This is a genomic window from Alteromonas sp. NFXS44, assembly GCF_040148705.1.
GTDB lineage: Bacteria > Pseudomonadota > Gammaproteobacteria > Enterobacterales > Alteromonadaceae > Alteromonas.
The window spans coordinates 288,358-346,028 of record NZ_JAGDEA010000002.1; the positions used below are offsets into that span (position 1 = coordinate 288,358).

Consider the following 57,671-nt stretch of genomic DNA (forward strand, 5'->3'; position numbering starts at 1 on the left):
AATCTGGCTGCCATTACTGCGGCGATTTGTATGGGGGAGAACGCGGGAACAGACCGGCAGCAACGTTATAAGGCCGGAATCATGGCCGGTGCAGGTTATATACTCTTTGGTGTACTGGCTTCGCTGGTGGTGTATTTGTTCAGCCAGATGCCGCTGGTGGTTGTACATCTGCTTGCCGGACTGGCTTTATTCAGCACATTACAGGCATCATTGATCAAGGCGCTGGATGATCAGGCTCATCGTAAAGCAGCTTTGTTGACTTTTCTTTGTTGTGCATCCGGCATCACTGTGGCTCAGCTTGGGGCTCCGGTGTGGGGATTACTGGCTGGTTTATGCGTGCTGGGGCTGGATAAACTGCAGGCCCGCATCAAATCAAAGCGGGCCTGAGCTGGGTAAGCTTAACGTTATTCGTCGTTGAGCTTCAACGTGGTGCGCATGAAATCGAGGAACTGACACAGTTCGGCTGACATCAGTGCAAACTCTGCATCCATTCGGGCTTCAACCTGATCTTTAGGAATATCTTCAGATTCTTCTTTTAAACGGTCAGTAAATTTCACCCTTTTAAATGAACCGTCTTCCGCAATGGTCGCTGTGAGTACTTCCTGCCAGGCGAAGCCGACTTTCTGAACCAGCTTGCCGTTGTCCAGGTGCATAGTGATTTCTTCGCTGTCCAGAGGCTGGTTTTTACATCGGATCACACTTTCCAGATCGTCGGTCGACTTCAGCTCTGCTTCTTCAAGCAGTTCAATACCTTCCGGCGCGCCATCTGTCAGCCAGTGAGTCAGCTCTGATTGCAGGCTGCGGCGGGCCAGTGGTACGACAGGCAGTGACGAAATGGCTTTACGGACCAGAGCGAGCCAGGCTTCAGCTTTACCGTCTGCAGACGCGTCTATTACGACCATTTTTTCAGGAATAGAAATGAAACCATGGGTGTACGTGTTACGCACAAATGCCTGTGGCAGCAGTTGGAAAATGATTTCCTGCTTCAGATCCTGCTGTTGTTTTTTGCCCACCGGTGAACCGGTTTCCGCTTCAATGTGTGCGACCTTGTCAGCCAGTTCAGCATTGACCACTGAAGAGGGCAGGATTTTTTCCTGTTTCTTTACCGTGATCCAGTAGCGTTCCTGCACTTTGTGGAACATCACACCTTCTTTTCCGGCCTGAGAAAAAGGCGAAGCAAAGCCCATAGTGGCGGTGTCCTGTTTACCACAGGGACGGAAAGCGTTATCCATCAGCATACGGCTGAGATCATCATCGTCCAGAGAAAGTGGTTGAGTAAGCTGATAGGCTTTGAGGTTTTTGAACCACATAGAAAATACGTCCTGATCCAGATTGTTTTTATTAAGGGCGGCAAGCGTACCAATGCCAGCGTTTTGCTGCAACGCCGGGCTGTGGTTTTTAGTAAAGATCAGGCGTGTTTATCAGGGAAGCGGATAACGTAGCGGAGGCCTTTTTCCGGTTCGCTGAAGGCTTCAATTGAACCGTCCAGCGTCTGGGTGACCAGGTTAAACACGATATGTGTGCCCAGGCCACTGCCACCCTGGTTTCGTCGGGTTGTGTAGAAGGCGTCGAATAAATGAGTTAAAGCCTCTTTACTCATTCCTTTACCATCATCCTGATATTCCATCACGATATGACCGCCATCACGGGACACGGCCAGCGAGATATGCCCTTCTTCTATATGCTCAAAGCCGTGCATCAATGAGTTGATCATCATATTGGTGACAATCTGGGCAATGACGCCGGGCGCGCAGAGGATCTCAAGATCAGCGGGACACTGAATATTGACCTGATGTCTGGTGTTCTTAAAGGTAGGCTTCAGCGATTGTAAGATTTCATGCAGGTAGCTGTTCAGATTGAAAAGACGCTCTGCTTCACTGGTTTGATCTACCGCGACCTGTTTAAAACTGGCAATAAGATCAGATGCCCGGTTCAGGTTACTCAGAAGCAGGGCGGACGCCTGTTCGGCTTCATCAATAAAAGCATTCATGGACTTGTTCGATAAGGTTTTGTCATCGAAGGCGGCCCTTAATGATACCAGGCGTTCATTCAGGTAACTGGCAGCGGTAACACTCACGCCGATGGGGGTATTAACGTCATGGGCGATACCGGCTACCAGACCGCCAAGTGATGCCATGCGCTCAGATTCCACCAGTTGATCTTTGATCAGATTGAGCATTTCCATATTTCTTGCCAGTTCGGTATTCCGCTTCCGCAATTCATCTTCAATGTACTGACGATTTTCGTTTTCCTGACGCAGTTCCCGCTGATTAGCGATGAGCTCATCTTTTTGTTGTTCAAGATCGAGCATAATTTGCGATAAGGATGCGGTTTTCTTGGCAACTTCCTGCTCAAGGATGAGGTTCTGATCATCCAGTTTTTTATTGGCCTGGCGCAGAGCTTCCCGGGTACCTTTCAGCTTTTCCTGGGAAACGACGAAGTCGTCGATAACCTGATTAAAAGACTGTTGCAGCATGCGTAGTTCGTTGTCTTCGCCATCTGTCACCTGAATTTTTGAATCTTCCGGATGTTCAGGATCGAAAGTCGTCATTTGCCCGGTAAGTTCAGCCAGCGGCTCAGAGAGCATATGTTTAAAGGCCGTCATGAACAGAAAAATTAGAAAAGCGGTTTTTACAATGGCATTACCTATAAGAAAGAAAATACCGACTTCGATGCGGCTGAGAATGATATCGAAACTGGAATAGAGCGTAACATCACCGACGAAAGATTCCCGTCCGGAAAATTCGAAGATGAGCGGGAAGCTGTAACTGAAAATACCGCCGGGGTGGTCCTGCATGATACCTGTTTGCACAGGGCTGCCGTTGCTCGGGATGGTCTGACCTTCATCGGCCACCAGATCGCCATTTTCATCCCGTACCTGCACGCCTTCAATGGTAGGGAGTTTAGTCAGGCCTTCTGCGATGATACGGGCCTGAACCTTGTTCAGTTCCCAGTTGGCCCGTGTCAGGCTTTCTGCAAAGGTATTTTTGAGGGTACGGAGTTCGCTTTCGATGTGATTTTTTGTACTCAGGTACTCAGTGAAAATTTGTCCCACCGTAACGATAAGTGTCAGGATGAAATACACCGACAGTACCCGCGTGAGCAGCTTGCGCGACAATCCTGTCTTAACTGTGGCCATCCAACCGTAACCTCACCGTGAAATCCTGATTCCTGCTACACAGAATAGGCGTAAAAGCTTGAATTAACAAGCGAGATGATATTCGACAACAGCATAAAAAACCGTAATCTCCTTGACACATAAATGTAATCGTTTTAATAAAACTGTCACAGTCCATCTTAATAATAGCGGCGTTTTGTTATGAGCAGGAAAATATCAATGTCCCGTACTGTCTTGATAGTGGAAGACGAAGCGCCAATTCGCGAAATGCTGAAATTCGTTCTTGAGCAATCAGGTTTTGATACCGTTGAGGCTGAAGATTTTGATGTGGCACAGCAGAAAATCTGTGAACCATATCCGGATTTGATATTGCTTGACTGGATGTTACCGGGTGGTTCCGGTGTCCAGCTGGCTAAAGGATTGAAGCAACATGAATTTACCCGTGATATTCCCGTTATTATGTTAACGGCACGGGGTGAAGAAGAAGATAAAATCCGCGGTTTAGATGCCGGTGCCGACGATTACGTCACCAAGCCATTCTCTCCCAAGGAACTTATCGCCCGTATCAAAGCGGTAATGCGACGTGTGACACCGACGTCCAGTGAAGAGCCCATTGAGTTTAATGGTCTGAAACTGGAGCCGATTTCTCACCGTGTTATGGCGAATCATGATCCGCTGGATATGGGGCCTACAGAGTTTAAGTTACTCCACTTTTTCATGACTCACCCTGAGCGGGTGTACAGTCGTGAACTGTTGCTGGATAACGTGTGGGGAACGAACGTCTACGTTGAAGACCGTACCGTTGATGTGCACATCCGTCGTTTACGGAAAGCCATTTCAAAGCACGGCCATGATGCGATGATTCAGACAGTACGTGGTGCAGGTTACCGGTTCTCCACCAAACTGTAATCTGACGGCGCACCGGCATACGTTGCGTGCGCCGCCCTACATTGTCACAATAGCCTTTCACATTAAAATAAGGCATTCAATTACATGTACTATCCTTTTTCCTGGCTGAGAAGCGCAATTCGCCTGCTGGCCTATTTGCTTGTCTTCGCGCTGGTAGGGTTGTACCTGGATGACATGTTATTCGCCATTACGCTTGGCGCGCTGGGGCTGCTTATTATTAACTACTGGCAGCTTTTTAAGCTCAACCGCTGGTTATGGCATAGCCGGAAAATGTCTCCGCCCACGGTCAGCGGCGTGTGGGAGCATATTTACGAAGGTATTTATTACCTCCAGCGGCGTAACCGCAATAAAAGGAAAGAACTCGGTGAGCTGGTAAAGCGTTTCCGTGAAGGGTCGGAAGCCTTACCTGACGCTGCTGTGGTGGTGGATTCCAAGGCCTGTATAATCTGGTGCAACCGGCTGGCAAGACTGGAAATGGGGCTTAAGTGGCCCGGCGACGCCGGCGCGCGCATTGATAACCTTATCCGGCATCCTGAATTTATAGAATATTTTCATGCCGGCGATTTCAGCCATCCTATCGAAGTACCCGCACCGGCAAACCCCAGTAAAACATTCGAATACCGGATTATGCCCTACGGCGAAGAGCATCTGTTGCTGATTGCCCGTGACGTGACCCGTGTTAGCCAGTTAGAAGAAATGCGTAAGGATTTCGTGGCAAACGTTTCACACGAATTACGCACGCCGCTCACCGTTATCTCCGGTTATCTGGAATTGTTACCGGATAATGAAGACAATCCCATGGTGACCAAAGCGCTCAAAGAAATGAACGCCCAGACTCACAGAATGCAAAACCTTATTGAGGATCTGCTGGTATTGTCACGCATTGAAGCCAGTTCGGAGCGTATCTACGAAAATAAAGTCAATATGCCTTCCATGTTCCGGCAACTGGAAAAAGAAGCGCAGACACTCAACGCAGAAAAAGGTCATACCATACGCTTCCATATCGACCCTGAACTTTGGGTTTTCGGGGTGGAAACAGAACTTCGCAGTGCCTGTTCTAATCTGGTGTTTAACGCTGTGCATTACACGCCGGCCGGGGGCGAAATTGATGTTTACTGGAAACGGGATGATCACGGCGCTTTATTTGCGGTGGTGGATAACGGTGACGGTATTGAGCAGAATCACCTTGCGCGGCTGACTGAGCGTTTTTATCGTGTGGATAAGGCGCGTTCCAGAAAAACAGGTGGTTCCGGTCTGGGGCTATCTATTGTGAAACACGTGCTCAGCCATCATAATTCGCAGCTGGATATCACCAGTACAGTAGGCGAGGGGAGTCAGTTTTCTTTCCTGCTGGACGAAGAGTTAATTACGGAGAAGTCATGAGCCAGTTTACGGCCTTAGTTCTGTTCCTTTGCTGTTCTGTTATCTTCCGGGCCCATGCTGCTGAGCCTGTACCGGAATATACCCGCAGCCCGGGCGTGGCAGGGAAAATTACCTCCGTAGGGTCTGATACGCTGGCCAACCTGATGACCCTGTGGTCGCAGGAGTTCATGGAAATGTATCCGCAGGTGAAGTTTCAGATCCAGGCTTCCGGTTCTTCTACTGCGCCGCCGGCACTGACAGAGGGCACGGCGACGATTGGCCCCATGAGCCGTGAAATGAAACCTTCTGAAATCCGTGATTTTGTCCGTGAGCATGGTTATCCGCCAACGGTGCTTAAGGTGGCCATGGATGCCATTGCCATTTTCGTCGAGCGTCGTAACCCGGTCGAGGGCCTGACACTGGAACAGGTTGACGCCATCTTTTCTGAAACCCGTTATTGCGGCGCCGGTTCACCGGTGACAGACTGGTCTGAGCTTACCGGTAATTCAGCAACCAGCCCTTCTCCAATTCGCCTGTTCGGGCGAAATTCAGTTTCCGGTACTTACGGCTTGTTTAAACTTATGGCGTTATGTGACGGAGATTTCCGTACCACAGTGAATGAACAGCCCGGTTCTGCTTCCGTGGTACTGTCGGTTGCAACCAGTCAGCATGGAATGGGGTACGCGGCCTACGGTTACAAAACCGCTGGTGTAAAGGCGCTCTCAATTGGCGAAAGCCTGGATTCACTGGTGCCCCTGACCACAGAGACTGTACGAAATGAAACCTATCCTTATGCCCGCTTTCTCTACCTGGTGGTGAATAAAGCACCGGGAAAACCTCTGCCCACACTGGAGCGGGAGTTTCTGAAGTATGTACTGTCAAAACAAGGGCAGGTGCAGGTTCAGCGTGACGGCTATTTTCCTGTCAGGGAGGATGTATTACTTCGCCAGCGCCGTCTTCTGGACAATGTACAGCGTTAAAAAACGCCGTGATGGCTGTCATTTTTCCTTCATACTTTCGTTTAATTGTTACCGGCAAATTCGCCTGACTGCCGCTTTTTTAACGCTAAACGACAAATCCAGCATTTATTTCCCCATGTGACGGGAAATAATAAATTAAGCAAAATCATATACTAAGATTTTCAATCATCCTACAGGTCTGATTTAGATACTAAAAGTTCACTTTTCACTGTGAAAGTTTTGTGACAACGCGGAAGTGTAACAAATGTGTCATTTAGCTTAGGTAAAGTGCCTGCGTTTTCTAAATCCATAATTATATTTGCACTTGGAGAGATGAATGGAACTTAAGCACTTATTTCAGGCTTCAGCAATCGCAGCAGCGCTTGTTTTAGCCGGCTGTGGTGGTGACATCAATATCAGCGAAGGCGACATCGACAACAGCGTTACAAATAACAACGGAAGTAGTGGCGATTCTGGTTCAGGTGATTCTGGCGATACTGATACTGCACCCGGCGAAGTGAGCTCAGGTCTGAGCACTCAAGTTTCAACTGCATTTGGCAGCGACGTAACGGTTCGCGTACTGTCTGGTCGTTTAACTGCTGATGACGCAGACGACAGCGGTAACATTACTCTGACTAACGACACCGTATGGGCGTTAGACGGCGCGGTTTTCTTCGGTAGCGATAATGCAGACAGCGTAAACCTGGTTATCGAGCCGGGCACAACGATCTTCGGCCGCAGCGGTAATGACTACATGGTTGTCAGCCGTGGTTCTACTATTGAAGCAAACGGTACTGCAGCAGCGCCGGTAATCCTTACCTCAATTGAAGACGTGGTTGGCGGTGACGCTCAGCCTGGTCAGTGGGGTGGTCTGGTAATGCTGGGTAATGCGCCATCTAACCAGTGTCCTGATACAGGTGACTGTTCTCTGCAAATCGAAGGTGCTGAAGAAGGCGCGGTATTCGGTGGAACAGACGATACAGAAAGCTCTGGTTCAATCAGCTATATGGTTATCAAGTACTCAGGTTTCGAAATTGCACCGGACAACGAGCTGCAAGGTCTGACTATGGGTGGTGTGGGTTCAGGTACTTCTATCGATCACATCCAGGTACACGCATCTTCAGATGATGGTATCGAATTCTTCGGTGGTAGCCCGCAACTGAAATATGTTCTGATCACTGGCGCTCAGGATGATTCATTAGACTGGGATAACGGCTTCACCGGTAAAATCCAGTATGCATTCATCGAGCATGCCACTGACGATTCTGACGCAAACCGTGGTATCGAAGCGGATAACGACGGTTCAGATCCGGCTAACGAGCCTCAATCTAATCCTATGATTGCTAACATGACAATCATTGGTAATAACTTCGACGGTGACGACGATTCAGAAGGTGTTTACCTTCGCGAAGGTACCGGCGCACAGATCTACAACATGGTTGTAACTGGTCCTGCTGGTATGGGCGAGTGTTTCGAAGTTGAAAACGTGACTGAATCTCAGGCTAACCTGGCTGACGGTACTATCACGATTCAAAACTCTGTTATGGCTTGCCGTAACGGCGAAAACTTCAAGAACGACGACGGTGCAGTTGACCTGGAAGACTGGTTCCTGAACACCATGACAGGTAACTCTGTATCTGAAGCTATTGCACTGAATGCAGACGGTTCTCCTACTTCAGGCAGCCCGCTGTTAGGTGCCGGTGCTGATGCATCTCAGGTTGACGGTTTCTTCGATGCAACTGACTACATCGGTGCGTTAGACGGAACAACTGACTGGCGTGAAGGTTGGGCATTTGGTTACGGCGGCGGTGAAGTGACCGGCGTAGTTGAAACCGTAGAGGGTTGTCCTACCGGTACGTCTGAAATCACTTCTGTTGACGGTACAACCACAACATGTGAACTGTCTGGCCGTATTACTTCTGACCTGACACTGACTGAAGGCAACATGTATGCTCTGTCTGGTGCAGTATTCATCGGTAATGACAATGCTGACAACACCACACTGACTATCGAAGACGGTGTAACACTGTACGGTGCAAGCGGTAATGATTACCTGGTAATCAGCCGTGGCTCTAAAATTGATGCGCAGGGTACTGCTGCAAACCCAATCACTTTCACTTCACAAGCTGATGTGGCGTCTGACGCCGGTGAGCCTGGTCAGTGGGGTGGTCTGGTAATGCTGGGTAACGCGCCATCTAACCAGTGTCCTGAATCTGGCGCATGTTCACTGCAAATTGAAGGTGCAGAAGAAGGCGCAGTATTCGGTGGTACAGACACTGCTGATAACTCAGGGACTATCCGCTACGTGCGTATCATGTACTCTGGTTTCGAAATCGCACCGGACAACGAGCTGCAAGGTCTGACTATGGGCGGTGTTGGTTCAGGTACTGATATCAGCTACGTTCAAATTCACAAATCATCTGACGATGGTGTTGAGTTCTTCGGCGGTAACGTTGACATGAAGTACGTAGTACTGACTGACAACCAGGACGACAGCATTGACTGGGATAACGGCTTCCAGGGTCGCATGCAGTATGTATTAGTGCGCCAGGCGACTGACAACTCTGATGCAAACCGTGGTATCGAAGCTGACAACGACGGTTCAGACCCGGCTAATGAGCCACAGTCTAATCCGACTCTGTCTAACGTGACTATTATCGGTAACGAGTTTGACGGTGATGACGATTCTGAAGGTGTTTACTTACGTGAAGGTACAGGCGCTCAGCTGTCTAACTTCATCGTGACAGGCCCTGCAGGCATGGGTGAGTGTTTCGAAATCGAAAACGTTAACGAATCACAAGCTAACCTGGCTGACGGTACAACAACCTTCACTAACTCGGTTATCGCTTGTGAAAACGACGAGAACTTCAAGTTTGATGACGGTGCAGTTGACCTGGAAAACTGGTTCCTGAACACCATGACCGGCAACGCAGTTGTTGCTACTCAGGCTGAAGTAGTTAACGGTATCTACAGCATCACTGATGCAGTAACGCCTAAAGACTGGACTGGCGACACGTTCTTCGACAATGCTGACTTCGTAGGTGCAGTATCTGAAGACAACGACTGGACAGCTGGCTGGACTGTTGGTCTGGAGTAATCACTCCTAATCCCACCATCAGAGCAGGCACGTTGCGGTAAAAGTAACGTGCTTGCTTTTTAAGTATTAAAAGCATCGATTTTTATCGTTGTATTGTAAGAACGCTTTTCCACGAGGTTTACAATGAAAAAGCCTGCAATCAGGTTTCCTGTCAAACCACTGAGTCTGGCTGTACTGGCAACATTATCTGCCAGCATCGCGCCCGCAGTTGCTCAGGAAACCAATGACGAAGAAGTCATTGAAGAAGTGGTTGCCACCGGCACCCGCTTAAAAGGTACGGCGACTGCCGTTATGGAAGAACGTAAGAACCAGGCGTTTGTTGCGGATATCATGGGTGCTGAGCAAATCTCTCGTACCGGTGACTCTGATGCGGCATCAGCATTGCGTCGTGTAACAGGTTTGACCCTGGTTGACGGTAAGTTCATTTACGTTCGTGGTCTGGGTGAACGTTATTCATCTACCCAGTTAAACGGTCTGGCGGTACCCAGCCCGGATCCTACCCGTAACGTAATGCCTCTCGATTTATTCCCGTCTTCTATTATCGAAAGTTTATCGGTTCAGAAAGCGTACTCGCCTTCAATGCCGGCTTCGTTTGGTGGTGGTAACGTAGATATCCGTTTGCGTACCATTCCTTCCGATTTTGTGATGAGTGTGCAGGGCCAGTTAGGTTATAACTCCGATAACTTTGACGATGCCTACATGTACAATGGCGGCAGCGATGACTGGATGGGTAAAGATGATGGCACCCGCGCCATGCCTGCTGACATTGCAGCCCAGTATGCCAGCAAAGACTTTCTGGATGATTTAAGCCAGGAAGAATCTGTCGCGCTGTTCAAGCAATTAAACCGTGACTACGACCCTGTATTGGAAAGTGTTGACCCTGATATGAAAGGCAACTTCTCCATCGGTAACAGTTTCGATTATAACGACGACTGGCGTTTCGGTTTCCTTGTTGCTACCGGTTATGACCGTTCTACCAATGTGAGTGAAGAATACATTGGTGAGCAGCCACTGCGTAACGGCGATGAAATCCGTATGGTCCGCTACTACGACGAAGTGAACACCACAGAGAAATCTGTGAAGTGGTCTTCACTGTTTAACGTCGGTATCGACTATAACCGCCAGCACCGCGTGGATTACAGTGTTATTGTACTGAGCGATACCCGTGACCAGATCCGTGACATGATTGGTAACACGGCGAACATCACGTTGTCTGATAACCAGCGTGTTCGTAAATATGAAGTGCAGTACGAAGAACGTAAACTTTTCACCAATCAGGTTCGTGGTACCCATACGTTCCCTGAACTGGGTTTCTTAGGCTTTGACTGGAAATACTCATTAGGCCGTTCACTGCGTGATGCGCCGGGTAATATGGAAGCCCGTTTCCTGCTTGAAGACGAAAACCTGGATGGTATTTACGATCGTGAAACTGAAAGCAGCGTGAGTAACTCTACCGTTGCCGGACGTTATTCATTCCAGGGTCTCCATGACCGCGTAGAAAACTATGCCTACAACTTCAACTATCCGCTGATGGTAGATAAGTGGGAGATGGAATTTAAAGCGGGTGGAAATTTCCTGACTAAAACCCGTACTGCAGAAAACCGCCGTCTTGATGTGAGCACCCGTGCTTTCTCTGATACCTCATTGCTTACCGGCTATGAGTTTGACGAAGTGCTTGACGATGAAGCGCTGGACAATGCCAGCTACACCACACAGAACCTGCTGCGTGACACTACCGTTGCCGGTGATGATTATGCCGCCGGTCAGAAAGTGGATTCGTACTACTTCGAAGCGGATCTGTTCTGGAACAACCTGTGGCGCTTCAGTGGTGGTGTGCGTTACGAAGACTTCCGTCAGGCTGTTGTACCCTTTGACCCCCGTACAAACCAGTTTGACTTAACTGACGATGCAGACCGTTCACAGCTGGCGTTTGCTGAAGCAGATTTCTATCCGTCTCTGGCAGTGACTTATTTCCTTGAGCAGGATATGCAGTTGCGTTTCAGCTACGGTAAAACGGTAGTACGTCCTGACTTGCGTGAAGTGTCTTCAGCCACCTACATCGACCCGCTGACTGAAAACCCTGTGGGTGGTACGCCGGGTCTGGAAACCACGTCCATCGATAACTTTGATGTTCGCTGGGAATGGTACCGTGAGGCCGGTAACAACCTGTCTGTAGGTTTATTCTACAAAGACATGGATACACCTATTGAGTCTGTTCAGTCACCTGCTCAGGACGGTCCGCCGCTCATCCGTATCGCTAACGCCGAAACCGGCAAGATGTACGGTGTGGAAGTGGAATTCCTGCAAGGGCTTGAGGTGTTCGGTGACGGCGTATGGGACAATCTGTTCCTGTCCGGTAACCTGACGTTAAGTGACTCTGAGATCGAGCTTGATCCGGCAGCCATTGAACAGCAAACCGGCGTGTCTACATCGATCACCAACACAACGCGTGCAATGACAGGTCACTCTAAGTGGGTAGTCAATACGCAGTTAGGTTATGACTCAGATAACGGCGAACACTCTGCATCTTTAGTCTATAACGTGTTTGGTCCGCGTATTCTTATTCCCGGCATCGACGGGTTCGATGACAGCTTCGAGCAGCCTTTCCACTCTCTGGATGTGGTGTACAAGTGGTATCCTGATTTTAATACCACTGTCACATTGAAAGTGCAGAATATGCTTGATCAGGAAAAGAAAATTGAGTTTGAGGACACACTCCTAAGGTCCGAAACCGTGGGAACGTCTTTCAGTCTGGCTTATCGCTACGACTTCTAAAATTAACTCAGAAAGAGCCGCATCAGCGGCTCTTTTTTCATCACCTCCCGTCGGATTATGACAGAGGAAATATGACAGTCATGTAATAAAACTGTCATAGAAAGTTCCTATCCTACGCGCAGAAATTTACGCTCGGTTAAATCCGATTCCTTTTAACAGTAAGGTTTGAATGTATGAAGCTTTTCAACTCGTTGCTGCTGGCGAGCGCCCTGACGGCCACTACCGCCATGGCACAAGACGATAGCGTCTTGAAACCCGTTGTCGATGAGGCTGCAAAAATCAATGAAAGTGCAGCTAAATCACAAGACAAAATCAACAATATCGCTGACCAAATCGATAATAAACTTCAAACGTTCAAAACGTTGAATAAAGAAATCGAAGGGCTGAACGTTTATAACAACCAGCTGCGCAAACAGATTGCCAACCAGGAACAGGAAATGGCTGATCTGAACGCATCAATCGACGAAGTCTCTGTTATCGAGCGTCAAATCACGCCGTTAATGATTCGTATGATTGACGGTCTGGAGCAATTCGTTGCCCTGGACGTGCCTTTCCTGGAAGAAGAGCGTGCCAAACGTATCGCTGATTTAAAAGACATGATGGATCGTGCTGACGTGTCTGCATCTGAAAAATTCCGTCGTGTTATGGAAGCCTATCAGGTTGAGATGGATTACGGCCGCACCATGGAAGCTTACACCGGTATCCATGAAATTGACGGTACAGAGCGTGACGTTGAGTTTTTACGTCTTGGCCGTACTGCTCTGATTTACCAAACCCGTGACGCTGGTAAGCAAGGTGTTTGGAACAAACAAACACGTCAGTGGGAAGAACTGGACAGCAGCTACCGTACACAGATCACTAAAGGCCTGCGCATGGCGAAGAAACAGCTTGCACCAGACCTGTTAATGCTGCCTGTTGCAATCACGGACTAAGAGGTATTGACCATGTTAAAGCAGATTAAATTTTTAGCAGCTGGTCTTGCCGCTGCAACATTAAGCTTCGGTGCAATGGCGGAAAACGACCGCGCACTGGATCTTGATGCCCTGTTGAAGCAACTGGAAGAAGGCCAGTTCGCCCAATCACAACAGAATAAGCAACGTGAACAGGAATTCACACAACAGCGCGCTCAGCAGGACCAAATCCTGGCTGATACCCGCAAGAAGCGTGATCAGGAACTGGCGAATTCAGAAAGTCTGGAAACTCAGTTTGAAGAAAACGAATTCAAACTGGCCGACTTAAATACCGCGCTTGATACCCGTTTAGGTTCTTTGAAAGAACTGTTCGGTGTGCTGCAGCAGGTTGCCGGTGACACCAAGAGCAAATTCCAGAACTCAGTTGTTTCCGCTCAAATCCCCGGCCGCGCTGAGTTTCTTGACAACATGGCACAGTCAATGGGTAAGAGCTCAAAGTTAGCGTCTATCGAAGAGATTGAGCGCGTATGGTTTGAAATGCAGCGTGAAATGACTGAGTCAGGCAAAGTGACTAAGTTCGACACGTCTGTTGTTGAAGCCGGCGGCGAGAAAGTTAACAAAGAAATCGTACGTGTTGGTCCGTTTGCACTGGTTGCTGATGGTAAATACCTCGACTTCAACGGCATCACCGGCACTGTAGCTGAACTGGTTCGCCAGCCGGCTGACCGTTACGGCGATTCTGCACAGGCGCTGCAAAACTCAAACGGCGAACTGGTTGAGTTTGGTATTGACCCTACAGGTGGTTCTATCCTGGGTCTGCTGGTTCAGGCTCCTGATCTGAAAGAGCGTGTAGAGCAGGGCGGTGAAGTGGGTTACATCATCCTTATCGTAGGTGCTATTGGTCTGCTTCTGGCGATTGAGCGTCTTATCAGTCTGACGCTGATTAACGCGAAAGTACAAAAGCAACTTAAGCGTAAAGAAATCAAAACTGACAACCCGCTGGGCCGTGTACTGAAAGTACGTGAAGATCACCCTAATGCGGATGTTGAAGCGCTGGAACTGCACTTAACAGAAGCGATTTTAGGTGAAGTACCAAAACTGGGTCGTAACCTGACCATTATCAAGATTATCTCAGTGGTTGCGCCTCTGATGGGTCTGTTAGGTACAGTAACCGGTATGATTAACACCTTCCAGGCAATTACCCTGTTTGGTACCGGTGACCCGAAACTGATGGCAGGGGGTATTTCTACCGCACTGGTAACTACAGTACTGGGTCTGGTTGTAGCAATTCCTATGACATTGTTATACGCCATGCTGAATACCCGTAGTAAGAATATCGTGTACGTGCTGCAAGAGCAGGCGTCTGGTGTTATCGCAGAGCGCGCTGAGCGGGGCTAAGCCATGATCGCATTTCTCGAAGCCATTCGTGATTTTACAGAGACAGGGGGCCAGGTTCTCCTGGTCATCGGTCTGCTGATTTTCATCATGTGGTTACTTATTCTCGAGCGTGCGATGTACCTGCTGATTTGGCACAAGAACTTTAAGAAACAGGCCGTAGCTGAATGGAAAGCCCGCAGCGATCGTTCCTCCTGGTTTGCTGAGCAAGTACGCCAGAAAACGATTTCTGCACTGACCATTCGTTTACGGGGCAGTATTCCGATTATTCAGGCGCTGGTGGCATTGTGTCCGCTGTTGGGCCTGATGGGTACGGTTACCGGAATGATTGAAGTTTTTGATGTAATGGCCATCTCCGGCTCGGGTAACGCCCGCTCTATGGCATCTGGTGTATCTAAAGCCACTATCCCGACAATGGCGGGTATGGTTGGCGCGTTGTCAGGCGTATTCGCCTCGACCTGGCTGAACCGTATGGTGAAGACCGAACGCACACACTTAGAAGACGCCTTGATTATTGATCGCAAAGGCTAAGCCTTTCTGTCAGGAACCTTATTATGAAGCAGCATTTTCAAAATCTGATTGACGAAGAAGAAGCCACAATTGATATGACGCCCATGCTGGACGTTGTTTTCATCATGCTTATCTTCTTCATTGTAACGGCGTCTTTCGTGAAAGAAGCCGGCATCGATGTAAACCGTCCTGAAGCGGCCACCGCAGTAAAACAGGATCGCGCTAACATTCTTATCGCGATTTCTGATACCGGTGAAATCTGGATCAACAAGCGTCGTGTTGACGTACGTGCGGTACAGGCCAACATCGAGCGTCTGCATGCTGAGAACCCGCAGGGCACTGTGGTAATTCAGGCAGATCAGAAGGCCACCACCGATACGCTGATCAAAGTTATGGATGCCTCCCGTGCGGCGGGTGTTTACGAAGTTTCAATCGCAGCACAAGAGCCTTAAGCCATGCCACGATTTATCATCGCATTTGTCATTTCGCTGGCGATTACGCTCGGCCTGTTCTTCTTGATGCAATCACTCATCAAGATGGGCGGCAGTGCGTTAACAGAGCCACCAAAAGGCAGTGTGCTTGACTTTGTGCGGGTGAAGAAAGAGGAAACGGTTGAACAAAAAGACCGTAAGCCCCGGAAGCCACCACCGCCAAAAGAGCCACCGCCGCAAATGAGTTCACCGCAAATGGATTCGCCTTCGCCTGACGCCAATGGTACGTCTATGGACTTCGGTGGGGATGTTGGCGCTGACGTAGCCCTGGACGGCGGCTTAGCACTTGAATCCGGAGACGGTGAGTATCTGCCTATCGTTAAAGTGGCGCCGGTCTATCCCCGTCGTGCATTGCAGCGTGGTATCGAAGGTTTCGTTATCGTGGAGTTTACGGTAACCAAGCAAGGTACAGTACGCGATCCGGTTGTCGTAGAAGCTAACCCTTCGGGCATATTTGAGCAGGCTGCGATGGATGCCGCCATGAAGTTTAAATATAAGCCCCGTGTTGTTAACGGTGAAGCGACTGAAGTGTCCGGCGTGCAGAACCGAATCACCTTCCAGATTGACGGGTAAGTACTATGAAGAATCATTTATCCAAACGTTTGGTTTGCGCTTTTTCACTGGCCTTAAACCTGGCTGTTGTACCCGCCGTTGTTATCAGCGCGCAGGCACAGGCTCAGGAAGTGAAAGCCAGTGAAAAGAAAACCCGCAAAGTACCGACTTTGCGTGGCAAAGTTTACGAACAGTTAGCCCGCGCTCAGGCGGCCGGCGATGAAGGAAATATTCCTGAAGCCATTGCCATCCTGGATGAGGTGAAAGACAAAGACAGTTCGATGAACAGCTACGAAAAAGCCATGATGTATAACTTCTACGGCTTCATCTATTACAACGATGAGCAGTACGATAAAGCATTAGACAGCTTTGCGCAGGTGGTGGAGCAGCAGCCGATCCCTGAAAAGTTTGAGATGACGACCTTGTTCAGTCTTGCTCAGTTAAACCTGATGCAGGGTAACTACGACAAGAGTATTGCCTATCTTGAACGCTGGGAAGCATTGAACGACGGCGTCGTTCCGCCTAAGAATATGATTTTAAAAGCTCAGGCTTATTATCAGAATAAGGAATACGCTAAAGCCGAACCGTTCATGACTAAAGCTATTGCTGATCATGAAGCTGAGGGCATGCTCCCTGATGAGAACTGGCTGATTCTGCAGCGGGCCATTTACTATGAACTGAAACAGCCTGAAAAGGTGAAGAATGTTCTGATTAAACTGGTGAAGTTGTTTGACGAGCGCAAGTACTGGATCCAGCTTGCCGGCATGTACGGTGAACTGGGTGAAGAGCGCAAGCAACTGGCAATAATGGAATCGGCTTATCAGCAAGGTTACGTGGAATCGTCTGCCGACATCTTCAACCTGGCACAGCTTTATTACTATCATAAAGTCCCCTATAAAGGTGCTTTGCTGATGGAACAGGCGATGAAAGACGGTACGCTGGAAAAGAACCTGCGTAACTTACGTTTCCTTGGCCAGAGCTGGACCCTTGCCAAAGAGCAGGATAAAGCCATTCCGGTGATGCAGTCTGCCGCTGAATTGTCAGAAGACGGTGAACTGGATGCCCAGCTCGCCCAGGTATTGCTGAATGCTGAGCGCTGGGATGATGCCATTACCGCTGCTGACCATGCTATTGAAAAAGGTCAGTTACGGAATCCGGGTATTGTGTATCTGATTAAAGGCATGGCGTTGTACAACAATAAGCAGTACGCCAAAGCACTGGATCAGCTTGCTGAAGCTGAAAAGCACCAGAAGAGCAAAGCAATGGCACAGCAATGGAAGCGCTTTGTACAGTCTGAGAAGACTCAGCAGGAAGCGATGGCTGAAATTTGATAGGTATTAAATACTGAGTCCGTCGCCTGCCACACGGGCACAAGGAGGCCGGTTATCCTGGTAATGAAGGGATAACCGGCCTTTTTTATGTTTGTAAGATGTCATTTTACTTTCATTTACATAGCGCATGTCAGCGACTATGCTCATGGCTCGTGATTCCGGCTGTCCGGCATAGTATTTACTCTGCGTGTTGCGGATTCATTCCTATGTATATGTTTGGTATACGTAGTTTTTTCTCCACCTGATGTATAGTTTTGTAAAGCGTGGATAATAGCCCGTGTTCGTTAGCAGGGCTCTCTGTCGTCATGATAGCTGAATATGAACGGCAGTTTTTTGAAAGAGGGCATTTTGTCATGTCAGATGAAAGTATCATTAATGAAAACAGTTATAACCTGACGCCGATGCTTTATGACGTCCGTGGTTTTTTTATTCTGACCCTGGCGTACCGCAATACCTTATCTTCCCAGGTCCGTTTTTTTGCCGAGAACCTTAAAGGCAAACATCTTGAATGTGCTATCGGTACCGGTACATTCACGCAAATTTGCATGAAACATGCGCGAAAAAAACAGAAAGATCAGCCATTTTCACTGGTAGGCGTAGATTATTCCAAAGCCCTGATGGGGGGCGCGAGGAAGAAGCTGAAAGGGGCTGAGCTGGCCATCGAAGATCTGAGAAATATGAGCTTCGAGGACGAAACGTTCGATACTGCGAACCTGCCAAATGGTTATCACACTATTGGCGGGATTGAAAAAGCCATGCATGAAATTGTCAGAGTGCTGAAAAAAGGCGGTACCCTCTACATGAATGTGCTGCTGTATCCCGGTGAAGGGTTTATGAATAAAATCAGTACGAAGGTGAACGATTACGGACAATCTATTGGTATCCTTAACCGTCCTTACACGCGGGAAGAAGTGCTGGCCAGTTTACCTGAGTTCGGACTGCGTCTTGACAGTGAGCACATCAGCCAGAACTGTATTTTCCTGAAAACCACAAAAATCTGATATTTCCTCACAACAAACCCGGCCAGCAAGCCGGGTTTGCTTTTAAAGCATCATTTCACTACAGTGAAAACTCACTAATGAACAAGGATGCTGTCATGAGTGGTCTTAAACGACTCGCACAAATCACACTTTTCTCTTCTTTGCTTTCAATGTCTGCTGCGGCTGATGAATTCAGCGAGGTCTACCGTGCGTTTCAGGAGGCGGTGGAGAAAGATGACATCATATTAAGTACGGCGCTGGCGAAACAAGCCTGGCAGCTGGGTCAGCAAAAATACGGTGCTGACAGCGAAAATGCGGTGAAGCTCAGGCATTCCTACGCCAATATGCTCGCACAGCAGGACTATATGGATGACGCTGTCAGCCAGTTCAAAGCTGTACTGGAGCAATACGATTCGCTGTATAACGAAAACTCCCCTGCGTTACTGAATATGCACATCGATATCCTCAGTGCAGTGAATAAGCTTAAGGGCATGGATAAAGCTAAGGTCAGCTTTTCACAACGGCTGAGTCGTTACATCATTCTCAACATGGACGACATCCAGTTTGAAGATGACGCTCAGAAGGTTACGACGCATTACCTTGCTGCCACAGTAGTTATCAAATCAATCTTAGGAGTGACCAACAACGCAATATTGCGTTTCTATAAAGACAATCTGAGTATCGTCGATGGCTTTTGGGGGGATAAAGATTTACGTACTCTGGAATCCCGCTTATTACTGGCACTGGTCTACGAACGCTTTAATCATTCTTCTAAGGCCATCGGGAATTATGAGATTGTTGCTGATACCTTCGACAGTAATCTTGATTTCTCCCATCCGTATGCGCTGAATGCCCATGCGAAACTGGTCGGTTTGTATGAGAAGAAAGGAGAGTCAGATAAGGCTACAGAGCACTGCCGGGCGATTGGGAAAATGAAGCCGTGGTCTGATGATCAGGAGCCCGAACCGCTTTATCGTGTCAATCCGGATTATCCGGTGTCTTATGCAAGGCGGGGTAAAGACGGCAGTGCAGTCCTGTCATTTACTATCGATGATGAAGGTTTTGTCCGTGATATCGAATTGATAGAAACTGACGGTGGCAGCATGTTTGGTGCCGCAGCCATAAAGGCGCTGGAACACTGGCGTTATGCTCCCAGATTTGTCGGTGGTAATGCGGTTGCAACGAAATCGCGCATGGTCAGAATGGATTTTAAACTGGGCTGAGTAGGATTCGGCGGGGTTATTTCTCCTCCACAAATCCGGCGTAAAAGACTGAATCTTCATTCTCAGAAGAGGCATTATCCGCTTTTTCTTTAATGCTGATAATGTCATCTTTTATGGTCAGGAATTTCTCTGCCAGTGCCGGATCAAAATGAGAACCTGCGTTATCGCGGATGTAGTCAAAAGCGTCGCTGACGCTCCATGCTTTTTTGTAAGGTCTTATCATGGTCAGCGCGTCGAACACATCAGCGATAGCAACGATACGGCCTGACTCGGGAATATTTGTCCCTTTCAGTCCATTCGGGTAGCCAGAGCCATCCCAGCGCTCATGATGACTCACCGCCACTTCAGCAGCCAGTTTGAACAACGGTGAATGGCTGTTAGATAAGATATCGTGACCGATTTGAGCATGGGTCCGCATGATCACCATTTCTTCGTCTGTCAGCCTCCTGGGCGCTTTCAGAATGCTGTCGGGAATGCCTATTTTTCCCGTGTCATGCATAGGAGCTGCATGTTCCAGCAATCTGGCTGCTTCCACAGACCATCCCGCGGCAGTGGCCAGCCTCCTGGCATAAGCTGCCATCCGCCAGATATGCAGTCCCGTGTCGGTATCGTTATAGTGACCCGCTGCAGCAAGCATACTGATAGCACTCAACTGACTTACCTGAAGTTCTTTTGTCCGTTCCTCCACTTTCTGGCGGGTGACCCGTTGCTGATGGGCAAGTGAAATATGGGTCTTTACCCGGGCCAGCACAATGGCGGGTACAATAGGCTTGGCAATATAGTCCACTGCGCCGGCGGCGAATCCGCGCTCTTCATCTTCACCTTGCCCGAGCGCCGTGACAAAAATCACCGGGATGGAGGCCGTGGCCGGATCCGCTTTCAATCTCCGGCACACTTCCAGACCATCCAGATGGGGCATCATGACATCAAGCAAAATAAGATCGGGAGGGGCTTTACTGACAATTTTCAGTGCAATTTCCCCCGACGGTGCCACCTTTACCTGATATTGATGGATCAGTATATCTTTGAGAATATCAATGTTTGCCGGTTCGTCATCAACGATTAAAACACTAAACGCTTTCACTTTACGCCCACAGTTATTGCCCGTTTACTAATGGCTGCAAGAGCACAGCCGCAGCTTCAAAATCGTATTGAGATACTTTCTGTATTGCCTGTTGCAGCACCCAGCGATGGGGAGACTGCTGATGTTCACTATAGAGTTGTTGCAGGTTGTCCGATGCTTTTGCATCGTAGTCTTCCAGTAAGTTTAGTATAAATTGAACTTGTGACGTGAAATCCTGTTCATTTTCTTGTTTTTCCTCAACATTGCTCAGTGCATCCAGGCTGGCGACGACTTTTTTTAACGTCATATCCAGCTCTCCGGCAAGTTTGGGAATGGCGGCGTGAACCAGCTCAGCGGGAGTATCCTGCTGCAGCAATGCGCCGAGCATTTTCTTCAGTGGCTTAGCGCCAACGGCTGAGGCATCTTTTCTGATCCCGGCAAGAATTTCCACCGGCACTGATGACTGTTGCTGCAGACCTTCAACAAGGAAGTCAAAGGGGGTATTTCCGCTGACACTGTATTTCCGGTAAAAACTCTGAAGCAGTGACGCATAGGGATCTTTTATGCCGTCGCAGTCATTGCCGGCGTGTTCTTCTTCGCCCTTATAAATCATGTGGTTATCGAGAGTACGGAGCAGGTCATCATTGCTTACCGGCTTGGTGAGCAAGGCACACATTCCGGAATCACTGATTAAATCTTCAATGGCAGAGGCATCTTCTGTGGAAGTGCAGATAATCGGGGTGGTCAGGCTGTTGCCAAATACAAGACTTTCAGCCACTTCCCAGCCGGGAATGTCGGGTAATTTATTATTCAGAATAATGGCGTCAAAGGTCAGTTGTTTACACAAGGTGATACAGTCTGCGCCGGAAGAGACACAGGTGGCTTTAATTCCCGCAGAATTAAGTTGTTGGGACATAACGGTCTGACTGATGTCGTCGCTGTCAGTTATCAGTACATGTTTGCCGCTGAGCCTGCGCTCAACCAGGCCAATGTCGTCCAGTGAAGTGAAACCTGTTTGAGTGTCCTTAATCATTGCTCCCTGATTGAGGAAGTCGTGCATAGAACGCTGGGTGAACGGAAGTTGCATCACGGCGGCATCAGACAATCCGTGACTGATCAGAAGATGACGGATCTCCTCCTGATTGCCCGGGGTGAGGATGCGCAGGTGAGAATAATCCAGTTGTTTCGAGCGGAATGCCTCAGCAAGTTGTTTCATCCTCTCTTCCGTAATTTTATCTGCAACAACCAGCAGGTGGGTGGTTTGTTCCGGCAGAGATTCAGTACGGTGAGTTGTGCAGTGTTCATGGGGAACCATCAGCGTCGATAAGGTTTTTTCCACCAGCCCCACTACCGGTAAAAGGGCTTCGTTCAGACAGCAAAGGGTAAGAAACTGGTGGGCACCTAAAGGCGGCATAGTATTGCTGGTTCCGGCCAGAGGCAGAACCAGGTCAATACTGAACGTACTGCCTTCACCGGGGGCGCTTTCTACCGAAATGGTGCCGTTCATCTGTTCGACAAGGTGGCGCGTAATACTCATGCCCAGACCGGTACCGCCGTATTGTCTGGATATAGATGCGTCGGCCTGAGTAAAAGGGTCAAACAGCTTTTGCAGATGGGCATCGCTGAGACCGATACCGGTATCTGTAACCCTTAATTTAACCGATACCTGTTGTCCCTGACGGGGCTGTAATTCAACTGATACAATAATTTGACCCTGCCGGGTGAATTTGACGGCATTACTGACCAGGTTATTGAAAATCTGCATCAGGCGGTTTTCATCGCCCAGCAGAGGCAGACTCATATCGCCGCCCATATCAAAAAGCAGTAATAACCCTTTGCTGACAGCTCTGTCCTGAAACAAATTCGACACTTTCTCCAGTAAATCGTCGAAGATGAATGGCTGAATATCTAAATCCAGCTTACCCGCTTCAATTTTTGAATAGTCCAGAATGTCGTTAATGATCCCCAGCAGAGTATTGGCACTGTTGGTGGCCTTTTGCAAGTAATCTTTCTGTTGAGTACTAAGAGACGAGTTCAGCACCAGATGAGTAAGGCCCAGTACGGCATTAAGCGGGGTACGGATTTCGTGACTCATGTTTGCGAGAAATTCACTTTTCGCGTTATTCGCTCGCTCAGCCTGAGAGAAAGCGTCCCGCATGGCTTGCTCAATATTCTTACGTTCGCTGATATTCCTGAACACGCCGACGTGTCCCTGTATGTTACCCCTGTCATCCTCCAGTGGCACGGCAGTGATAGAAACAGGAAACATAAGCCCGTTCTTATGGGTGAAATAAGTTTCTTCAGAGAAATAGATTTCACCTTTCTTAATGGTTTGAATAAGAGGGCTTTGCTGTACCGGAATGAATTTTTTATCCGGAGACTGGAACTGCACGGTGTCGTGGAAACGTCTGTTTTTCAGTTCATCCATAGTCCAGCCGAGCAGACGACTGGCTTCCGGATTAAGAAATTCAATAGTACCGCTGCGGTCAACAGCGAAAATGCCCTCACCGATAGAGTCGGTAATACTCTGATAAAAACGCTGGCTGTCGGATATACGTTCCTCCAACAGTTTCTGATGGGTAATGTCTGTCATGATGGCGACGTACCGCTCCGCTTGCCCGGCATTGTTTTCGATTGGCACGATGGTGGAGGATACCCAGAATGTCTCGCCGTTTTTTCTCAGATTGTGCACTTCGCCATGCCACACTTCACCGGCACGCACCGCGCGCCAGATTGGCGAATAGAAGCTTTCATCATGATAACCACTGCGGATAATTTCGAGGCTTTTACCGTTAAGCTCCTTCTCCTCATAGCCTGAAATCTCACAGAACTTACTGTTGGCGAAGAGGATTTGCTTTTCATTATCCACCACCACAATAATCGCATGCTGGTCGATGGCACGGCGCTGAACTTCTACTTCATGCAGTGCTTCATTACGCTCTCTGGCGAGGTCAGCCATCAGCTCGGCCAGTCCGTTCAGTGAGTCTGTATCTTCAGATAATTCCGGCTTGGCCAGGCCTTTCAGCAAGTCATTTGCCGCTATTTTCAGTTCCCGTACCGCCTGCTTTTGTTTAACCGCATCACGGCGGGCCAGCTCCAGTGATTCAGTGAGCTCCTGAGAGCTTAAGCGGATGCTGCGGTCGCGGATTTCCATGTCTCTTTCATGGGATTTGTAGCTGGTATCGACCCTGTCGACGAAAGGCATCAGACCTTGTAATAACGTCTGAACCGCCGGTGGCAGTGAATCGTCAAGGGCATGCTCCAGCAGCGTATCAAGCCATTGTTCAGCCTCTTCAATGGTCTGAAAGCCCATGGTTTTCTTGATTTGTCTGAACAGCAGCCTGTGCATCAGTCCGTCGTTCCGAAAAGCGTGACAATCATTGTCTGGTTATGCAATTTGCAGGGGCCCCGGGCCGTGAGGGGGCCAAACTCTCCGTTTGAGTAGAATCCGCAAACCGGCAGGTCCTGCCCGAGCGCACTGGTGATGGCCTCTACTTCTTCTTCCACCTGATCGCCCATGACAATTTTGCGGGCAAGACAACTGATTACCAGCGCAAAAGCCGGCTTAAACTGATTTTCAACACTGAGACTGAAGGACTGCGCTGCATCTTCCACACCGGTTATCAGATCATTTGTGGAAGCATGCATCAGCCTGAGATAGGCACCCTGTTCAATCTTTCCTCCCAAAATCAGGCTGCCGTCTGTTTCGTTGACATCATAGAGTGCGCGGAGCAACCCGGAGGGCTCGTCGTAACTGTCCATCATCTCCAGGGGGAAAAGCAGCCCTGATATGGGCAGGCGATTGGCTGAACGGCCCAGGTATTTTTTATAAATATCCAGGGCAGGTGTGCCGTCCAGTTCATACAAAATGTTATTTTCGCTGCGGGTAACCTGACGGATCGGACCGAAAGACTGCCACCCTCCGATAACGGCCTGGCTGACGGTAAGATTGTCTCCGTAGAGTCCGGCTGCAACCACATCATGATCACTGAGCCCTTGTGGAGAGAGTGTAAAGGTCTGCACATAACTGGCGTTGTCACCCGCCATGCCGCCACATATCAGCAAATCTGTTCCGAGCACATGGTGTAAGCCGTCGAACATTTCACCGGGTACGAAGTCGATTCCGCGGGTCAAAATAATAACGGCTTTTAAGTCGTCGCCACGAAGCGATTCGCCAAGGGCTTTACCGCAGTTAAAATAATCTTCTTCATGCACCTGACTGACGGCAATGCGGGCAAATCCTTTACCCTTAAGATCGATGCGGGTGAAAACTGCGCTCTGTTCGCGCACATCGCCGGCGGTAATTTCTCCGCTGGTACCACAACCTGCCACCGGTGCGCCTGAGGCAATGATGTCAGTGAGCAAAGATGATGAGGAGAAAAATGCAGGGCTTGCGAATACCAGCAGTAAATCGCAGGGCGCTTTAATTGCCTGCAAAATAGCATCATCTTCCGTTTGGGTACTGCGAATAATGTGTTGGGTAACTTCCATGCCGCAACATCCGTGGCTAACAAAAAAAATATAAGATAAATCTAGCGCGGCCTTACGGGTAACGCCATAAATTTACTGAAATTTAATGCGCAGGATCAACCGGGACGGGATATTCGCAGGAAGACAAGTCCGCCAAGACAACCCGCCAGACATTGTAAAGCCAGGCCGGCAGCAGAACGGGCGCCGGCGATAAGTGTGACATGCATTACCGGGTACATGGCCATCAACAGCACCAGCATCGCCACGCCACCGGCCAGTGGCAGTAGCCACCTCAGACGGGTGAAGTTTCCTGTCAGCCAGCCGCACAGGGAGAAAGCGATAAACAGGGCGGCGGCCGTGGCAGAACCGTACACAGGTAACAGACCAAAAATATCTTCGAATGTTGTTTGTAACCAGAGCGGGAGGGGAATGACCACGTCTAACCGGAGCAACTCAAGCAGTACCATTTGCGTATGGAAAACGCTTGCCAGGCAGTAACAAAGCAGCCAGGCGGGGAAAAAAGCCAGTGAAAACGATTTTGCAGTTGCTAACGGCATGTTGTTCAGACGATTTTTCGATGTATAGTGCGAAACTGATTTACCGCATCTTTTCACGCCATGCTACAGATCACAAGAGGAACGACACAAATCCATGTTTAAAAACACGCTCGTTGCTATCACTCTGACCATTCTCGCTTTGCCCGCTTTTGCTGAAGACATTCGTTATCAGGCAAAGCGTATTGCACCATGGACGTTACACTATCCCAAAGCGCTGGAACCTTTACCTGATGGCCGGTTACTGGTCACTGAGCGTGAGGGCAATGTGGTGATCCTCGGAGGAGAATCGCGGCTGGTCAGGGTACCGCTGGCGTTGCCTGACCTGTACGTAGCCGGGCAGGGGGGCCTGCTGGATATTGCGCTGGCGCAGGACTTCGACTTGTCCGGACGTATCATACTGACATTTTCTCAGGGAACGGAAACGGCGAATCATCTGGCAGTGGCCACAGCAACGCTTCAGAACGATACCATTACCGGTATCGACGTCGTATTTTCAGTTTCACCGGATAAAGACACGCCGGTTCATTTTGGTGGTCGTCTGGCAGTGCTGAATGACGGCACCTGGCTGGTGTCATCCGGTGACGGTTTTGATTACAGGGAGCATGCACAGCGGACTGACAGTCAACTGGGCAAAATTCTGCGAATCCGCGAGGATGGCGCTGCGCCGCTTGATAATCCTTTTTATGACACTGCGCCCTATATTTATTCAACGGGCCACCGCAATCCTCAGGGACTGGCTATCGATGAAGATGCCGCCGTCATCTATGAACACGAACATGGTCCCGACGGGGGCGATGAGATAAATATACTCCGCCCGCGACTCAATTATGGCTGGCCGGTAGCGACATCGGGCAGAGACTATTCCGGTGCCCGTATTTCACCATTTACAGATTATGCCGGCATGGAGTCTCCGCTGGTTGAGTGGTCACCCTCTGTGGCGCCGTCTGCCATGGTTTTTTATAACAGTGATCTGTTTCCCGGCCTGAAAGGCCAGTTGCTGGTGACCACGCTGAAAGACCAGTCCGTCATCGCTGTGGATATGTCAACCACGCCTGCCCGCAAAACAAAATTGTTTGCTACTATTAATCAGCGTTTACGGGACATTGAAATTGATCGTAAAGGCGCAATCTATGTACTAACCGATGGTGAAAACGCCACCGTTTTGCGAATTGCACCCCTCTGAATCTAAGAATCATTATTTTTGCAGCTAAAAATATTTATAAGTTTTGTGAATGGTGGTGACAGGCGTAACAAGGGTGCAGTCCGGTGTTATTTTATACTGTGCGCCGATATAATTCCGGCGTCGATAACGTGTAGTCAGGCTCAGGACCGTTGAATCCTTCCAGCCTGAGTAACAAGGAGGAAGCAATCGTGTTAAGTGAATATCGTAAACATGTTGAAGAACGTGCTGCTCAGGGCATCCCCCCTAAACCCCTGAATCCGGAGCAGGTTGCCGGTCTGGTCGACTTACTGAAAAATCCGCCGGAAGGTGAAGAAGCCTTTCTTTCAGAACTGATTTCAGAGCGTGTTCCTCCGGGCGTTGACGAAGCGGCATACGTAAAAGCCGGCTTTCTTAGTGCAATCGCGAAAGGCGAAGACAGTTGTCCCCTTATTGATAAAGAAAAAGCGGTTGAACTGCTGGGTAACATGCATGGCGGTTATAACATCGCTACGCTGGTAGAGCTGCTTGATGATAAAGAGTTGGCTCCGCTGGCGGCGAAAGAACTTAAACATACCTTGCTGATGTTTGATGCTTTCCATGATGTGGATGAAAAGCGTAAAGCGGGCAATGAATATGCTGCTGATGTGATGACATCATGGGCAGAAGGCGAGTGGTTTACTGGCCGTAAACAAATGGAAGACAAGATCACTTACTCTGTCTTCAAAGTTACCGGTGAAACCAATACTGACGACCTGTCTCCGGCCCCGGATGCATGGTCTCGCCCCGATATTCCTCTGCACGCCCTGGCGGCTTATAAAATGACCCGTGACGGTCTTGAGCCGGAAGAGCACGGCGTGAAAGGCCCGATGAAGCAGATCGAAGAGGTGAAAGCGAAAGGCTATCCGGTCGCTTTCGTCGGTGACGTTGTGGGTACCGGCTCCTCACGTAAGTCAGCTACCAACTCTGTTTTGTGGTTCTTCGGTGAAGATCTGCCGGGTGTGCCTAACAAGCGCGGTGGTGGTGTCTGTATCGGTTCTAAAGTAGCACCAATCTTCTTCAATACCATGGAAGATGCCGGCGCACTGGTATTCGAAGCCGATGTAGAAAAAATGAATATGGGTGATGTTATCGACATCTATCCCCTCGAAGGCAAAATCACTCATCACGAAACCGGCGAAGTGCTGGCAGAGTACAGCTACAAATCTAAGGTAATTCTGGATGAGGTACGTGCCGGTGGCCGTATTAACCTCATCATCGGTCGCGGTTTGACTGAGCGTGCCCGCGAAGCGCTGGGTATGGGGCCTTCTGATCTGTTCCGTAAGCCGGAGCAACCCGCCGACACCGGTAAAGGCTTTTCCCTTGCACAGAAAATGGTTGGCAAAGCTTGTGGCGTGGAAGGTATCCGTCCGGGTACTTACTGTGAGCCGAAAATGACCACTGTGGGCTCTCAGGATACTACAGGCCCTATGACCCGTGACGAACTGAAAGACCTGGCCTGTCTTGGCTTCACGGCGGATCTGACCATGCAATCTTTCTGTCACACCGCGGCTTATCCTAAGCCGGTAGACATCGAAACTCAGCACACCCTGCCTGACTTCATCATGAACCGCGGTGGTGTCTCCCTGCGTCCCGGTGACGGTATCATCCACAGCTGGCTGAACCGTATGCTGCTGCCCGACACGGTCGGTACCGGTGGCGACTCGCACACCCGTTTCCCTCTGGGTATTTCTTTCCCTGCGGGTTCCGGTCTGGTTGCTTTTGCTGCGGCTACCGGTGTGATGCCCCTGGATATGCCTGAGTCAATCCTGGTTCGTTTCAAAGGCGAGCGTCAGCCCGGCATCACCCTGCGTGACCTTGTACACGCGATTCCTCTTTACGGTATCAAGCAGGGCCTGCTGACAGTAGAGAAGAAAGGTAAGATTAACGCATTCTCCGGCCGCATCCTTGAGATTGAAGGTCTGGAAGACTTAACGGTAGAACAGGCTTTCGAACTGTCTGATGCCTCTGCAGAGCGTTCTGCAGCAGGCTGTACAATCAACCTGTCTGAAGAGTCCATCGCTGAATACCTCAAGTCCAACATCACCATGCTGCGCTGGATGATCAATGAAGGTTATGGCGATCCCCGTACGCTTGAGCGTCGTGCACAGAAGATGGAAGAGTGGCTGGCGTCACCTTCTCTGATGCGTGCAGACGCGGATGCAGAATACGCAGAAGTGATTGAAATCGACTTGTCAGAAATCAAAGAGCCCATCGTGTGCTGCCCGAACGACCCGGACGATGCGAAAACACTGTCTGAGGTTGCCGGCGACAAGGTGGACGAAGTATTCATCGGTTCTTGCATGACCAACATCGGACACTTCCGTGCCGCAGGTAAACTGCTGGAGCAGTACAACAAAACCATTCCAACCCGCCTGTGGATTTCTCCGCCCACTAAGATGGATAAAGCCCAGTTGATGGAGGAAGGTTACTACAACATTTACGGCCGCGTGGGTGTTCGTACCGAAATGCCGGGCTGTTCACTGTGTATGGGGAACCAGGCGCGTGTTGATGCCGGTGCCACGGTACTGTCTACATCGACCCGTAACTTCCCTAACCGTCTTGGTGATGGCGCCAACGTATACCTGACTTCTGCTGAACTGGCAGCTGTCGGCGCGATTGTCGGCCGGATCCCCACGGCGGCAGAATACATGGAATATGCCGGCAAAATCGACTCCATGGCAGCCGATGTATACCGCTATCTGAACTTCGATAAGATGGAAAGCTTTAAGAAAGCAGAAGAGGATGCAAAGGCTAAGATCATTCCGACATTGAATGTTGCCTGACTTGAGTTATAAACTATCGGGCCGGGTACCTCAGGGACCCGGCTTTTTTTGTCTTTGCAAGGAAGAAATAATGAAATCATTCATGGCGCTGAGAAATTGCCTGCTTATCTTGTGTGTTGCTCTTGCTGCATGCCAGAGTGCTGCGCAGGAGCCGGTTGAATTTGACATTGCCGCCATTGAAGTGGCGGGTAAATCGCTGCCGGTGGAGTTTGCAAACACACCAGAGCAACGGGCACGTGGCCTCATGTATCGCCAGTCTATATGCGAAGATTGTGGCATGCTGTTCAGGTTTGTGCCGGTGAGGCAAGCCAGTATGTGGATGAAAAATACATTTGTACCGCTGGATGTGGCATTTATCGACGGGAATGGCGTGATTACAGATATAAAACCGCTGATGCCGCATGACTTAACGTCTGTGGGAGCATCGAAAGCGGTGATGTACGCGCTGGAAATGAATCAAGGGTGGTTTGCGGCAAATAATGTTCGTGTCGGCGACCACATTAGTATCAAAATTTAACACATCAACGTGTTGGGAAAACCGGAGAATACCGTGACGAATCCTCTTAATATCGCCAAGTTTGGTGGTACAAGTGTTGCTACTTATCAGGCTATGCAAAACTGCGCCAGAATCGTGGCTGGCAATGAGGCGACACGCATTGTTGTCGTCAGTGCTCAGGCAGGCGTAACAAATCACCTTGTCAGCATTGCGCACACAGCGCTGACCAGCGAGCAAATTAAGGACACCTGCCAGGCTATCATCGACATCGAAATGGCTGTGCTGGCACAAATCAAAAACAAAGATTCGGTCAGTGACAAACTGGAAGACTTGTTTGAAGAGCTTCGCGGTCTGGCGAATCATGAAGAAATTCTGCACCGCGACGATTTAAAAGATCAGCTGCTCTCTATGGGCGAACGTATGTCGTCGTTGTTGTTCAGTGCGGTTCTGGCAGAACAGTCGGTGACTACTCTGAACTTTGATGTGCGTAAAGTACTGCGTACTGACAGTGAATTCGGTGAAGCCGTTCCGCAACTGGAAGACATTGAGCAGTTAGCTGAACAACTGCTGCGCCCGGAAATTAAAGACGCAATCGTAGTGACTCAGGGATTTGTCGGTGCCAACGAAGAAGGCAAAACAACCACGCTGGGTCGTGGTGGCTCAGACTTCACTGCTGCCTTACTGGCTGAAGCACTGAAAGCTGATACCTGCGAAATCTGGACCGATGTAACGGGTGTTTACACCACGGATCCCCGAATTGTTTCTGCAGCCTATCCGTTACCTGAGCTGAGCTTTGAAGAAGCGGCAGAAATGGCCACATTCGGTGCCAAAGTTCTTCACCCGGCCACTATGGAGCCGGCGCTGCGTAAAGATATCAAAGTCTTCGTAGGTTCCAGTAAAGAGCCTGAAAAAGGCGGCACATGGATCATGCGCGACTGTGACATTGAGCCTCCGTACCGTGCGATCACCCGCCGTAAAGAGCAGGTGATGGTAACGGTTAAAACGCCGAAGATGATGTATGCTCAGGGCTTCCTGCAACAGGTTTTTGCTATTATTGCCAAGCATAAACTCAGCGTAGATCTGGTAACGACTTCAGAAATTTCTGTGTCATTCACGCTGGATAACCCGGCTAACTCTGTGGCATCCCGTTTGAATAAAGAAACCATTGCAGAGCTGGAAACGATTTGTGATGTAACCGTTGAGAAAGGTTTCGATCTGGTTACCGTGGTGGGCAATCACATGCAAACAGCGAAAGGTGTATCCAGCCGTATTTTCGCGGCAGTACATGATTACAATTTGCGGATGATTTGCTTCGGCGCAAACCCCCACAATTTGTCATTCCTGGTGAACGAAGAGAACAGCACTGACATTGTGCAGAAACTGCATAAAGAGTTGTTTGAATAATAAGAGGAGGGCAGTCATCAGACTGCCCTTTTTAATGCATGCCTGATTCACTTTCAATCCGTTCTTATAGCAAGCAAACAACGGGTCACAGTCACGACTTTCATCAGCTCGTGCTGCCCCTCAGTGGTGTTATCAATATTGCCGCAGGGGATATAAAGGGTAAGGTCGCGCCCGGTGAATGCGTAGTGATCCGGCGTAACACTCTGCACATATTTACTGCCGAAGAACAGGCCCGGTTTGTTGTGGCAGACTTACACCGGTTACCCGATAACCTCTCAGATGCAGTTGCCAGCGTTTTTGCTGTCAGTAAGCCCATGACATCCCTTTTATCTTTTATCGCAACCCAGCTTGAACACAGAGTCAGTAGTGAGGTGGAAACACTGATGCTGCAAACTTTTCTGGCGGTGCTTGCGGAACAGGAACAGGGCGTTGCATTAGACCCGCGGATCCGGAATGTGGTGGAGTTTATTGAAATCCGGCTCAGTGAGTCTCTCACCATAGAGGATATGGCTTCTGTGGCGTGCATGAGCGGGACTCAGTTCAAAAAGATTTTCAGGGCACAAACGGGGAAAACGCCGGCACGGTATATCACGGCATTAAGAATGGAAAAGGCGAGAGCACTGCTTATACATACCGATATGCCGGTACAGCGGGTGGCTGAAGAAGCCGGTTATCAGGATCTTTCTGCCTTCAGTCGTCGTTTTTCTGCCTATTTCGGACTTCCCCCGTCTAAAATGCTGCAATAATCAATGTCCTTAATTGCGTCTTTGCAACACCATGAAGCGTCCTTTCTGCAAAGTGCTTTTCAATTCGCCTGTTTATACTGTCTTTAAATTCATCACTGATTAAAATTTTCATGTCTGAACAGCAACGCCTCTTCCGCTGCGTGCTGGCTATTATCATCGCCAGTTTTTTATGGGGAACCACAGGGACAGCCGCCAGCTTTGCGCCGGATGTCAGCCCCCTCGCCATTGGCGCTGTGGCAACGGGTGGTGGCGGTTTTCTGATGCTGTTGAAATCTTCCGGTCCGCTGCTCAGGCAACGGGGTTTATTGTTTTCTCAGTTTAAATATGTTTTCTGGGGAGGCCTTAGCGTGGCCGTCTATCCACTGGCCTTTTACTCTTCAATGCGTCTGGCCGGCGTCGCCATCGGTACAGTCATATCCATTGCCAGTGCTCCGTGCTTCGCAGTCTTAATGGAGCGGTTTATTAACGGCAAGGCTGTAACGGCAAAATGGATGCTGAGTTTTTTGCTCGGTTTTGCCGGGATCTTGTGCCTGGTCATGGCTAAGCCACACGCTGAAACTGCTGTAGCCGGTGATCAACGGGAATGGGGAATTCTGCTCGGATTGTTGGCAGGCTTAACCTATGCCGCCTACTCATGGACGGGTAAAAGTATGATAGTCAACGGCGTGCGTTCAGATGTCGCCATGGCAGTTCAATTTGGTGTTGCTTCCTGTCTTCTGCTGCCCTCATTGTTGTTTACCGGAGATAATCTGCTTGCCTCTTCCGGTAATATTACGGTTGCCCTGTATATGGCATTCATCCCTATGTGTGGCGGCTATCTGTTGTTCGGATACGGATTACAAAAAATAGATGCGAGTATTGCCACGCTGATCACCCTGCTTGAGCCGGTGGTCGCCACTTTACTGGCTGTGTGGATATTGTCTGAACGGTTTTCACTTACCGGATGGATAGGGATTGGACTTATTGCGGGTTGTATTGCTGTGCAGATGATAAAGGGCGGACGGAAAGCTAAGCGCCGCCGGCACGCAGAGGTGCTTCAGTCTGATCCTCAGTAATAAAGCAGTCCCGTCCCGATGACTTCGCTCTGTACAGGGCGTCGTCTGCTTTCTTAAGCAACTTTTCCGGTAGCAGGGGTTCCCCCTCTGTTTGCCAGGCAATACCGGCAGACACAGTGATTATGTGCTTACTGTCATCTCTGCTTTCATGGGGAATATTTCCCAGTCTGATCTCGTTCAGTAAGGTTTCTGCAACCTTGACAGCTCCCTGCGCAGAGGTTTGCTGAAGCACGATAAGAAATTCTTCTCCGCCGTAACGGACAACGATATCTGTGCCGGTGCGTGTATTTTTACGTAGTAAAGCGGCAACCTGTTTTAACACTTTGTCACCGCCTGCGTGGCCATAGTGGTCGTTATAACGCTTGAAATAATCTACATCGGCCAGGATAACGGCAATATTACCGCCTCCTGCTCTGACCGGCAGAGGGAGGTTTCTGAAATAACTGTCCAGGTGCCTCCGGTTCGCAAGCCCTGTCAGGGGATCGGTATTGCTGATCTTTTCCAGTTGTTTGTTATGCTGAAGAACTTCGTTGCGCTGATGATTTATCAGGGCAAACATCTCATTGAGTTTACGACCCAGCCGGAAAGCTTCATTACGGCCTCTGTATGGCGTCTGGCGGGAAAAGTCCCTGCTACGCATAGCGAAGCTCACGTTATCGTGAATACTGGCTATCGGCGCGATAAGTTGCCGGTTTACCCATAAATAGAACACTGCAATCACAGTCAGCGTGATCACAATGCCTGCAATGAGGCTGGCATCAAACAATGAATCATCATATTGCCTTGGTCTGGGTTGGATAGACAGAGCAAAAAGCGGGGTGTTCTGCAGACTATTGATGACCAGATACAGTCTGCCTTTAAATGGCTGTGCATGCACCGGGCTGCCGGACGCAACGTTGAGTGAAAACGCCTCAGGGTTATCGGGCAAAGTTTTTTGCGAATGAAAGATAATATCACCTGCCATACCCGGCGTAAGTGAATCGACGAACTGTTGATCGATAAAGCGCCACAGCACCAGTGTACCGGCTGGTTCGCCATTTTCATCAGAAGGTAACACGGGATGAAAAATTGCAACCGCAGGATTCCCCGCAATGCGGGTGAAAAGAGTGTGGGCAGATGGCTGTGCCGGTGCTTCATTACCGGCGCTGTTCAGATTCAATTTCGTCGAAGATGACAGGTTCTCCGGCACGAGTTCTGTGCCGTCCTCACGATAACTTCTGCCACTGATTAATTCACCGCTACTGTCATAGAGATACCAGCCATTGATATGAATTCGCCGGTAGGATTCGGGGATGAGATAATTTTCTTCAAACCAGTCACTGTCTCTGTGCATGGCTGCGTTATACATTGCATCCCATACGGCACTGTCGTAGACCAGTTTGTGCAAAGACTCCAGTTCCTGTCGTACCTGAGAGGCGACCCTTTCAAGGTCCTGACGATCACCCTCCCGGGCCATTGTTTCAAATGCTGGCAGGATGTAGTAATAGCGGATCAACGCTTGAGCACTGAGAATAGTCAGGCACGCCAGAAGGATGCCCAGCATAAGCTGGGTGCGCAGCGTGTTGAATTTAATCATTCGTCGGGGCAGCATTGGTCGTTTTGCATACTTACAGTATAAACGCTGTCAGCAGCTTTGCCTGAAAGGCAGAAGAAAATAAAAAAGGCGCGTCCTTGAAGATGCGCCTTTGCATTGAAAAATGTGAAAATTACACTTTAAACTGTCGGATAGATTGCTGCAGTTCTTCAGCCAGACGGGCCACCTCTGAGCTGGACTCAGACGTTTGCTGTGCACCGATAGTGGTTTCTTCTGCAATACCTACGATGGTTTCCAGTTTTTCACTGATTTCCTGAGAAACCGTGTTCTGTTCACGGGCTGACTGCTCAATTTGAGTACTGACATCATACGCTCTGCGTACAGCCTGAGAAATAACGTCCAGTGCTTTGGTGGCATTGTCGGTTTGGTCAACACAAACAGCGGTTTGTTCTTTGCCCTGATTCATCACTGAAACCGCTTTTTCCGCACCGGCCTGCAACATTTCAATCATGGCATTGATTTCCTGAGTGGATTGCTGCGTGCGTGAAGCAAGGGTACGCACCTCATCGGCAACCACGGCAAAGCCACGGCCCTGTTCACCGGCACGGGCAGCCTCAATGGCAGCATTCAGAGCCAGCAGGTTTGTTTGATCGGCGACGCCGCGAATAACATCAAGAATACCACCGATGCTAGCGCTGTCCTGATGCAGTTTGTTGATAACATCTGCTGCCTGCTGAACATCCTGCGCCAGCACTTCGATAGTGCGTTTGTTTTCCAGAGAAATCGAGCGGACTTTTTCGGCTTCGCTGTCAGCGTGACGTATTTCGTTCAGTGTGTCTTCAGCACTCTGACTGACCAGTTGTGAAGTGCTGTGCATTTCTGTGGTTGCAGTGGCAACCTGCGCAATTTGTGACTTCTGGTTCTGAATAGAATGGGTCGTTTGCGTTGTTACCGTTGATGTTTGCTCAGAAGCTGCAGCCAGTTGCTCTGCACGGGTATTGATACCGGTGATTAATGACTTCAGGTTGGCAATCAGTTTGTTACAATTTTTCGCTAACTGACCAAATTCGTCCTCAGCAGTGTCATCCAGACGGCGGGTTAAATCACCGGAAGATGCTACGGTCAGCAGTTCGTTCACGCGGTTTAACGGACGGGTAATGGCAATCACGGTCCAGTATCCGATAACAATGGCTGCTGCAAGCGATGCAAGAGCGACAATGATAACGATGGTGTTACCTGAGGTAACTTTCGAAGATACCTGCTCATCTATATCATCTGCTTTCTGATCGGCCTGCTTAAGTAAGGCTTCCAGAGCAGCGATACCTTCCTGACCATTTTTGTCAGAACGGGCCAGTGCCTGTTCGGCGGCATTGCGGAATTCCAGACGCGCTTTTTGTAACTGCAGCACACCGTCTGAACCTGTGATGGCATCAATGGCGTCGTCCACCAGGCCAGAGATTTCATCCAGCGTACCTGAGGTGTCACTGCCGGCTGCCGTCGCCTGCATGTTGTTCATGAGTTCGCGGACTTTACCCACAGTGAGTTCTACTTCATTGCCTAACACCTGTGCCCGCACCAGCGTCTGGGTTTTGGCATATTCGTTAGCAACGGTAATAAGACCAAGCAGAGTGCTCTCCAGCTCTCCACCGATATCTGAAGCCTGCTGAAGGGCGCGGTTTGCAGCGACTGCATCAGATTCAGAGAAATCCAGCAGGTAGGTAGAGGCGTCGTCGGCATTATCTTCAACATCGCCAACCTTGTCGAAAATAGCATTACGCATTTCCATAGACTGACGGTGATTGCTGTACATGGCTTCGACGTTAGTCACGTATTCATTATAAGATTCACGGACACCGGTAAGACTGCTCTGCATGGCACTGTCATCAGACAATACGGAATTCAGCGCTTTTAATTCAGCATCAAAATCGGCTTTGCTGTCGGTAAACCGTGCATATTTGTTTTCCAGACCGGTGACCTGCTCTTCGATATAAGCTTCGAAGGTGACCCGGCTCATATTCAGAAAACTCGCTTTTAATGAGTTGCTGCTTGAAAGGGTAGGTACCGCGACCCGGTTAACCTCATCAACCGCTGATCCCACAGAGTTGAGGTTAATGAGTGACGACACACTGATAATAATTAACAACAGACTTATAGTGATAAATCCGCCGATAATACGCATTGCTACCGTGATTTTCATCCGAACTCCTGAAACACAGTTTTATTTATTGTTGTAGTCTATCAGTTGTGTTTTTATGACTGATAAGAAGGACGTGACATGACCTGCCATCTTTTAGTTACTCTCCGCAAGTTTTTATCGACAAAATATTCTCATACTTTAGTCGGAATTGTTGCGGTTTAAAGTGATTGTAAACAGATTTTGCACGTAAGAGCCATAACTATCGTATAAACCAACGTATCTTGCCACTTTCTGAGGTATTCAGGCTGATACACTTATCAGTTCATTAGTTTCCAGTCGCAGCGCTGTCAGGGTATTGCCCCATACGTAGCCGGTATCAAGCCCGGTGATTTGGTCTGAACCGGTTTCTCCCTCAAGTGCCGCCCAATGTCCGAAAATGATGCGTTGTTCAGCGCTAAATGCAGGGTTGGGGATAGAAAACCAGGGCGTGAGGTTGGCCGGAGCATCATCCGGGTGATGCTTACAGGCAAAGTCGAGATATTTCTGATCCTGTATAAACCGCATACGGGTACAGGCGTTGATAATAAACCGCTGCCTCTGTACATCTTTCAGTGTGTCTTTCCATTCGAAAGGACCATTGCCATACATATTTTCCAGCAAGGTTTTCCAGCCGCTCCCTTTGAGAACCGTACTGATTTCATTACTGTAAGCGAGTAATTGGGCGGGAGACCAGCCGGGATAAAGCCCTGCGTGAACCATCGTGGTGTTTTCGCTGACAGCCAGGGCCAGGGGGAATTGACGAAACCAGTCAACATAGTCGCCCAGTTTTTTGCTTTTTAACAGCGGGTCAATACGATCGCTTTTTTTTGCCTTTTTAATGCCCTGAGATACGGCCAGAAAGTGCAGGTCGTGATTACCCAGCACCGTACAAAAGTGGTCGCCAAGATCCATCAGGTATTTTACCGTGGCATGGGAGTCTTCTCCCCGCGCGAGCACATCACCCACCGCAAGAAGTGTATCTCTTTGCTCATCAAAACCGGCTTTTTCTAAAAGGGCCATCAGGCCACCAAAGCAGCCCTGAATATCCCCGATAACGAGAGTTTGTGATTCACTCATGGCAGCATCCTGACTTATTGATTACGGGCATGTGCCGGTATATCAGCTAGTTGAGCGCGTTCGGCACACTTAAGCTGAATATATGAATGGGCACACGAAAACGCTGACCGTCTTCATCTTCCATTTCGTAATGGCCCTGCATACTGCCCACCGGCGTATCCAGTAATGCGCCACTGGTATACTGATATTCACTTGCCGGGTCGATATGGGGCTTTTTGCCAACAACTCCTTCACCCTGAACTTCAGTATTCTTACCGTTACCGTCGGTGATAAGCCAGTAGCGGTTCAGCAACTGAACGCGGGCATCACTGTGGTTACGGATAGTAATGTGGTAAGCAAAGGCGTATTTGTCAGGCCCGCTGGCCGGGTGATCCGGCAGGTGCCGTGTGGAAACGGAGACGATAATGCCTGGCGATGCCTGCATATCAGCATTCCCCGTCCCGTTTTGCTACCAGGTTGGCGACGGCAGCAAAATCTGTCAGTGATAAGGTTTCAGCCCTGGCTGTCGGTGACAGTCCCAGCGCTACTAATTCTTCTTCGCTCACCCAGTCGCCCAGACTGTTACGGATAGTCTTCCTGCGTTGATTAAACGCTGCAGAACAGACTTTTTCCAGTAACGTGACTGATGTTACTTCTACAGGAGGCTTGCTGTGGGGGATCAACCGCACCACCGCAGAGTCCACCTTCGGGGGCGGCTTGAATGCACCGGGAGGTACATGCAGAACCGGTACTACTGCGCAGTAGTATTGTGCCATAACCGACAGGCGGCCATAGCTTTTAGAACCCGGGCCGGCGGCAAGGCGGTTAACCACTTCCTTTTGCAACATAAAGTGCATGTCCTGCACTTTTCCGGCAAAACTGAACAAGTGGAACATCAGCGGCGTGGAAATGTTGTAAGGCAGGTTACCGAATACTCTGAGTTTGCCTTCCGGGTCGGGCATGTCGGGCAGTAACGTGGAGAAATCGAGTTTCAGCGCGTCTTTTTCTACGATCGTCAGTTTACTGCCATGAAAAGGATGATGACGCAGCCGTTCGGCCAGGTCCCGGTCCAGTTCAACGACGGTAAGCTTTGAAACTTCTTCACAAACCGGATCGGTCAGTGCACCCAGACCCGGTCCGATTTCAACCAGGTTTTCACCATCAACAGGGTTAATGGCGCTGACAATATTGCCAATGACATAATCGTCATGCAGGAAATTCTGGCCAAACCGCTTTCTTGCGGTATGGCCTAAATGTGTTTTGCTCATTGTTGTTTGTTCGCTAACTCAATAGCTTTTTGCATAGCTTTTCTGAAGCTGCCTGCATCTGCTTCACCGGTACCGGCTAAGTCACAGGCAGTGCCGTGGTCTACCGACGTCCGGATGAAGGGCAGGCCCAGCGTAATATTGACCGATGCGCCAAATCCTTTGTATTTAAGCACCGGTAAACCTTGATCGTGATACATTGCCAGTACGACATCGGCATTGTCCAGATATTTAGGTTGGAAAATCGTATCGGCAGGTAACGGACCGGTAAGATTCAGACCTTCTTCCCGCAGTTCATCAAGGGCAGGGATGATAGTGATTAACTCTTCAGTACCCAGATGACCACCTTCTCCGGCATGAGGATTCAGGCCGCAAACGTAAATTCGTGGCTTCTGAATGCCGAATTTAAGTTTCAAATCCGTGTTGATGATATGAATCACTTTATTCAGGCGATCTTTGGTGATGGCTTTGGATACATACTCCAGAGGAATATGGGTGGTCGCAAGAGCCACATTAAGGCCGTCAGTAGACAACAACATCACCACATCCATCGTATTCGACTGATGAGCGAAGTATTCAGTGTGACCACTGAAGGAAACACCGGCTTTGTTGATGATACTTTTGTTTACCGGTCCGGTAACCACCGCATCAAAGCCTTCTTCCATATTCGCCTGACAGGCCTGCCGCAGGGTTTCAACTACGTAATGACCGTTGTCGCTGTTCAGCTCACCGGGAATAACAGCTGTCGCTGTATCAATTTGTTGTAAATACAGTGTGCCCGCCGGCTGGATGGCATTGTTTCCGGCATCATACGGTTGCAGCTGAAGGGGCAGCCCGAGCAGTTGTGCACGGGCTTTAAGCATGTCGCCATCACAGAACACTACCAGCTGGGCATCCCACTGCTCCTGTGCCAGAGCAATGATGAGGTCAGGGCCGATACCTGCGGGTTCGCCGGGAGTGACTGCTATTCTGATTGGCTTCATTTAACTAACCTGTTTTATTCCAGTACTTCGATGTAAGCAGCATCACGCATTTCACGCAACCAGGCTTCTGACTCTTCTTTAAATTTACGGTTGTACAGCAACTGAGAAGCTTTATCTTCTTTTCGTTTTTCTGTTGCATCGTCAAAGCGGCGGTCTAGAAGCTGCATTAAGTGCCAGCCAAACTGCGAGCGTACAGGCTGGCTGTATTCTCCGGGCTCAAGGCCTGCCAGCGCTTCACGGAATGCCGGTACATAGATGCTTGGATCTGACCAGCCTAATTCGCCGCCTTTCAAAGCAGAACCCGGGTCTTCAGAGTATTCTTTTGCCAGCTCACCGAAGTCGGCTTCACCGTCGATAACTTGCTGACGGAATTTCACCAGCATCTCACGAGCTTTTTCATCGCTTAAAATGATAGACGGTTTTATCAGAATGTGACGGGCATTCACTTCTTCAATGGTCACTTTTTCAATACCGCGGGTATCGATGACTTTTAGAATATGGAAACCTGCACCACTGCGGATAGGGCCAACCAGTGCTCCTTTCTCTTTACCCTGAACCGCTTCGGCAAACAGGGTCGGCATAGAGTTAATGTTCAGCCAGCCCATATCACCACCTTCCAGAGCGTTAGAGCCTGAAGATGAAGTAATCGCGATTTTGGCGAAGTCTGCACCACCTTCGAGGATTTCGATAACTTTGTCTGCACGGTCGCGGGCGCTGGCAACGTCTTCGTCAGTGGGGCTGGAAGGCAGGCCAATCAGAATGTGGCCAAGGCTATATTCAGCCTGCTCGGCACCCTGCTGGTCCATTAATTTCACCAGACCACTGATTTCCTGAGGTGTAATGTATACACGGCGACGAACGTTAGCACGGGTCACTTCGCCTACGATAAGCTCTTCACGCACATCTTCACGGTAATCGTCGTAAGCAATGCCCTGCTGACGAAGCTCGTTGCGTAAATCTTCTACCGACGCGCCCTGTTGTTGAGCGATATTGGCGATGGTTTGCTCCAGTTGGGGATCACTGACCTGAACACCCATGCGTTCAGCCATTTGCATTTGCAGGCTTTTGGTGATCAGGCGTTCAATTGCCTGAGTACGTAAAACACGGTCTGAAGGTAAAGCTTGTCCCTGTGCTTCTGCGTTACGCTTAACATCTGCAATCAGGTCTTCTATTTCACTTTCCAGAATAACGCCCTGGTCAACGATAACCGCTACGCGGTCAAGTGAAACAGGTTGCGCCATGCTCATAAATGAAAACAGGGCACTGATACAGATAGCGCGGATAATGAACTTCATAATCACTCTTTTTATCGGTTTATGCTTTGCTGCCGGCTGCGTTTAACAGCCGGGCGCATTAATTTAAACTATATGGCTGCCGGTAGCCAAATAATCCGTTCGACAACATCTTATTGCCGGTGCTTCCTGAACCCATTCCTTTGAAAATGAATTGCATGGAAATACCGGAATCGAATTCATCGACAGATTGCGCCCCGTCGGCGGCATAACGGTTACTTAACTGACGCTGGGCAACAATCTGAATGGCCCAGCAACAGGATTCATACTGCACACCGAAGTAGTTTTCTACACTCCGGTTCAGGTCTAAATCACGGTATGTCCGGCCGACAAGTTGCCAGCGGTCGGATAAAGGCCAGGCGGCAGACAGCCCTACTTGGTCAATGGTTTCGCCCGAGAGTTCCCTCACATAGCGGTGCGTCAGCTGAATCAGCTTACTGCTGCTTTCCCTGTATTCAAACGTGGTGCTTGCGCGCTCTACTTTATCGGTTTCTGTGGCGATTTGAAAATCAGTATGGAAGAACCATTCATCATTTACCCGCCAGTCCAGCTCTGCGGCCAGTGCTGAACGGTCACCTTCTTTTGTCGCGGCAATGACTTTGTTTTCATCGAGGTAGAATATCTGACCCACACTGACTACGAATTGTTCCCGGTTAGTCTTATCCAGCAGGCGGCTGGTTAACGCCACGGTAACCTGATTATTGTCGCTGATACGGTCAAGGCCGGTAAATTCCTGACCACGGAAAAGACCTTCAACGTCAGTCAGCCACAGGGTGGTGTCGTAGAATCCGATCCCCTTCTGATCTTCGTAACTGGTATACAGATACTGGATCCGCGGCTCAAGGGTCATCGACATGTCTTTACTGAACCAGCTTTCGTCATTCTCGAAATACAATGCGCCGTAAAGTTTTCCCTGTCCCAGAGTCCGGTTCACTTTCTCTTCCAGGCCGGTTCCTTCGATATTCTTCTGGCGATAATATGTATTCAGCATGCTGGCTTCTGCGGAGAATTCTCCCCACTGTCGCTGAAAAGGAATTGCCAGTGTGGGCGCTGCATGGAATCGCATCGCCGTTGGCGCATCCGGTGAGGTATTGTCAAACCAGGCAAGTTCTGAATCCAGGCGGAATTCAAGATAACGGGCCAGCGGATGAACATAATTCAATTTGGCTTCAGGCAGTGCACGGTAGGTGTCTGTGTAATCACCAATAATTTCGAAGTCTCTCACGTTCACCGAGAAAAGCACTTCATCAGAGCTGTAACTGACAGACCCGGTCCGGAACAGGTGGGTATCGGCACGGTTATAAAAATCACTGCCTAAATCAACAATGTAGTTGTCGTCGCTCAGTCCGTTAACATTTACTGAGGCGGTCCAGTTATCAGCGAAGTTTCCTTCGTGGAATACGCGGTAGAAATAGCGGTCCGGATTCTCTGCCATGTCATTATCCTGTGGCAGATATTCCATATTCAGCTGGCTGTAACTGGCTGCTGACATATGACGGAATTCCGTTTTCAGCTGCACGCCACGGGCACTCATAACCCTGGGAGACAGCGTCATGTCATAGTTCGGTGCCATATTCCAGTAGAAGGGCTGTTCGTAATCAACGCCGGTATTACTGGAGTTAGACACCTTGGGAAACAGAAAGCCGGTCTGACGCTGATTTGTGATCGGGAAGGCAAAATAAGGCAGATAAAATACCGGCACATTGCCCAGATAAAAGCGGGTGTGCTTAGCTTCACCCCATGCTTTGCCCCGGCGGATACTGATTTCAGACGCGCGGATCAGCCACTCTTCTTCACCTTCAGGACAGGTTGTGAAACTCACATCACGCAGAACAAGACCGTCCTGAGTATTTAACGCAATGGTGCTGGCATCGCCGTGGCCGTTTGAGCCGTTAAGGTGATAAACCGTGTTTGACATAGTCAGGCTTTCATCTTTGGAATCAACATCCACGCTGTCAGATGCCACATGCAACTGCTTATCTGCATATTCAACATCGCCCTTGGCATACAATTGCTGGCCGTTGTTATTGATCTGCGCCTGATCGGCACGGATAGTGGCAGAGTCTGAAGTGATATCGACGTTGCCGGAAAACAGGGCGACTTGCCGTTCAATGATTTCAGCACGGTTAGCCTCAACCTTCACTTCACCGGCCGGCATCAGCTTTTTACTGGAAAAACTGACCGGTGGCACAGGGCAAAACCCGGGCGAATCGTCATTTTTTTCGGCCGGAGACCTTGATTCTTGCGCCAGCGCGGCGGTGCTGCTCAGTGCGACAAGCAGAAAGGAGGCACAGGTTTTTTTCATGCGTCTGTGGGAGGCCTGTTTCGTGATCACAATGATATGTGACGGTGTCCTGAATCGTGGGTTCACTAATGCTTTCGCCAGCGAACCATAAAGTAAGCAATTCTAAGCACTTCTGGTGTCTGAGCCAACCGTCAAAGCTAAAAAATTGAAAAGTTTTACAGTGTTTTTGTCAATTCAGTGTTTTTTGACTTTGATCTTTACGGTTTGACGCCATATCTCATCGTTAATGTCATAAATTCCGTTTACTGTGCCGTCGGGGCAGAGTATCAAGTCAGGCAGCATTGCTATACAGTATTCATCAGCTGCTTTACGTCAATCAGGAGAAAGGTTGTATGTCTTTTTGGGGGAAAATCCTCGGCTTTGTATTTGGTTTTATGTTCCTGAAAATACCGGGAGCGATTCTGGGTTTAATCGTGGGGCACTTCTTCGATAAGGCTTACAGTCAGGATTTTAATCAGCTGGGCGGATTTGGTCGTTTCTTTACTGACCAGTCCGGAATGAAGCAGCAGGCAGTATTTTTCCATGCGCTCTTTTCTTCACTGGGCCACCTGGCTAAATCCGATGGTCAGGTTACCGAGCGGGAGATAAAAATTGCTACAGTACTGATGGATGATATGCAGCTGACCGGCGATGCCCGCCGTGAAGCCCAGCAGGCATTCCGTGAGGGTAAATCATCCGCTTTTCCGCTGGCAGATACACTTAAAGGCCTGGTTGAATCCTGCCATGGCCGCCGGGACATACTGCAAATGTTTCTGGAAATCCTGATTCAGGCTGCGTTTGCTGACGGCACTCTGTCCACACCAGAATACAAAGTGCTGGAAAAAGTCGCCATGGCGCTGAATTTCAAGCGTAAAGATCTGGATTTTCTGATTTCTGCTTATGAAGCTGAAATTCGTTTCCGTCAGCGCGGCGGACAGGGCGGTCAGCACGGTCATCAGCAACGTGGGCAGTCTTACTCTGATACCCAGTCGCTGGATGATGCTTACAGTATCCTCGGTGTAACCGCGTCAAATGATGAGAAAACTATAAAACGTGCTTATCGCAAGCGCATGTCTGAGCATCATCCGGACAAACTGGTATCAAAAGGCTTACCGCAACAGGCACTGGATATTGCCAAGGCCAAAGCGCAGGATATTCAGGCTGCCTATGAACTTATCAAAGAAAAACGCGGGTTCTGATCCGGCATGGCAAAAGAGGTACTGAGTGACAAAAACCAGGCGTTAATTGACGAGTTCACCGATATGCTCTGGTTAGAGAAAGGGTTGAGTGAACATACCCAGCAGAGCTACCGCACTGACTTATCAAAACTGGCTCTGTTCTGTCAGGCGAAGGAAAAGATAGACGATATCAGCCTGCTGTACACTGAATCAGTGCAGGCCTGGTTACAGTACCGTCATGAGGCCGGTCTGTCTGCCCGCAGTACCCAGCGGGCCATGTCTGCCATGCGGGCGTTCTATATTTACCTTATTGGAAAGCAGGTACGTACCGATAACCCGGTGACTCAGCTTGCTAATCCGAAGTTGCCGAAAAAATTGCCTTCGTCATTAAGTGAAGCTCAGGTGGATGATTTGCTCAATGCGCCAAACCCCGAAGATCCGGTAGAGTGCCGTGATAAATGTATGCTGGAAGTGCTTTACGCTACAGGGTTGCGGGTCAGTGAACTCATTGGCTTACGGCTGGATCAGGTGAGTATTCAGCAAGGTGTTGTCAGGGTGACCGGTAAAGGCAATAAAGACCGTCTTGTGCCGCTGGGAGAAGACGCTGTCGACTGGATTGAAACCTACTGTAAAACTGCCAGACCAGAACTGGTAAAACACCAGACCGATGTACTTTTTCTCAGCCTGCGGGGCGTGCAGATGACGCGGCAGACGTTCTGGCACCGCATTAAGCACTACGCCTCTGTTGCAGGCATTACACAACATTTATCGCCGCACACGTTGCGCCACGCATTTGCCACACATCTGTTAAATCACGGGGCTGACCTGCGGGTCGTGCAAATGTTACTCGGTCACAGCGATCTCTCTACCACACAAATTTACACCCATGTTGCCACCGAGCGGCTGCAAAACCTCATTCATACCCATCATCCGAGGGGATGAAGGGTTGCTTGTTCAGGTATCATGGAACGGAGTCTGATTATATCTGTGTCACTGACGCCATTTTCAGTCATGTATGCCGGCCATTCCGATACGAGTTCAATCACTTCCTCAATAATACGGCGCGCTTTAAATGTTTTCAGACCAAAGCGGCGGGACTGGCTCAGTGCGTTATCAATATTGCCTCGTCTGCCAAGGTCTCCGATACCCATACCGTGTAACAAGCTGTTATTAACGGGCAGAACATCATAGGCTGGAGACAAGCGCCACTGGCGGGTTTCAAATTCGTAGAGAATCGCGTGATTACGCGTATGGTCATCTGTATTACCTGTCAATATTTTGAAAACCATCCGGTAATACAGTTCGTGTGCATCGTAAGGGTTTGCGCTGTGCTTCCTGAGAAACTCAGCCAGTTGTCCATAGGTGTATTGCGTTCTCAGCGAGGAATCACTCACTTTCCCCGTGTGAAACAGCGAATTTGCGCTGAGAAAATGGCAAACGGGTACGCCATTTTTAACATCAAACCGCTCTACAAGCAGGACATCACCGGAACCGGTATTGACGACACTGGTGGAGGCAACCCTCACCGGCAACTCCGCCAACATTTTCATGCTGGCATTTTCCACTCTTACAATGTTTATGCGGTCATCGGGCCGGTTAAATTTCGCCAGATAAAGCTTTTTGTCATCAGAAACCACGGTCTTTGGTCGCGCGCCGCCCATACTTACGCCATATTCGAACGCTTTTTTGGCTTCAGTACTGATTTCTCCGTCGGCGAGTATGGCGTCTTTTGTTCTCAACAACATAGGCAGTTTGCCAAGATGGTTTTTATTTGCCTTATGTTTGGAGCCTGTCTTTGACAGACTGAAAACCAGTGAGCCTACTCCCATGCCAGATCCGGCAAGGAGAAATTCCAGTTTATTTTTCGGTACTGTACTGTGAATAGAAAGGATGACTTTCTCACCCCAGGAGTCTGCGCCTGCATCTGCCAGTGCGCCAAACAGACCATGATTAACGGAACTGCTGAATTCAGTCTCTGAGAGCGGTAAGTTAACAGGATCTAAGGGGAAGGCATCATCCCGGGAGAGCCAGGATTTTCCATAGCGAAAACGCCCGCTTGCAGAACTGGTATCCAGTTCAACAACTCCGCAAATAACGGGTTTACTTTCAAGTCCGTCAACAAACACATACGCTTTAGAAGTCATTGTCCAGTTCCGTGTACTTCCTTGATTTTCTGACTAAATCGGCATTGTTTTCATTCAATTTTTCGTCAATCACCACCTGAAAATCATCGATTAATTCCAGTTGCTCCAGCACCATGAGCAAGCTCGACACGCTGACATTTCTACCATTTTCAATATTTGAGATAGTGTTTCTGCCAACGCCGCACCTTACAGCCAGTTCCTGTTGGTCCATGGATGCAGACCTCTTGCTTTGCACAAGTTTGCCAATACTGTGCAGGAATAAATTGGATTTTTGCATGGTTTAATAAGCATAAGGTGGATTTTGTTTGCATTATAGTGCATTCATTGCCTGATTCAATGTTTAAAAAGACAAACGAAAACCGGCTAATGATTATAATTTAATGCATTAACGGGCGCCTGACACGATCTTAACCGGATGTAGCATCCTTCACACCGCTCCCTTTCTGCGGTGAAAGAATGATCACGGACTTTCAGATAACTTTTGCCGTGGTGAGATTGTGATAGTATTGCATAGGAATCTGTTTACGTATTTACACATGCGGGCGACTGGCCTGCGTTCCGGGAGTTTTTGTGAAGAATATTCGTTATGCCGTGATGGTTGCGTTAGGTATTGTGCTTTCAACAGGGTGCTCGGCAGAATCTGATGCATCATCTGAATCCACCGGAAAGGCGGCAAGTCAGCCTGCGGCGACTATAAACAGCAGTGCAGAGCAGGCGGTCAACGATAAAGTAAAAAGCATTGTGGGTGTGGAACCTGAAGCTATTGCTAATTCTCCTGTCGATGGTTTGCTGGAAGTGACTGCGGCGAATCAGGTGTTTTACGTAACAGAAAACGCAGATTATATGATGTTCGGTCACATGTACGATGTGAACGCGGGTATGAAAGATCTTACCGAAGTGGCGCTGGGTCAGGTTCGTCTTGATGCCATTGCACCGTTCGCTGATCAGGGCATCGAATTTAAAGCTGAAAACGAAAAACACGTAATGACAGTGTTTACAGACTACACCTGCGGCTATTGCAAGAAGTTACACCGTGAAGTAGATGAGTTAAATGAGGCCGGTATCACTGTACGTTATCTTGCCTGGCCCCGTGCCGGACTGGGAACAGAGAACTATGAAAACATGGTTTCTATCTGGTGTGCAAAGAATCCGCAGGAAGCGTTAACCCGCGCGAAATCAATCGCTAACCCGACCTTTGCAAAAGAAGATTGCGATAACACTGTCGCCGAACAATTTGTTGCCGGCCGTAAACTGGGGATCCGTGGTACTCCTGCCATCATTTTTGATAACGGAACCATGTTGCCGGGTTATAAGCCTGCAGACGTCCTGATCCAAGAAATCGCACAAACTGAATAATATGTCGTTACCCATTGTGAGACGGGAGCTTTGCTCTGACTCCCGTTTGAGTACACAACTGCACCCTGTACTTGACAGGGTGTACCGCGGCCGCGCTATCCGGAATATTGACGAGCTGGATAACGCCGTAAAACAACTCTCCCATTACAACCTGCTTAAAGGCATCGACGCTGCGTCGGCTTGCCTGGTTGATGCTATCAAAATGCAAAAGCGGGTCACCATTATCGGTGACTTCGATGCCGACGGTGCAACTTCCACCGCTGTTTGTGTACTGGCGCTGCGCCAGTTAGGCTTGCAGCAGGTGAACTATCTTGTGCCTAACCGGTTTGATTTCGGCTATGGCCTCAGTGAGCAGATTGTTGATGTCGCGTATGAGCAGGGTACCGATATCTTACTTACTGTTGATAATGGTATTGCCTGCCTTGCCGGTGTGAAGAGGGCGAAAGAGCTGGGACTCACCGTTATCGTGACGGACCACCATTTGCCGGGAAACACGCTGCCTGATGCCGATGCGATTGTGAATCCCAACCAGCCGGGCTGTGAATTTCCTTCAAAGAATCTGGCCGGCGTTGGTGTAGCCTTTTATCTGATGCTGTCTTTACGGGCAGCGTTACAGCAACAAGGCTGGTTTGAAGGCAAACAGCCGCCTAACCTGGCGGCGCTTCTGGATATCGTTGCAGTAGGCACCGTAGCCGATGTAGTTGCTCTGGATAAGAATAACCGCGTCCTGGTGTATCAGGGCCTGCAACGCATTCGCAGCGGACATTGCCGGCCGGGTATTCAGGCACTATTCGAAATTGCTAACCGCAATAAGCCGCTGGCTTACCTCACCAGTACCGATTTGGGATTTGTAATCGGGCCCAGGCTGAACGCAGCCGGACGGCTGGACGATATGGCGCTGGGAATAGAGTGCTTACTTTGCGATGACCCTTTGCAGGCACGCCATATGGCAGCCGGGCTTGACCGTCTGAATTTACAACGGCGTGCCATAGAAACCGAAATGAAAGAAGAGGCGGAAGCGGCACTGGCTTCGGTGTCTGTAGGCGAGGACCTGCCTCCTGCACTGGTGATGTATCAGCCCCATTTCCATCAGGGCGTCATTGGTATTGTGGCCGGGCGCTTAAAAGAAAAGCATCACCGGCCGGTTATTGTATTTGCCAATCAGGACGACAACACTATTAAAGGCTCAGCGCGCTCCATTCCCGGTTTACATATCCGCGATATTCTCGATGAAGTGAATACTGGCTGGCCGGGGGTAATTGACAAGTTTGGCGGCCATGCTATGGCGGCGGGTTTAAGCCTGGCAACAGATGCGCTGGCTCAGTTTGAAAAGGCGTTTCATCATGTCACCCTGCGTCATCTGGCTAATATTGATTGCGAAAGAAAAATACTGTCTGATGGTGAGCTGGCTGCTGACGAAATAGATTTAAGTCTGGCTCATGCCTTACGTCAGGCCGGCCCGTTCGGTCAGGGCTTTGATGCCCCTAAGTTTGATGGTGTGCTGGATATTGTTGATCAGCGCATGGTAGGCGAAAACAAAAATCACCTTAAGCTGGTATTCCGTAAGGCAAACGGCGAAGAAGTAGACGGCATTGCATTTGGTGTAGACACCAAAGTATGGCCAAATGCCGGGATCTTGCGCGCACAGGTGGTGTATCAGCTCGATATAAACACCTTCCGGGGACGGGAATCAGTTCAACTGCTTATTGAAGAGATCGTACCCGGTGAATGACGGTAAAGCACTCACAGAGAAGCATCAGGCGCTGACCCACAGTGAAAACTGCAAAGTCGTCTCTCACATTCAGCGTGAAGAAGGCGAGTGGGTGCGTCATACGTTGATGCTCGAAGGCGTGGACGTGCCCTTCATTTTCCGGCGTAAACAACAGTATCAGTCACTCAAAGGGGGCAGGGTCAACCTGACCTATTATCGTCAGCAGGAGGAAGTGGCGGGTATCCCTTTTGAAACAATGAAAGTGGTCCGGATCAAGCGGAGTTAACCCCCAGATGAGTCAGCCAGACTGGTCAGATGCATATGTGCTCCACCGCCGTCCGTACCGGGAAACGTCTTATATTGTTGATTTCTTTTCCTTGCAAACCGGTAAGGTCAGCGCGGTAGCGAAAGGCGTGAGAAGCAGTAAGAACGAGCGCAAAAGTCTGTTGCAACCCTTCCGTAAAGTGCGCATCCAGCTCAGCGGAAAAACCGATCTTAAAAACCTCAGACAAATTGAAAGTGACGGGCCGGTGCCCATGCTGGCAGGGAACGATTTGTTTTGTGCCATGTATTTAAATGAAATACTTAACCGTGTCATGCCGGCGGGTCTCGCCAGTGATACGGTGTATGCCCAATATGAGCACGCCCTGAATTCCCTTATCGTTCAACCTGATATTGAAAAAACATTACGTGAGTTTGAGTTTTCTCTGTTAGAAGAAATGGGTATGCTCGCGGACTGGTTTACTGACGGGCTGAGTGGTGAAACCATTGAGCCTGATGGCTGGTATCTGTATTCGCCGGAACAGGGGTTTGTGGCCTGTCATCAGCCCGGACATAAACACCGGTTGCCGGGAACGGCGCTTATCGAATTAGGACACGGTGAATGGACCGCGCTGTCGCGGCGGGCTGCGAAACTGATCAACCGCCAGGCACTGCATCAATTGCTGGGCGGTAAACCGTTAAAAAGCAGGGAATTATTTCGCGCTTAGGCGGTGGCTGACGCCTATTTTCCTGAGTCAGCGGGGAACTTCTTTGCTACAATCTTCACACTTTATTGCCAGGGTTATCTATCCATGAACGACATCTTACTGGGCGTTAACATTGACCATATTGCCACGCTGCGAAACGCACGGGGTACGAATTATCCCGATCCTGTACATGCAGCTGACGTGGCCGAGCGGGCAGGCGCCGATGGGATCACTGTGCATTTACGGGAAGATCGCCGTCATATTAAAGATCGTGACGTGGATTTACTGGCACAAACGATCAACACCCGTCTGAATCTGGAAATGGCAGTGACAGACGAAATGCTGCAGATAGCGTTGAAAACACAGCCTGCTTTTTGCTGTCTGGTGCCGGAAAAGCGTGAAGAGCTGACCACAGAAGGTGGTCTGGATGTCGCCGGTAATTTTGATGCAGTGAAAAACGCTTGTACCGTGCTGGGTGAAGCGGGTATTCAGGTTTCCCTGTTTATTGATGCAGACGAGAAGCAAATTGATGCGGCCATTGAATGTGGTGCGCCTTATATCGAAATTCACACCGGTCAGTATGCTGAAGCAAAAAATGAGCGTGAACAGGAAGTGGAACTGGCACGGCTTAAAAAAGGTATCCATTATGCCGCTAAAAAAGGCCTGAAAGTAAACGCCGGTCACGGCCTGCACTACCATAACGTGAAGCCTGTCGCCGCCATTCCTGAAATTATTGAGCTGAATATCGGTCACGCCATTATTGCCCGTGCGGCGTTCGATGGCCTGGCTAAAGCCGTCGCTGATATGCGTGCGCTGATGCAGGAAGCCCGTGCAGGAAAAGCAGGCTGAGCATGGCCATTGTCGGAATGGGCACGGACATTGTCGAAATTGCCCGCATAGAAGACGCTCTGTCCCGTTCTGCGCGGTTAGCCAGCCGTGTACTGACTGAGCAGGAAATGGTTATCTTCGGGGCCTGCCCTGAACCGGCAAGATATCTGGCTAAGCGGTTCGCGGTGAAAGAAGCAGCGGTAAAAGCATTGGGCACGGGGATTGGCCGGGGTATCAGCTGGCATCATATCTGTGTTGGTAATAATGAGTCCGGCGCCCCTTTTCTGACCTTTAGTGATGAATTTGCAAAACGCTGCGAAGAAAAGGGCGTTGTTCGCAGTCATGTCTCCATTTCTGATGAGCAGCATTATGCTACTGCTACTGTTATTTTAGAATCTTAATTATGGTCAGTTTCTACAAGCCGGCAAAGTCGTCGAAAAAAACACAAACCGGTAAAACCGTCACCGTTCAACGTTGGGACATGACCGGACAGGGCGTGTGTAACGACAGCAAACCGGTACTGTTTGTTGATGGTGCGTTGCCCGGCGAAAAAGTTGATGTGCTGGTCACACAACAGCAAAAGCGCTTCGCCAGAGCATCGGTAAAAAAAATCCTCACGTCCAGTCCCCATCGGGTAGCACCCTTTTGCGACCTCGCTGATCGTTGTGGCGGTTGCCAGTTGCAACATGCAGATGCCGGTGCGGCACTCACATATCGTCAGGAAGCGCTGGATAGCTGGTGGAAATTACAGTTTGGTTTAGATCACATTCCCTGGACCACAGCGGTCACCGGAGAACGTCGCGGTTATCGCCGGAAGGCCCGGCTCGCCACAGACGCACGGAATGACAAACAGTTTAAGTTAGGTTACCGGGAAGAGCAGGGTAAGCAGGTGGTGGATGTTGACCAGTGTCCTGTACTGCAGCCCGGATTATCTGCGCTTATCGCGCCTTTAAAAGCGCTTCTTTCGGATCACTCTGCCCGTAAACATGTGGGCCATGTCACCTTACTTGCCGGTGATAATGTGAATGCTGTTTCTGTGCGGCTGACTAAACCCATGTCCCCGGCATTCGGGGATGCACTGATGGCATTTGCTGTTGAGCATAAAGTAAACATGACCGTGGAAGGACAGGAAGGCACGCTTACATTGCATGAAGAAGCGGAGCTGTATTGCACCACAGAACCCGGATTGAGTTTGTCTCCGGCGGCAGATGATTTTGTTCAGGTAAACGGGCCGGTTAACGCTAAGATGGTGGCACAGGCCATGGCATGGTTGAATCCGCAGCCCGGTGAAAAAATTGCCGACTGGTTCAGCGGTCTGGGTAACTTTTCCCTGTCGCTGGCAAAGCGGGGAGCACAGGTGCAGGCTGTTGAAGGCGTGGCTGAAATGGTGCAGCGCGCTAGAGAAAATGCGTCAAAACAGGGCGTAGACAATGTGAACTGGTTGCTTCTGGATTTGTCTGATGAACAGGCTGTTGCTCAGGCTCTGAGCGGCGGTTTTGATAAACTTTTGCTGGATCCCTCGCGGGAAGGCGCGTATGCCGTTTGTGAAACCCTGACACGACAACGGGTAAAATCAATTTTGTATGTTTCTTGCAATCCGGGTACTCTGACAAGAGATGCGCAGTGCCTTCTGGCGTCCGGGTATGCAATCGAGCGCGTGGGGCTCATTGAAATGTTTCCCCAGACCCGACATCTGGAAGTCATGATGTTATTAACGGACCACAAGAACAAAGCATAAGCGAGTTGATGTTTTATGGTATCAACACGAAAAGTACACGAGCCTGACAGACCGTCATTTGAAGCCTGGTTAAATAGTCTGTCGCTAAGTGATACTACAAAAGAAAAATTAAAAGCAGTGTCCCATATGCCTGACCGTCTGCTTGTCGGGCAGGAAATGGTGGAAATTCTGCATCAGCTGAACATGGATGATGCCACGCTGCAGGCGGCACTGGTGTACCCGTATTGTGAAAAGCATAATCTCACCGATACTGACGTGCTGGCGGAATTTGGTGAAGAGATCAGCGATCTGATCAATGGTGTCCGCCGCATGGACGCTATCAAAACTCTGCACAGCCGCCGCCGGAATGAATCTTCCCTGTCTGTTCCTGACGAACAACATACCGACAGCATCCGCCGGATGTTACTTGCCATGGTGGAAGATGTCCGCGCCGTGGTAATTAAGATGGCTGAACGGATTTGTGCACTGCAACAGGTTAAAAAAGCCGACGAAGAGACCCGGGTGCTGGTTGCCAGAGAGTGTGCGACGATTTATGCGCCGCTGGCAAACCGTCTGGGTATCGGTCAGTTAAAGTGGGAGCTGGAAGACCTGGCTTTCCGCTACCTGCATCCGAAAACCTATAAAGATATTGCTCAACAGCTCGATGGTAAGCGCAAGGAGCGGGCAACCTACATTCAGAATGTCGTGTCTGACTTACAGGCGCTGGTGGATAACGAGCACATCAAAGCGGAAGTCTACGGCCGCCCTAAGCATATCTACAGCATCTGGAAAAAGATGCAGAAAAAGCACCTTACTTTTGAGCAGCTTTTTGATATTCGTGCGGTACGCATCATTGCTGAACGGTTACAGGATTGTTATGCCGCATTGGGTACCGTTCACGCAAACTACAAACATATTCCCAAAGAGTTTGACGACTATATCGCCACACCAAAACCGAATGGATACCAGTCTATCCACACGGTCATTGTTGGGCCTGAAGGCAAACCTGTTGAAATTCAAATCCGTACTCAGCAAATGCATCAGGATGCAGAGCTGGGTGTAGCGGCTCACTGGAAATATAAAGAAGGGTCTACCGGAAAGGCATCCGGTTACGATGAGCGCATTAACTGGCTTCGCCGCATTCTTGCCTGGCAGGAAGAAGTGGCGGAGAGCGGCGACCTGGTCGAAGAATTACGTAGTCAGGTATTCGACGACCGTGTGTATGTGTTTACCCCGAAAGGGGATGTTGTCGACCTGCCACAGGGCGCGACGCCGCTGGATTTTGCTTATTACATTCACAGTAATGTAGGCCACCGGTGTATCGGCGCCAAAGTAAACGGGCGTATTGTACCATTTACCTACCAGTTGCAAAGCGGTGACCAGGTAGAAATTCATACCGGTAAAGAGCTCAACCCGAGCCGAGACTGGATGCACCCCGGGCTCGGCTATGTGCATTCATCCAGAGCCAGAGCGACTATTCACTCGTTCTTTAAAAAGCAGGATAAAGAGAAAAACCTGCTGGCCGGAAAGGAAATGCTGGAACGGGAATTATCCCGTGCCCACTTGCCGGTGAAAGTACCTGCCGAAGCGTGTGAGAAGTACAATCTCCAGCACGTGGACGATCTCTACGCCGCCATCGGTGTGGGTGATATCCGTGTGATGACGGTGGTGAATCATATTCAGCACCTGCTGGAGCCGGAGCCGGCAGAAGAGCCGGAAATCAGTCCGAAGGTGAAAACCCGCAAGAATGCCGGCTCTAAAGGCAAGCAGGATACGGTTGTCATTGAAGGGGTTGGTCACCTGATGAGTCAGCTGGCGAACTGCTGTAAACCTGTACCCGGTGAATCCATTATGGGTTATATCACGCAGGGGCGGGGTGTCAGTGTGCACAAAGAAAACTGCGATCAGTTGCAGCATTTGTTAGAACAACATCCTGAAAGACAAATCGAAGTCAGCTGGTCGACACAGTTAAATGTGGGTTTTGAAACCGGTATCGATATTTTCTGTTCAGACAGGACCGGTCTGCTCAGAGATATCACTACTGTACTGGCAAACGAGAGTGTGGCACTGCTTGGCGTTAACAGTCTGAGTGATAAAACCCGACAGACCGCGATGATTTCTATTTCGGTAGAAGTGCCGGACCGTCAGGTCTTATCGAAAGTGATGACCCGGCTGTTGCAGTTAAAAGGTGTGGTTGATGTCAAACGTAAAACCGGTTAACGGTAGTGCTGACGCGTTCTTCGAAGCCACCGATCCCGCATTGCCTGCGCTCAAATATGCGCAGGCCTTGCAGCAGCGCTGTCGTGACGTGGGCTTTGACTGGCACGAAACGCAGCCAGTGCTGGATAAAATAAAAGAAGAAGTCGATGAAGTTCAGCAGGAACTGGATGCAAGCCCGGTGGACAAAAGCCGGTTTCAGGAAGAAATCGGCGATACTTTGTTTGCCATTATCAATTTAGCCCGTCATATGGATATTGATGCCGATCGGGCGCTGCGTGAAGCCAGTGAAAAATTCCGCCACAGGTTCGAACATGTGGTTACGCTGGCCAATGAAGAAGGCCGGGCGTTAGGGGATTACGACTTACCGTCTTTAGAAGCGTTTTGGGTAAAAGCTAAAGCGGCTGAGCTTGCAAAGCAGAAATCTCGTTAAGTAACGCGTAAGGTGCTTCAATCCAGTCGGGGTTTTCAAATGAGTATGACAACACATTTGATTCCAGCAGATGCACAACCCGCTTCCCCTTTTTGACCATGTCCCATGCTTTGCGGTGCTCAGGGTAGCGATTAAATATTTTCGCCAGTTCTCCGGATTTCAACAGCTTTGTCAGTCCGTCCTGCAATCTTTGCTGTAATTCGGGCGCGTGAGGGGCGACAAAAAAATATTCGTAGCTGGGGTAAATGATCAGATGATTCTGCTCGATAGTCAGTTTATCGCTGTTGTGATAGGACAAATCTCTGTATACCTCCACCACATTACGGGGAAAATAATCGATGATCCCCTCTTCGAGACTGCGGTACATGGTGGTGTACCAGTCACTCCAGCTGATACTGGCAACTGTAAAATCGTGATACTGCAAAATTTTGGTGTCCGGCCAGTCACTCCCCTGAACCGATGTCATCAACTTAATACCATCAAGGGTCTGCCCCGGGCCAAAGGCATTTTGCTTATTTTTATTGATCACGAAAATGCGGTGACCACCTAACCCTTGCAGTAAAGGGAACCTTACCGGCAGTAATTGTTGTTCGAGTTCATCAGTGGTCACACTCCACATAATGTCGCTTTCACCCCGAAGCAGCGTGAGAATTTGTCGCCCCTGCGGCATGGGGAAGGGATGTCTCTCAAGGGTGACAGCACCATAGTCTTCTTCAGTGACGCGCAGTGCCGCGCGCAGCACATCTATATGGTAAACGCCATAAGTCGGACCGGCGAAGGATTGGGTAAAGGTATAAGTTTGAGACAACGCGGGGGCGCTGCACATGAAAGAGCACAGTAAAGTGATGCACAGAAGCAGCCTCTGGCTGATATATCGTGTTTTTATAAGCAAAGTTTGTTGTGTGCCGGATGTGTGCGTAAACACTATTTACTCTAGCTTAATAATTAAGCGATGCCAGTTTTTTATTTAATTGTCAGAAATTTCCCGTCAGGGGTTCGCTTTTTATTCAAATCCTGTATAATTCGCGCCCTGCCCAGTTACGCCCACCTTTGGGAAGGTGGAAGAATCAATGGGCTCGAAGGGGTCCGGTCATTGATTTTAATTAGATTTCCGGCTGTTCCGGTAATCTGTAACGAAGAA

49 protein-coding genes (1 of these 49 running past the window's edge) are annotated in these 57,671 nt (G+C 49.5%); 31 read left to right on the forward strand and 18 right to left on the reverse strand.

Going from position 1 to position 57,671, the window contains the following annotated elements; all coding sequences use genetic code 11:
• Positions 1-387, forward strand: the final stretch of a protein-coding gene (locus J3369_RS04445) for a benzoate/H(+) symporter BenE family transporter (protein ID WP_349584262.1). The gene continues 798 nt to the left of window position 1, outside the view; 387 of the gene's 1,185 nt are visible here — the last part of the coding sequence; its start codon lies off the left edge, out of view; it ends in the stop codon at positions 385-387.
• Between the two features lie 17 nt (positions 388-404).
• Here J3369_RS04445 and rdgC read toward each other — a convergent pair whose 3' ends face one another.
• The gene (gene rdgC / locus J3369_RS04450) at positions 405-1,310 is read right to left on the reverse strand and encodes a recombination-associated protein RdgC (protein ID WP_119503293.1); all 906 of its coding nucleotides are present in this window, start codon (positions 1,308-1,310) and stop codon (positions 405-407) included.
• A gap of 98 nt (positions 1,311-1,408) precedes the next feature.
• Positions 1,409-3,139: a sensor histidine kinase gene (locus J3369_RS04455; RefSeq protein ID WP_349584265.1), complete on the reverse strand. Its 1,731-nt coding sequence runs from the start codon at positions 3,137-3,139 to the stop codon at positions 1,409-1,411.
• 198 nt (positions 3,140-3,337) lie between these two features.
• On the opposite strand from J3369_RS04455, the gene phoB reads away from it, so the two are divergent.
• The 11 genes from phoB (at position 3,338) to J3369_RS04510 (ending at position 17,410) form a co-directional block, all read left to right on the forward strand.
• Complete coding sequence (phoB, locus tag J3369_RS04460) at positions 3,338-4,027, forward strand: phosphate regulon transcriptional regulator PhoB (protein WP_119500123.1); 690 nt, start codon at positions 3,338-3,340, stop codon at positions 4,025-4,027.
• Between the two features lie 84 nt (positions 4,028-4,111).
• On the forward strand, positions 4,112-5,410 hold the full coding sequence (phoR, locus tag J3369_RS04465; RefSeq protein ID WP_119500124.1) for a phosphate regulon sensor histidine kinase PhoR: 1,299 nt from the start codon (positions 4,112-4,114) through the stop codon (positions 5,408-5,410).
• Entirely contained in the window at positions 5,407-6,369 is a 963-nt protein-coding gene (locus J3369_RS04470; RefSeq protein WP_349584270.1) for a PstS family phosphate ABC transporter substrate-binding protein, read from the forward strand. The genes phoR and J3369_RS04470 overlap by 4 nt, the downstream gene beginning before the upstream one ends.
• A gap of 316 nt (positions 6,370-6,685) precedes the next feature.
• Positions 6,686-9,445 (forward strand): beta-helix domain-containing protein, encoded by a 2,760-nt coding sequence (locus J3369_RS04475; protein WP_349584273.1) that lies wholly within the window; start codon positions 6,686-6,688, stop codon positions 9,443-9,445.
• A gap of 123 nt (positions 9,446-9,568) precedes the next feature.
• Positions 9,569-12,220: a TonB-dependent receptor domain-containing protein gene (locus J3369_RS04480; RefSeq protein ID WP_349584276.1), complete on the forward strand. Its 2,652-nt coding sequence runs from the start codon at positions 9,569-9,571 to the stop codon at positions 12,218-12,220.
• Positions 12,221-12,393: 173 nt separating this feature from the next.
• On the forward strand, positions 12,394-13,152 hold the full coding sequence (locus J3369_RS04485; RefSeq protein WP_349584279.1) for a DUF3450 domain-containing protein: 759 nt from the start codon (positions 12,394-12,396) through the stop codon (positions 13,150-13,152).
• Between the two features lie 12 nt (positions 13,153-13,164).
• Entirely contained in the window at positions 13,165-14,529 is a 1,365-nt protein-coding gene (locus J3369_RS04490) for a MotA/TolQ/ExbB proton channel family protein (protein WP_303573724.1), read from the forward strand.
• A gap of 3 nt (positions 14,530-14,532) precedes the next feature.
• Entirely contained in the window at positions 14,533-15,057 is a 525-nt protein-coding gene (locus J3369_RS04495; RefSeq protein ID WP_119500130.1) for a MotA/TolQ/ExbB proton channel family protein, read from the forward strand.
• Between the two features lie 23 nt (positions 15,058-15,080).
• A complete protein-coding gene (locus J3369_RS04500) occupies positions 15,081-15,488 on the forward strand; it encodes an ExbD/TolR family protein (RefSeq protein WP_070123859.1) in 408 nt (135 codons plus the stop codon).
• A 3-nt stretch (positions 15,489-15,491) separates the two neighbouring features.
• The gene (locus J3369_RS04505) at positions 15,492-16,100 is read left to right on the forward strand and encodes an energy transducer TonB (RefSeq protein ID WP_119500131.1); all 609 of its coding nucleotides are present in this window, start codon (positions 15,492-15,494) and stop codon (positions 16,098-16,100) included.
• A 5-nt stretch (positions 16,101-16,105) separates the two neighbouring features.
• The gene (locus tag J3369_RS04510) at positions 16,106-17,410 is read left to right on the forward strand and encodes a tetratricopeptide repeat protein (protein ID WP_349584284.1); all 1,305 of its coding nucleotides are present in this window, start codon (positions 16,106-16,108) and stop codon (positions 17,408-17,410) included.
• 6 nt (positions 17,411-17,416) lie between these two features.
• On the opposite strand, the gene J3369_RS04515 is transcribed toward J3369_RS04510, so the two are convergent.
• A complete protein-coding gene (locus tag J3369_RS04515; RefSeq protein WP_349584286.1) occupies positions 17,417-17,557 on the reverse strand; it encodes a hypothetical protein in 141 nt (46 codons plus the stop codon).
• Between the two features lie 206 nt (positions 17,558-17,763).
• Between J3369_RS04515 and J3369_RS04520 the strand changes: the two genes are divergently transcribed.
• Together J3369_RS04520 and J3369_RS04525 are read left to right on the forward strand one after the other, a co-directional pair.
• Entirely contained in the window at positions 17,764-18,411 is a 648-nt protein-coding gene (locus J3369_RS04520; protein ID WP_161599091.1) for a class I SAM-dependent methyltransferase, read from the forward strand.
• 95 nt (positions 18,412-18,506) lie between these two features.
• The gene (locus J3369_RS04525; protein WP_349584289.1) at positions 18,507-19,613 is read left to right on the forward strand and encodes a TonB family protein; all 1,107 of its coding nucleotides are present in this window, start codon (positions 18,507-18,509) and stop codon (positions 19,611-19,613) included.
• 16 nt (positions 19,614-19,629) lie between these two features.
• Here J3369_RS04525 and J3369_RS04530 read toward each other — a convergent pair whose 3' ends face one another.
• The 4 genes from J3369_RS04530 to J3369_RS04545 form a co-directional block, all read right to left on the reverse strand.
• The gene (locus J3369_RS04530) at positions 19,630-20,697 is read right to left on the reverse strand and encodes a response regulator (RefSeq protein ID WP_349584291.1); all 1,068 of its coding nucleotides are present in this window, start codon (positions 20,695-20,697) and stop codon (positions 19,630-19,632) included.
• 13 nt (positions 20,698-20,710) lie between these two features.
• On the reverse strand, positions 20,711-24,025 hold the full coding sequence (locus J3369_RS04535; RefSeq protein ID WP_349584294.1) for a PAS domain S-box protein: 3,315 nt from the start codon (positions 24,023-24,025) through the stop codon (positions 20,711-20,713).
• Positions 24,025-25,167 (reverse strand): FIST signal transduction protein, encoded by a 1,143-nt coding sequence (locus J3369_RS04540; RefSeq protein ID WP_349584297.1) that lies wholly within the window; start codon positions 25,165-25,167, stop codon positions 24,025-24,027. The genes J3369_RS04535 and J3369_RS04540 overlap by 1 nt, the downstream gene beginning before the upstream one ends.
• Positions 25,168-25,262: 95 nt before the next feature.
• Positions 25,263-25,703, reverse strand: a complete 441-nt coding sequence (locus tag J3369_RS04545) for a hypothetical protein (RefSeq protein ID WP_303573717.1) — start codon at positions 25,701-25,703, stop codon at positions 25,263-25,265.
• Between the two features lie 94 nt (positions 25,704-25,797).
• Here J3369_RS04545 and J3369_RS04550 point away from each other — a divergent pair, with 94 nt between their 5' ends.
• From J3369_RS04550 to J3369_RS04575, 6 genes are all read left to right on the forward strand, one after another.
• On the forward strand, positions 25,798-26,886 hold the full coding sequence (locus J3369_RS04550) for a PQQ-dependent sugar dehydrogenase (protein ID WP_349584299.1): 1,089 nt from the start codon (positions 25,798-25,800) through the stop codon (positions 26,884-26,886).
• 188 nt (positions 26,887-27,074) lie between these two features.
• Positions 27,075-29,687, forward strand: coding sequence for a bifunctional aconitate hydratase 2/2-methylisocitrate dehydratase (gene acnB, locus J3369_RS04555; protein ID WP_349584301.1), 2,613 nt, complete (start codon positions 27,075-27,077; stop codon positions 29,685-29,687).
• A 67-nt stretch (positions 29,688-29,754) separates the two neighbouring features.
• Complete coding sequence (locus J3369_RS04560) at positions 29,755-30,204, forward strand: DUF192 domain-containing protein (RefSeq protein WP_502877412.1); 450 nt, start codon at positions 29,755-29,757, stop codon at positions 30,202-30,204.
• A gap of 33 nt (positions 30,205-30,237) precedes the next feature.
• Entirely contained in the window at positions 30,238-31,587 is a 1,350-nt protein-coding gene (gene lysC, locus J3369_RS04565; RefSeq protein ID WP_349584306.1) for a lysine-sensitive aspartokinase 3, read from the forward strand.
• Positions 31,588-31,625: 38 nt separating this feature from the next.
• The gene (locus J3369_RS04570) at positions 31,626-32,333 is read left to right on the forward strand and encodes a helix-turn-helix domain-containing protein (RefSeq protein ID WP_349584309.1); all 708 of its coding nucleotides are present in this window, start codon (positions 31,626-31,628) and stop codon (positions 32,331-32,333) included.
• A 110-nt stretch (positions 32,334-32,443) separates the two neighbouring features.
• Complete coding sequence (locus J3369_RS04575; RefSeq protein WP_349584312.1) at positions 32,444-33,388, forward strand: DMT family transporter; 945 nt, start codon at positions 32,444-32,446, stop codon at positions 33,386-33,388.
• Here J3369_RS04575 and J3369_RS04580 read toward each other — a convergent pair.
• The 8 genes from J3369_RS04580 to J3369_RS04615 form a co-directional block, all read right to left on the reverse strand.
• The gene (locus J3369_RS04580) at positions 33,342-34,964 is read right to left on the reverse strand and encodes a sensor domain-containing diguanylate cyclase (RefSeq protein WP_349584315.1); all 1,623 of its coding nucleotides are present in this window, start codon (positions 34,962-34,964) and stop codon (positions 33,342-33,344) included. The two genes, J3369_RS04575 and J3369_RS04580, sit on opposite strands and share 47 nt — an antisense overlap.
• A gap of 130 nt (positions 34,965-35,094) precedes the next feature.
• The gene (locus tag J3369_RS04585; protein WP_349584317.1) at positions 35,095-37,119 is read right to left on the reverse strand and encodes a methyl-accepting chemotaxis protein; all 2,025 of its coding nucleotides are present in this window, start codon (positions 37,117-37,119) and stop codon (positions 35,095-35,097) included.
• Between the two features lie 240 nt (positions 37,120-37,359).
• Positions 37,360-38,175: a symmetrical bis(5'-nucleosyl)-tetraphosphatase gene (locus tag J3369_RS04590; RefSeq protein ID WP_349584320.1), complete on the reverse strand. Its 816-nt coding sequence runs from the start codon at positions 38,173-38,175 to the stop codon at positions 37,360-37,362.
• Between the two features lie 46 nt (positions 38,176-38,221).
• Positions 38,222-38,599, reverse strand: a complete 378-nt coding sequence (apaG, locus tag J3369_RS04595) for a Co2+/Mg2+ efflux facilitator ApaG/CorD (protein ID WP_349584322.1) — start codon at positions 38,597-38,599, stop codon at positions 38,222-38,224.
• A 1-nt stretch (position 38,600) separates the two neighbouring features.
• Complete coding sequence (gene rsmA / locus J3369_RS04600) at positions 38,601-39,422, reverse strand: 16S rRNA (adenine(1518)-N(6)/adenine(1519)-N(6))-dimethyltransferase RsmA (protein WP_349584324.1); 822 nt, start codon at positions 39,420-39,422, stop codon at positions 38,601-38,603.
• Positions 39,419-40,402: a 4-hydroxythreonine-4-phosphate dehydrogenase PdxA gene (gene pdxA / locus J3369_RS04605; protein ID WP_349584327.1), complete on the reverse strand. Its 984-nt coding sequence runs from the start codon at positions 40,400-40,402 to the stop codon at positions 39,419-39,421. The genes rsmA and pdxA overlap by 4 nt, the downstream gene beginning before the upstream one ends.
• Positions 40,403-40,416: 14 nt before the next feature.
• Positions 40,417-41,697, reverse strand: coding sequence for a peptidylprolyl isomerase SurA (gene surA / locus J3369_RS04610; RefSeq protein ID WP_349584329.1), 1,281 nt, complete (start codon positions 41,695-41,697; stop codon positions 40,417-40,419).
• A gap of 58 nt (positions 41,698-41,755) precedes the next feature.
• Entirely contained in the window at positions 41,756-43,999 is a 2,244-nt protein-coding gene (locus J3369_RS04615; RefSeq protein WP_349584331.1) for an LPS-assembly protein LptD, read from the reverse strand.
• A gap of 332 nt (positions 44,000-44,331) precedes the next feature.
• Between J3369_RS04615 and djlA the strand changes: the two genes are divergently transcribed.
• Positions 44,332-45,177, forward strand: a complete 846-nt coding sequence (djlA, locus tag J3369_RS04620) for a co-chaperone DjlA (protein ID WP_349584334.1) — start codon at positions 44,332-44,334, stop codon at positions 45,175-45,177.
• Positions 45,178-45,183: 6 nt separating this feature from the next.
• On the forward strand, positions 45,184-46,098 hold the full coding sequence (gene xerD, locus J3369_RS04625) for a site-specific tyrosine recombinase XerD (protein ID WP_349584337.1): 915 nt from the start codon (positions 45,184-45,186) through the stop codon (positions 46,096-46,098).
• On the opposite strand, the gene J3369_RS04630 is transcribed toward xerD, so the two are convergent.
• Entirely contained in the window at positions 46,083-47,300 is a 1,218-nt protein-coding gene (locus J3369_RS04630; RefSeq protein WP_349584340.1) for a type II toxin-antitoxin system HipA family toxin, read from the reverse strand. The genes xerD and J3369_RS04630 overlap by 16 nt on opposite strands.
• Positions 47,290-47,511, reverse strand: coding sequence for a helix-turn-helix domain-containing protein (locus J3369_RS04635; RefSeq protein ID WP_303573700.1), 222 nt, complete (start codon positions 47,509-47,511; stop codon positions 47,290-47,292). The genes J3369_RS04630 and J3369_RS04635 overlap by 11 nt, the downstream gene beginning before the upstream one ends.
• A 359-nt stretch (positions 47,512-47,870) precedes the next feature.
• On the opposite strand from J3369_RS04635, the gene J3369_RS04640 reads away from it, so the two are divergent.
• The 9 genes from J3369_RS04640 to J3369_RS04680 all read left to right on the forward strand — a co-directional run bounded on the left by J3369_RS04640 (position 47,871) and on the right by J3369_RS04680 (position 56,530).
• Positions 47,871-48,656: a DsbC family protein gene (locus tag J3369_RS04640; RefSeq protein WP_303573699.1), complete on the forward strand. Its 786-nt coding sequence runs from the start codon at positions 47,871-47,873 to the stop codon at positions 48,654-48,656.
• A gap of 1 nt (position 48,657) precedes the next feature.
• Positions 48,658-50,388, forward strand: coding sequence for a single-stranded-DNA-specific exonuclease RecJ (recJ, locus tag J3369_RS04645; protein WP_349584346.1), 1,731 nt, complete (start codon positions 48,658-48,660; stop codon positions 50,386-50,388).
• Positions 50,381-50,653, forward strand: coding sequence for a hypothetical protein (locus tag J3369_RS04650; RefSeq protein ID WP_303573697.1), 273 nt, complete (start codon positions 50,381-50,383; stop codon positions 50,651-50,653). Before recJ ends, J3369_RS04650 begins: the two co-directional genes overlap by 8 nt.
• Before the next feature lie 7 nt (positions 50,654-50,660).
• Positions 50,661-51,356 carry a DNA repair protein RecO gene (recO, locus tag J3369_RS04655; RefSeq protein WP_303573696.1) on the forward strand — a complete coding sequence of 232 codons (696 nt, stop codon included), beginning with the start codon at positions 50,661-50,663 and terminating at the stop codon, positions 51,354-51,356.
• Between the two features lie 84 nt (positions 51,357-51,440).
• On the forward strand, positions 51,441-52,184 hold the full coding sequence (pdxJ, locus tag J3369_RS04660) for a pyridoxine 5'-phosphate synthase (protein ID WP_349584350.1): 744 nt from the start codon (positions 51,441-51,443) through the stop codon (positions 52,182-52,184).
• A 2-nt stretch (positions 52,185-52,186) separates the two neighbouring features.
• A complete protein-coding gene (acpS, locus tag J3369_RS04665; RefSeq protein ID WP_349584353.1) occupies positions 52,187-52,564 on the forward strand; it encodes a holo-ACP synthase in 378 nt (125 codons plus the stop codon).
• Between the two features lie 2 nt (positions 52,565-52,566).
• Positions 52,567-53,901, forward strand: a complete 1,335-nt coding sequence (gene rlmD, locus J3369_RS04670) for a 23S rRNA (uracil(1939)-C(5))-methyltransferase RlmD (protein ID WP_349584355.1) — start codon at positions 52,567-52,569, stop codon at positions 53,899-53,901.
• Between the two features lie 15 nt (positions 53,902-53,916).
• Entirely contained in the window at positions 53,917-56,100 is a 2,184-nt protein-coding gene (gene relA, locus J3369_RS04675; RefSeq protein WP_303573692.1) for a GTP diphosphokinase, read from the forward strand.
• Positions 56,078-56,530: a MazG nucleotide pyrophosphohydrolase domain-containing protein gene (locus tag J3369_RS04680; protein ID WP_349584358.1), complete on the forward strand. Its 453-nt coding sequence runs from the start codon at positions 56,078-56,080 to the stop codon at positions 56,528-56,530. The genes relA and J3369_RS04680 overlap by 23 nt, the downstream gene beginning before the upstream one ends.
• On the opposite strand, the gene J3369_RS04685 is transcribed toward J3369_RS04680, so the two are convergent.
• Positions 56,493-57,356, reverse strand: coding sequence for a transporter substrate-binding domain-containing protein (locus tag J3369_RS04685; RefSeq protein ID WP_349584360.1), 864 nt, complete (start codon positions 57,354-57,356; stop codon positions 56,493-56,495). The two genes, J3369_RS04680 and J3369_RS04685, sit on opposite strands and share 38 nt — an antisense overlap.
• Between the last annotated feature and the right edge of the window lie 315 nt (positions 57,357-57,671).

Coding starts and splice junctions, on each gene's coding strand:
- J3369_RS04520 (WP_161599091.1), top strand. CDS start 17,764: ATGTCAGATGAAAGTATCATTAATGAAAACAGTTATAACCTGACGCCG.
- recO (WP_303573696.1), top strand. CDS start 50,661: ATGAGTCAGCCAGACTGGTCAGATGCATATGTGCTCCACCGCCGTCCG.
- pdxJ (WP_349584350.1), top strand. CDS start 51,441: ATGAACGACATCTTACTGGGCGTTAACATTGACCATATTGCCACGCTG.
- J3369_RS04455 (WP_349584265.1), bottom strand. CDS start 3,139: ATGGCCACAGTTAAGACAGGATTGTCGCGCAAGCTGCTCACGCGGGTA.
- J3369_RS04680 (WP_349584358.1), top strand. CDS start 56,078: ATGTCAAACGTAAAACCGGTTAACGGTAGTGCTGACGCGTTCTTCGAA.
- acpS (WP_349584353.1), top strand. CDS start 52,187: ATGGCCATTGTCGGAATGGGCACGGACATTGTCGAAATTGCCCGCATA.
- J3369_RS04505 (WP_119500131.1), top strand. CDS start 15,492: ATGCCACGATTTATCATCGCATTTGTCATTTCGCTGGCGATTACGCTC.
- J3369_RS04495 (WP_119500130.1), top strand. CDS start 14,533: ATGATCGCATTTCTCGAAGCCATTCGTGATTTTACAGAGACAGGGGGC.
- J3369_RS04580 (WP_349584315.1), bottom strand. CDS start 34,964: ATGATTAAATTCAACACGCTGCGCACCCAGCTTATGCTGGGCATCCTT.
- rlmD (WP_349584355.1), top strand. CDS start 52,567: ATGGTCAGTTTCTACAAGCCGGCAAAGTCGTCGAAAAAAACACAAACC.
- J3369_RS04475 (WP_349584273.1), top strand. CDS start 6,686: ATGGAACTTAAGCACTTATTTCAGGCTTCAGCAATCGCAGCAGCGCTT.
- J3369_RS04590 (WP_349584320.1), bottom strand. CDS start 38,175: ATGAGTGAATCACAAACTCTCGTTATCGGGGATATTCAGGGCTGCTTT.
- J3369_RS04540 (WP_349584297.1), bottom strand. CDS start 25,167: ATGGAAGTTACCCAACACATTATTCGCAGTACCCAAACGGAAGATGAT.
- J3369_RS04515 (WP_349584286.1), bottom strand. CDS start 17,557: ATGAGCATAGTCGCTGACATGCGCTATGTAAATGAAAGTAAAATGACA.
- relA (WP_303573692.1), top strand. CDS start 53,917: ATGGTATCAACACGAAAAGTACACGAGCCTGACAGACCGTCATTTGAA.
- J3369_RS04480 (WP_349584276.1), top strand. CDS start 9,569: ATGAAAAAGCCTGCAATCAGGTTTCCTGTCAAACCACTGAGTCTGGCT.
- J3369_RS04685 (WP_349584360.1), bottom strand. CDS start 57,356: ATGTGCAGCGCCCCCGCGTTGTCTCAAACTTATACCTTTACCCAATCC.
- recJ (WP_349584346.1), top strand. CDS start 48,658: ATGTCGTTACCCATTGTGAGACGGGAGCTTTGCTCTGACTCCCGTTTG.
- J3369_RS04570 (WP_349584309.1), top strand. CDS start 31,626: ATGCCTGATTCACTTTCAATCCGTTCTTATAGCAAGCAAACAACGGGT.
- djlA (WP_349584334.1), top strand. CDS start 44,332: ATGTCTTTTTGGGGGAAAATCCTCGGCTTTGTATTTGGTTTTATGTTC.
- phoB (WP_119500123.1), top strand. CDS start 3,338: ATGTCCCGTACTGTCTTGATAGTGGAAGACGAAGCGCCAATTCGCGAA.
- J3369_RS04470 (WP_349584270.1), top strand. CDS start 5,407: ATGAGCCAGTTTACGGCCTTAGTTCTGTTCCTTTGCTGTTCTGTTATC.
- phoR (WP_119500124.1), top strand. CDS start 4,112: ATGTACTATCCTTTTTCCTGGCTGAGAAGCGCAATTCGCCTGCTGGCC.
- J3369_RS04585 (WP_349584317.1), bottom strand. CDS start 37,119: ATGAAAATCACGGTAGCAATGCGTATTATCGGCGGATTTATCACTATA.
- J3369_RS04630 (WP_349584340.1), bottom strand. CDS start 47,300: ATGACTTCTAAAGCGTATGTGTTTGTTGACGGACTTGAAAGTAAACCC.
- J3369_RS04575 (WP_349584312.1), top strand. CDS start 32,444: ATGTCTGAACAGCAACGCCTCTTCCGCTGCGTGCTGGCTATTATCATC.
- rsmA (WP_349584324.1), bottom strand. CDS start 39,422: ATGAGCAAAACACATTTAGGCCATACCGCAAGAAAGCGGTTTGGCCAG.
- rdgC (WP_119503293.1), bottom strand. CDS start 1,310: ATGTGGTTCAAAAACCTCAAAGCCTATCAGCTTACTCAACCACTTTCT.
- J3369_RS04545 (WP_303573717.1), bottom strand. CDS start 25,703: ATGCCGTTAGCAACTGCAAAATCGTTTTCACTGGCTTTTTTCCCCGCC.
- J3369_RS04490 (WP_303573724.1), top strand. CDS start 13,165: ATGTTAAAGCAGATTAAATTTTTAGCAGCTGGTCTTGCCGCTGCAACA.
- J3369_RS04635 (WP_303573700.1), bottom strand. CDS start 47,511: ATGGACCAACAGGAACTGGCTGTAAGGTGCGGCGTTGGCAGAAACACT.
- J3369_RS04485 (WP_349584279.1), top strand. CDS start 12,394: ATGAAGCTTTTCAACTCGTTGCTGCTGGCGAGCGCCCTGACGGCCACT.
- pdxA (WP_349584327.1), bottom strand. CDS start 40,402: ATGAAGCCAATCAGAATAGCAGTCACTCCCGGCGAACCCGCAGGTATC.
- J3369_RS04535 (WP_349584294.1), bottom strand. CDS start 24,025: ATGCACAGGCTGCTGTTCAGACAAATCAAGAAAACCATGGGCTTTCAG.
- apaG (WP_349584322.1), bottom strand. CDS start 38,599: ATGCAGGCATCGCCAGGCATTATCGTCTCCGTTTCCACACGGCACCTG.
- surA (WP_349584329.1), bottom strand. CDS start 41,697: ATGAAGTTCATTATCCGCGCTATCTGTATCAGTGCCCTGTTTTCATTT.
- xerD (WP_349584337.1), top strand. CDS start 45,184: ATGGCAAAAGAGGTACTGAGTGACAAAAACCAGGCGTTAATTGACGAG.
- J3369_RS04615 (WP_349584331.1), bottom strand. CDS start 43,999: ATGAAAAAAACCTGTGCCTCCTTTCTGCTTGTCGCACTGAGCAGCACC.
- J3369_RS04525 (WP_349584289.1), top strand. CDS start 18,507: ATGAGTGGTCTTAAACGACTCGCACAAATCACACTTTTCTCTTCTTTG.
- J3369_RS04550 (WP_349584299.1), top strand. CDS start 25,798: ATGTTTAAAAACACGCTCGTTGCTATCACTCTGACCATTCTCGCTTTG.
- J3369_RS04510 (WP_349584284.1), top strand. CDS start 16,106: ATGAAGAATCATTTATCCAAACGTTTGGTTTGCGCTTTTTCACTGGCC.
- J3369_RS04500 (WP_070123859.1), top strand. CDS start 15,081: ATGAAGCAGCATTTTCAAAATCTGATTGACGAAGAAGAAGCCACAATT.